This window comes from Micromonospora phaseoli (assembly GCF_900109115.1).
In the GTDB taxonomy this organism is placed as follows: Bacteria; Actinomycetota; Actinomycetes; order Mycobacteriales; family Micromonosporaceae; genus Micromonospora; species Micromonospora phaseoli.
The window spans coordinates 1-56,022 of the sequence record NZ_FNYV01000017.1; the positions used below are offsets into that span (position 1 = coordinate 1).

A 56,022-nucleotide genomic window follows, 5' to 3' on the forward strand; every position below is an offset into this window, starting at 1 on the left:
CAGGGCGATGTAGGTGCCCAGGGTGCGCAGGGCGATGTCGGTCCCCAGGGTGTTCAGGGCGACGCAGGTGCGCAGGGTGATATCGGTCCGCAGGGTGTTCAGGGTGCGCAGGGCGATGTGGGTGCCCAGGGCGTTCAGGGCGCTCAAGGTGACGTGGGTGCGCAGGGTCCGCAGGGCGATGTCGGTCCGCAGGGTGCGCAGGGTGATATCGGTCCCCAGGGCGTTCAGGGCGACATAGGTGCGCAGGGCGTTCAGGGTGCGCAGGGCGATGTGGGGGCGCAGGGTCCGCAGGGCGATATTGGTCCGCAGGGCGTTCAGGGCCCGCAGGGCGACGTGGGTGCTCAAGGTGCGCAGGGCTTTCAGGGCGTACAAGGACCGCAGGGCGACACGGGCGCACAGGGCGCACAGGGCGCACAGGGCGCACAGGGCGCGCAGGGAATTGCGGGCAACGGTATCCAGTCCGCCTACATTCAGGGCCCGCTGACCGTGATTGCGGATACCCCCGTCGATTTCGGGTGTCAGGCCGGAGACATTGCTGTCGGAACCGGATATCAGCTCTCGGGTGCGGGAGTCAACCCGGTGCTGATCCAGCCGCTTTCGACGAGTGGCTATCAGTTCACGTTTACCGGCGGAGGTGCCGACATCTGGGTGTCCTGCATCTCACCCACGACACCGGTGCCGTAACGGCTGCCGTAAACACGTCGGGCCGGTAAACGGCCAACCGTAGCAAAGCCGGCCGACCAGCAGTTCGGACCGCCCCGTTATCGTCAAGGAGAAGAAATGAGTACGCGTCAGATACTCGGGTCACTCGCCTGTGGTGCGGTCCTGCTGACCGGAGTCCCGGCCTGCAGCGAGAAGCCTGATGACAAGTCGCAGACGAGCAACTCAGGCAACAGCAACAGCAACAGCGACAAGGCGAGCGGCGGCACCAACACCGGAACTGCGTCGGCGGAACTGCTGAAGCTCGGTGTCGAGCAGGGCCAAGCCGGCAAATTCGACGAGGCGAAGGCTACCTTCGAGAAGGTGCTGGCCGCCGAGGCTGAAAACAAGTTCGCCTGGTTCAACTTGGGCTTCATCGCCCAGTCGCGCAACCATTCCGACGAGGCGATCAGCAACTACGACAAGGCATTGGCGACCGACGCCAACTACAAGCCGGCCCTTTACAACAAGGCGATTGCACTGGAAAGTAAGGACCCGACGACGTCGATGGACATCTACCGCAAGCTCGTGTCGATCGACAACAAGTCGTCGACCGCCTATCTGCGACTGGGCATGCTGCTGTCCGAATCCGGTGACGATGCGGGAGCGCGGGACGCGTTCAAGGCGGCGGTCCGGCTGGACAAGGGGCTCACCTCAGCCGTTCCGGCGAAGTACCGCGTGGTTCCGACCGCTCGGCCCTCGGCGTCGGCGGGTAGGTGACTGGCTAAATGCGTACACCGCGCGTAACGGTCTTCACTGGAAGTAACCGCACCCGTTTCATCGATGAATGTTTCCGATCGCTGGTCGCGCAGACCTTCACCGACTGGGAATGGGTGGTCATTCTGAACCAGGGGTCCCGTTGGCGGCCCGAGCGGCACGACGATCGGATCCGGCTTATTGTCCAGGACAACCTGAACGGCGTCGGCGCCGTGAAGGGGTACGCCTGCGCCGAGGCTGCCGGGGACATCCTGATCGAGCTTGACGACGACGATGTGCTCAGCAGCGACTGTCTGCAAGAAATCGTCGACGCCTTCGACTCCAACCCGGAGGTGGGGTTCGTCTACAGCGACACCGCGCAGATCCAGGAGGACGGCGGCCGCTGTGAAGACCGTTTCGCGAGTTCATTTGGCTGGCGGCACTACGACGAGAAGGTGGACGGCCGCGAGGTGCTTGTCTGCCGGGCTTTGCCGCCGACGCCACACAATGTGAGCTACATCTGGTACGCACCGAACCATGTGCGGGCCTTCCGTCGGGACATCTACGAGAAGGTGGGCGGATACGACGAGTCGCTCGACGTCGCGGACGATGCGGATCTCATGGCCCGGATCTACCAGGTGAGCGAGTTCCATCACATTCAGAAATGCCTGTACCTGCAGCGAATGCACGCCAAGAACACGCAGCGCATTCCGGATGTCAACGCCCGTATCCAGCAGCGTACGGTGGAAATATACGATCGAAATATTCAGCAGAATGCGCTGGCCTGGTCGCGGCGACAGGGACTGCTGGCGCTCGACCTGGGTGCGGCGCACAACAAGCCGGAAGGATATCTTGGCCTGGACCACCGCGAGGGGCCGGGCGTCGACATGGTCTGCGACATGACGAAGGGAGTCGATCTTCCGGACAGCAGCGTCGGGGTCATTCGGGCTGCGGATTTCCTGGAGCACATCCCGGATAAAATTGCACTGTTCAACGAATTGTACCGACTGCTCGCGCCGAACGGGATGCTGTTGTCGCTGACGCCGAGCACCGACGGTCGGGGTGCCTACCAGGATCCGACGCACGTGGCGTTCTACAACGAAAACTCTTTCTGGTATTTCACCGACGCCAAATATTCCCGGTTCGTGCCTGAAATCAAATGCCGATTCCAGGTGTCGCGGCTGGTCACGTATTTCCCGAGCGAATGGCACCGAACGCACAACATCCCGTACGTCTCCGCGAATCTCATCGCGATCAAGGACGACGCCCTACGTAACGGCGGCCTGCTGAACATATGACTGTCGGGCGGGCGGCGCAGTCGACCTCAGGTGGTCCACCGCACCCGATCGTAGAAGCCGAATTTGCGCACGGGTGAGCCCACGAAGACGCCCTGGCTGGTTTCGACCGCCAGGGCGTCCTCGTGCGGTATCGCCGCGCTTGATCGATTTTCGTGGTGTCGTCGACGACGACGTCTGGTGCTGATCCACGATGGCCAGCGCCCGATCCACTGCCCATCTCGGCGAGATCGCCCGGGCGGGGCGTGAGCATTCTCGGTCCCGGCAGGCCGGACGCCGACCGGTGACAACCAAGCCTGTGCGGCGATCCCGGCAGGGAGCGGAGTGGTGTCGGTGCGGGTGCGGTGGTGCGCCCGCTGGGCGCATTCCCTGGTCACCGTCGGTGACCCAGAACCATCGACAGTCATCTATAGTTACGGATGTGTTCACGCGCGCGTCCCGTCCCATCCATCCGAGTCAGGACAGACCCCATGAAACGCATCCCGCTGAGAGCCATCCTCCCCCTCGGGCTCGCGATCGCATTGATCGCCGGCCCGCTGGAGGCACCGGCCACCGCGCAGGCGACCGTCCCGATCACGCTGACCGGCAGCAGTGCCACCAGCTCTAGTGCCGACGTCACCATCGCCGGGCGGGCGGTGACGATCACCGCACCGGGCACCTACGAGATCACCGGCACCCTCAACGACGGCTACCTGAACGTCGACACCTCCGCCTCGGGCACCGTCAATCTGATCCTCAACGGCGCCACCATCACCAATTCCAGCAACGCGCCGCTGCAGGTCGCCGACGCCGACCAGGTCGTGATCACGCTCGCCGCCGGTACCACCAGCCGGCTCACCGACGCGACCAGCTACGTCTACCCGGATCCGAGCACCGACGAGCCGAACGCAGCCCTGTTCAGCAAGGCCGACCTGCGGATCACCGGCACCGGGGCACTGGCCGTACGGGGCAACGCGAACGACGGCATCACCAGCAAGGACGGCCTGGTCATCGAGTCGGGCACGATCACGGTGAACGCGGTCGACGACGGCATCCGGGGCAAGGACTTCCTCGACATCACCGGCGGAAACCTCGACGTCACCGCCGGCGGCGACGGCATCAAGTCCGACGACACCGAGGCGGACCGGGGCCGGCTCGCCATCACGAACGGCACCGTGCGGGTGAACGCGGGTGACGACGCCATCAAGGGCGAGAACACCGTTGCCATCTCCGGCGGCACCGTCACCGTCACCAACTCCTTCGAGGCGATCGAGAGCCGACAGATCACCATCAGCGGCGGCACCGTCAACGTCACCGCCCGCGACGACGCGATCAACGCCGTCGAGGACGGGTACGGCGATTTCGATGTGGCACCGAACGCGTTCGTCCGGTTCACCGGCGGGACCACTCTGGTCAACTCCAGCATCGACGGCATCGACTCCAACGGCTCGGTGACCTTCGCCGCCGGCACGGTCGTGGTCAGCGGGCCGAGTACCGGCAGCCCCGGCGAGGGCGCGATCGACTCGAACGGCCCGGTCTACTTCAACGGCGGCACGGTGCTCGGGGCGGGATCGACCTCGATGGCGGTGCTGAGCCTGCCGCCGACCGCGGGCCAGGGCTGGGTCGCCCCCCAACTGTCCAGCAGCCAGCCGGCCGGCGCGCTCCTCCATCTGGTCTCCGGCGGCCAGGTGCTCGCCTCCTACCGCGCCCCCAAGAACTTCCGGGAGGTGGTCTTCTCCTCCAACCGGATCCAGCACGGGCAGACCTACGAGGTTTACCTGGGCGGCAGCCTCACCGGCACGACGATCGGCGGCATGGCCACCACCGGCGGCAGTATCGCGGGAGCCACCCGGCTCATGACCGTGATCGCCGGGCAGTACCGCGGCGGTCTGGTCGGCTGGCCGCCCGGCGGCCCCGGCTGGCCGCCGCCGACCACTCCGCCGCCGACGACCCCACCGCCGACCACGCCGCCGCCGAACCCGACGACCCCGCCGCCGAGCGCGGGCGGCTGCACGGCGACCTACTCCATCGTTGGCCAGTGGCAGGGCGGCTTCCAGGGCGACGTACGGATCACCGCCGGCTCATCCGCGATCAACGGTTGGCGGGTGACCTGGACCTTCGCCAACGGTCAGACGATCAGCCAGTCCTGGAACGCGACCATCAGCGCCAGCGGCTCGGCGGTGACGGCGACCAACGTCTCCTTCAACGGCTCACTCGGCGCCGGGGCCAGCGCCACCTTCGGATTCATCGGCACCTGGAACGGCAGCAACACCGCCCCGACCCTGACCTGCACCGCGACCTGATCGGGCAGCGCCAGCGTCCCGATCGCGCTCGACAATGGAGCCCGGCACCACCTGGTGCCGGGCTCCGTGCCGACCTGGTGGTGGTTGCTCAAAGCGCACAGACGACGGGGGCGATTGGCTGGCCTGTGCGTCAGTTGTGCCGCGCTTGTACGGGCCGCGTCGTAACGTTCTGCCGTCCATACCCCCCAACACGATTGAAAGCTCTCGGCAGACGAGAAACCCGACGTCTCGAATCTGATCACCCCGAAGTCGCAACTACCTGGAGGATCTTTCCCTCATGCGTAAATCCATCGTGGCTGCCGCGACGGCGCTGACCGTTGCCGCGACCGGCTTCGCCGGAGTCGTCGTGCCCGCCGGGCCGGCAAACGCGGCGCTCAGCGGCGTTCCCGCCGACTGCAGTGTCTTCACCGCGGCGTACCGCTCCGATGGGCAGCGTCTCAGTTACGGCTACTCCGCCGGCGAAACCAGCACCACGGCCTACGCCGGCGACAATCTCGACTGGGTGCCGTCGGCACACCAGCAGATCGGTGCCTCAGGTGACGACACCAGCTTCCGCAGCACCGAGTACGCCGTCCACCCGACCGACGGTTGGCTCTACAAGGTGAGCCGTCAGGGCGAGATGGTCGATGGCACTATGCGAGTCACGTCGGTGAGCGCCAGCCGCCTCAAGAGCGGGTTCGCCAATACTCGTATCCTCGCGACGGCATCTCCCTACCTTTACCGCGTGGCGGGCACCTCGCTCTACCGCTACACCGAGACCTACGTGGACGACGTGTTCACGCTCTCGTCGCCGGTGCAGCTGACCACCACCGGCTGGGACACGGTCAACACGTTGACCTACGAGCGCAGCGGCGGAACGGGCAGCGGAGCCGTGGACGTGCTGATCGGCACCAAGACCAACGGTCAGCTCAAGGAGTGGCGAATCAACCAGGCCACCCCGAAGACGATCACCTCGAAGGTGCTGCGGACGAGCGGCTGGGCACCCTTCACCAGCCTGAGCACGGGCTACTGTGCCGAGCACCCCAACGGTCGGCCGCTGCTCGGGATCAGGGCCAACGGTGCGGCCTCCGTGCACTTCGACGCCAAGAAGACGGACGGAGTCGGCACCGACATCGAGGGCGGCTCCCTCGGCTTGCTCGGCTGGACCGCGAAGGCCTACGGCCAGTAGCGGACGCGACCGGCCCCCGTTCACCGGCGTGGGTGCCTTGGCACCAGGCGGGCGGGAGTGGGGGCTGCGGCGCGGGCGGTTGGATTAGCCTGCCTGGTCATGAAGGCATCCGACGACCGGCTCGAACTGGCCGTCGACCCGAGTCGGCCCACCGGGCGTACGCTCCTCGCCGGCGGCGTCGAGCAGTCGTACCTGGACGTCGCCGATCCCACGTACCTGCACTTCGAGTACGTCCGCCGGATGGCCGCCGTGGCTGATCTCGCCGCGCCGCCCGGTGTCCCGCTGGACGTGCTGCACCTCGGCGGCGGCGCGCTGACGCTGCCGCGCTACGTCGCCGCGACCCGGCCCGGCTCGGCGCAGGTGGTCGTCGAGCGGGATCCGGCTGTGGTCGAACTGGTGGCGCGTGACCTGCCGCCATCGCCGGCCGGTGTCGAGGTCCGCGTCGCCGACGCGCGGGAGGCCGTTGCCGCCGCGCCCGCCAGCGCGTACGACCTGGTGCTTGCGGACATCTACCGGGCGGCCCGGATGCCGCCGCACGTGGCCACCGTGGCGTTCGCCGCCGAGGTCGCCCGGGTGTTGCGACCGGACGGTATCTACCTGGTCAACGTGGTCGACCTGCCGCCGCTGGTCCTCACCCGGGTGCAGGCAGCCACCCTGCGAGCGGTCTTCGCCGACGTCTGCGTGGTTGCCGACCGGCGGATGCTGCGCGGCCGGAGGTACGGCAACGTGGTGCTCGCTGCGGCGCGGCGCCCGCACCGACTGCCGTTGGCGGGCCTGGTGGTGCGGGCGCGGCGCGATCCGCTGTCCGGCGGCGTACTGCACGGGCCGGCGCTCGACACGTTCATCGCCGGTGCCCGGCCGTACACCGACGACGCCGGGCGCTAAGACCAGAACCGGTCGTACCGTCGTCGCTCAGGGCGGGGCTAGGGCTTCTCGGCCACGTACGTACCGCGATGGGGAACGGTGAAGGCCAGCCCTCGTTCCCGGAGCAGGTTCACCGCAGCACGGGCCGTGCCCCGAGCGATTCCGTGCTCCTGCTGGAGCTGCTTCTCGCTGGGGAGCGGGTGATTGGCGGGTAGCTCGCCGCTCTCGATCTTCGCCGCCAGGAGATCCGCCAGCTGGACGTAGATCGGGACGGGGCTCATCGGGTTCACCACGACACGAAACCTATGGATCGGTAAGACGACCATGGCCGTCCGCTACGTTTATAGACGTACAGGGACGTACAGGAGTTCCTTCTGTGGGTGTTCGTAAACGCGTTGCTGGGGAGGTCGGATGAGGTTCTGGCCGCGTAGGCGACGTCGTCGTAGGCCGTTGCTCGATCGGACCGGGCCAGCCACCGCCTACCCCGAGCATGCCGGGGCCTATCGGGCCCCCGGCGTCCCCCGGGGAGAGGGCTGCCGGGCGGGACTGCGGTCGTGAGCGAGGGGCGGGTTCCGTTCCTGGTCGAGTTGTCCTGGTCGGTGATCGACTATCACCGTCAGAACCACTGCACGAACTGTCTCGTGGTCGGAGCGTGGTGCCCTCGGGTCGTGGCCGCCCAAGCCCGCATCCAGCAGTGGCGCGGAAAGGTCGGTCGTGCCCCCGTTCGGCAGTGGTGATCTTCTGCACCTCTCGGCCAGCCCGCAGTTCAGCCGGCCCATGGTGCTGCGACTGATCCGGATACTCCCGCGCACCACCTACGACGGGTGGCTGTGGGTGGAGGGGTATCAGCTCAACGCGGCTGGCGACGCTGTCGAGCGGCGGGAGTTGTTCGTGCGGGTGGCTGGGGTCCGGCAACTCCCGGCCATCCTGCCCGCTGCGGTCAAGCCAGCACGCCGAGCTGCGGCCCGCCGGTCGGGGCGTGCGGGTGCAGGCGATCGATCGCACCCGCACGCCCCGACCAGCCGGTGACCGGTCGAGGGCTTTCAGGAGGTCAGCACGACCGTGGAGATGCTGCGTGCGCCGACGTTGACGGTGACCTGCCCGCCATTCACGCCGACCGGCTGGCTGGCTGCATTGCTGTTCTGCGAGGTGAGGTAATGCTCGGCCCGGGTGACGTTCTGCGGCACCTGGATCACGGCATTGTTGACCGCGCTTGTCGACCGGTTGAGGATCACCAACGTGGTCTTCCCGCCACTACCCAGATAGGCGGTCACCTCCAGCGGCGAGGCCTTGGAACTCTTCGTCAGGGCCACCCGCTGGTCGCCGGGGCGGACATACTTGGAGTACTGCGAGAACGCGTACCCGCGCTTGAGCGGCGCCCCTGCGGTGGTGCCGAAGGCTGACTCGCCATCACCGATGAAGGAGTAGTAGCGCTTGCCGTACCACCAGATGTAGGCGGTCCAGTTCGATTCCATCGACCTGTGCACCGTACGCATGATGTCGTCGAGCGTCTCGTTCCAGACCGTCTGGTTACTGGGGTTGCCCCAGATGTTGGAGCCGTTGCCGTCGGCCTCGTGCAAGTTCCATTCGGTCATCCACACCGGCTTGTTGTGCTGGTCAGCCAGGGGGTACGACCGCAGTCGACCCGAGGCCTCGGTGCCGTACAGGTGGCCGCCGATGTAGCCGATGTTGTTCCGAGCGGTCGCGTCGTTCAGGGTCGGATCGGTGTACGTGTAGTTCAGGTTTACCGCCTCGGCGACCATCAGCCTGGTGTTCTGCACTCTCGCACCGTGGTCGCGTACGAAGTTCCGCAGCTCGGTGCCGCTCCAGTCCATCGAGTCGTAGTCCGGGTGCCAGTCCGGCTCGTTCTGCACCGACGTGACATCGATCGTCACGCCCTGGTCGCGCATGTACTGGACATAGCTGTTCAGATGGTTCGCGTAGTCGTCGTAGTAGTCGGTCCTCAGCTTGCCGCCGTTGATCCGGCTGTTGTTCGTCTTCCAGGCCGCCGGTGCCGTCCACGGCGAGGCGAGGATCTTCACCCCCGACCCGTACGACTTCGCCGTTCGCAGGGCGTTCACCTGGGTCGGCCACTCACCGGAGACCGGCGAGATGCCGGTACGCACGATCGACAGGCCCAGCTGGTTGGCGCCCAGCCCGACCAGCGTCTGCGTCTCGGCGGTCGACCACGCGCTGCCCCAGATCGACACCGCAGCCCCGAACCCGTCGACGGTCTGGTACCTGGTCGCGGGGTTCACCGTGATGTCCGCCGGCCCGGTCGGGGGCGGGGTGGTCGGCGGCGGTGGGGTGGTCGGCGGTGGGGTGGTGGGTGTCGTGCTCCCGGTGCAGGCCACCCCATTGAGCGTGAAACTGGTCGGAGCGGGGTTGCTGCCGGTCCACGAGCCGTTGAAGCCGAACGAGGTCGTGCCGTTGGTGGCGATGGCACCGTTGTAGCTGACGTTCCTGGCGGTGACCGCGGCACCGCTCTGGGTCAGCGTCGTGTTCCATGCCTGCGTGACGGTCTGGCCAGCGCTGTAGTTCCAGGTCAGCGTCCAATTCGTGACCGGATCACCGAGATTGGTGATGGTGACGTTGGCGCCGAAGCCGCCCTGCCACTGCGATGACACGGCGTAGTTCACCGAGCAGCCTGCGGCTGCTGCACCGGCTGGCAGTGCCATGGCGGCTGCGGTCGAGGCCAGGAGCACGGTACCCACCGACACCCGGGCGGCGTTGACCTTGAGTCTTCTCTTGACGCTTCTCATCGCTCTGTGGTCCTCCAGGGTTGCAGGTTGGCGAGCTTCCACCGACGACGACGCAGAAACGGGAGCGCTCCCACGGCGCGACGAAGGTCGCCCAACTGCGCCCGCTGCAGGGCTTGGCCACCCACACGAGGACTTCGTACCGTGCCGGAGGCAAGCGTTTTCCTGATCGGCACGAATGTATGGCGATGAACGAAGCGTGTCAATGTAACGATCCATCGCCTCCGGGGCGGTGTCCCGCAACGAGGTGGCCGGCCCGGTTGGATCACGGCGAGCCGGGCCCGGCAAGGTCGCGAGGCCGTCCGACTTGATGTGATTGCGTGGGATAAGCCCTTGCTGGGCGGCGGTGGGCCGGCCGGGACTCACCTCGATCGACCACCAAAGCCCGGCGCGCGCCGACCGAATAGTGGCTAAATGTCGATGTTAGCGCCAACATGATGTCTCCTGTAAGCGGCCAGCCCGTGCTTGTGCCGTTCGGCTGCGTGAGGCCTGCGGGATTCGGTGACGGGCGGTCGAGCTGGGCGCGGCGGTGTGCAGGCGGCTCTTGCGCCGAGAATGTTTCGACTTGACGAACGGCGTGTTATCGCTGACAGTCGATAGTCAAGGACGGCGATGTCTGTGGCTCACCGGGCAAGCCTGCTTCGCCGGATCTTCGACGTCGGGGCATGCAAGCAGGGTTGTTAACGCTAACAGCTTCGTCGCATGGGCCCGGCCCCTGCGACGCGGTGCGCCCATCTCGGGTGGACCCGTTCGGCCTTGTCATTAAAGGAGGATCATGTCTGCTCTTGGTAGTTCTCCAACGATCGCGCCGCCGTCGCGGCGGCGCGGGTTGTTGCCACGGTTCGTCGCCGCCGGCGTGACGGCGGTGGTCGTCGGTGTTGGCGTCGTCGCGGTGGCGTCGACGCCCGCCGCTGCGGCGACGGTCGACACTAGCGCCTGGTACGTGTTGTTGAACCGAAACAGCGGCAAGGCGTTGGATGTGTACAACCTGGCCACCAACGACGGGGCGCGGATCACCCAGTGGGCCCGGAACAACGGCAACCAGCAGCAGTGGCAGTTCGTCGACTCCGGCGGCGGCTACTACCGGCTGAAGTCACGGCACTCGGGCAAGGTGCTGGACGTCTACAACTTCTCGACCGCCAACGGTGCCAGCATCGTGCAGTGGGCCGACCACAACGGAACGAACCAGCAGTTCCGGCTGGCGGACTCGGCCGGCGGGTACGTGCGGTTGATCAACCGGAACAGCAACAAGGTGATGGAGGTGCAGGGCGCCTCCACCGCTGACGGCGGCAACATCGTGCAGTACGACGACTGGGGCGGCAACAACCAGCAGTGGCAACTCGTCCGCGTCGACGGTGGGACCAACCCCACCACGCCGCCGCCGACGACGCCGCCGCCGGGTGGTACGTGCAGTCTGCCGTCGTCGTACCGGTGGTCGTCGACGGGTGCGTTGGCGCAGCCGAGGTCGGGTTGGGTGTCGTTGAAGGACTTCACCCACGCGCCGTACAACGGCCAGCAGTTGGTGTACGCCACCACCCACGACACGGGTACGACGTGGGGTTCGATGAACTTCGGTCTGTTCTCCAACTGGAACCAGATGGGCTCGGCCAGTCAGAACCAGATGCCGTTCGCGGCTGTCGCGCCGTCGTTGTTCTACTTCGCGCCTCGCAATGTGTGGGTGTTGGCCTACCAGTGGGGTGGACCGGCGTTCTCGTACCGGACCTCGACGGACCCCACGAACGTCAACAGCTGGTCCGCACACCAGACGTTGTTCACCGGGAGCATCTCCAACTCCTCGACCGGCCCGATCGATCAGGCGCTCATCGGTGACGACCAGAACATGTACCTGTTCTTCGCCGGGGACAACGGTCGGATCTACCGGGCCAGCATGCCGATCGGGAACTTCCCGGGCAGCTTCGGTTCGAACTACACGACGATCATGACCGACACTACGAACAACCTGTTCGAGGGTGTTCAGGTCTACAAGCTTCAGGGCGAGAACCGGTACCTGATGCTCGTGGAGGCGATCGGTTCGCAGGGCCGCTACTTCCGGTCGTTCACCGCGACCAGCCTGGGCGGCACCTGGACCCCGCAGGCGGCCACCGAGAGCAACCCGTTCGCCGGCAAGGCCAACAGCGGCGCGACCTGGACCAACGACATCAGCCACGGCGAGTTGATCCGGACCAACGCCGACCAGACCATGACCGTCAACGCCTGCAACCTGCAACTCCTCTACCAGGGACGCTCTCCCAACTCCGGCGGCGACTACGGCCTGCTGCCCTACCGGCCGGGCGTCCTCACCCTGCAACGCTGACGATCCGACGCGAACGCTCTCACCGTTCGCGGTAAAGATCGCGTGGAGCTGAAACGGCGGGCTCGGTGCAAGCCGAGCCCGCCCAGGCTCTTTCGAAAGATCCCGTCGCTACACCAGCAGTACCTGCGACGAGCATCGACCGTTCAGCAGCCACGCGGCCTCGGGAAGCCCGCCACCACGATCCCGTACAGCAGGTGGTCGGCGGTCAGGGCCAACTGCTCGTGGACGTCGGTCAACCGCTGCTCGATGCGTAATGCCGGAGCGATGCCGATGTGATAGGAGACCAGGAGGGCGACGCCGTAGAGCGGACCCACCCACAGCCGGCGGCGCAGGTGGACCGGGAGCATCCCGAAGGCCACCCCTGCGCTGAGACCGTACCCCCAGTGTGCCGCCGCCAGGAGAGCTGGCTGGTGACTCCGGTGCATCCGGTTGAGCAGCCCGGGTGCCAGCTTCTCCAGCACGGATTTGGGTGGGGAACTCTCCACCAGGTTCAGCGAGGTGGTCGCCTGCCGCAGGCCGGACATGGCCATCGCCGCGACCACTCCGCGTATGCCGGCCCTGACCATCGTGCCCCGGTTGAACTCCAGTCTCATTACAACTCCCAGATGGCAGGCGGCAGGACCTCGCGACCTACCCCTTGGTCGGGCTGGAAAACCGGATTCGTGACGGCCGTCGCTGCATTCGCCGGTGTGTTATCTCTGCTCAGCGGGGCAGTTCGTCGCGGAGGTCTTCGATTCGGCGGTCGAGCCGGTCGACCGCGTCTTCGTTGTTGAGGAAGGTCGTGATTCCGGCAGCGAACGCGAGGGCCACCAGCACCGCCAAGACGCTGAGGACGAGGCCGCCGATGGCGACTCCGCGGCCGGTGACGCCGGGGCGTCTGGCCATTCGTAGGCCGACGATACCGAGGACGATGCCGATGATCCCCAGCAGGAGTCCCACCGTTGAGAGGAAAACGGTGAGGACGCTGATCAGGGCGGCGACTCCGAACACCAGAGCGAATGCGGAGGCGGCGCTGGTCTTGGCCGCAGTGCCGGACTCGCCCGTACGGGAACGGATGGGATGGTCGGGTTGATTGGACGCCGCCATGTTCGCCTCGCCTTCTCGCATCGCTTCCGGGTCGGCAGCGGATGCCCGCTCTGCCGGGGGCTATGCCCCCACCGGGGCTGGCAACCCACACCGGCGAGGGCGGAGTGGCAGTCGCTGTGCCTATCCTCTACCCGTGGGAGGACTGCGGTTCGAGACGCGCACGTCCGACTCGCCGTGGGTCGACACCGTGTGGACCTGCGCGAGCGAGCAGGTCGCCGAGATGACCTCCGTCGCTGCGGTGTGCTGGGGCCTGGTGTTCTGGGAGCGCGAGGGCAAGGCGTACGCGAGCATCTCCGGCCCCGAGACGAGGGCCAGCACGGCGCCGGTGCCGGCCGGCGCGACCTTCGTCGGTATCGAGTTCGCCGTGGGCACGTCGCTGCACGCGGTACCCACGCCTACCCTGGTCGACTCTGGCGTCGAACTCCCCGACACCACCCGCAGGACCTTCTGGCTGGACGGCGTCCGCTGGGAGACGCCCGTCGCCGACGACGCCGAGGCTCTGGTCGACCGTCTCGTCCGCTCCGGAGCCGTGGTCCGTGACCCGCTCGTCACCGAGGTCCGCCGGGGCTACCGTCCAGCGGCCTCGGGACGCACCGTCGAACGCCGGTTCCGAGCAGCGACCGGGCTCACCCAGGGGGCAGTACGACAGATCGAACGGGTACGCAAGGCCTCGGCGCTCCTGGCCGGTGGTGTCCCGGTCGCCGACGTCGTCTCCGACCTCGGGTACTTCGACGAGCCGCACCTGGCCCACACACTGCGCCGGTTTGTCGGGCGTACGGCGCGACAACTCCGCGAGGGCACCGGCGATGCGATCGCGCTGGATCTTGATCAGGTGACCACGTCGTAGATCAGCTTGACCACACCGTTCGGGTAGGCCGCCGACTCCCGGAGGCGCAGTGCCTGCTTGTCCTTGTCCGCATTGCTGAACAGGCTCTTTCCGGCCCCGAGCAGCACCGGGAAGACGAGCAGGTGATACCGGTCGATCAGGCCCGCGTCCGAGAGCCGTCGGGCGAGTTCCGCACTCCCGTGGATGAAGATCGCGCCACCCTCGCTCTTCTTGAGCTCGGCAACGTCTTCGGTCGAGCGCAGGATCGTCGTCGGACCCCATCCCTCGACGATCGCGTCTTCGGGCAGCGTGGTCGAGACCACGTACTTGGGCAGCTCCCGGTAGGCGGCGTGGTCCTCCGAGTCGCGCCAGGTGGGCGCGAACGCCTCGTAGCTTCGGCGGCCGAACACCAGTGCCGTGGTGTCCGCAAGCTCTTCGCCCTTGAGGGAGAATGCCTCCGGCAGGAACTCGATGTCCTTGACCACCCAGCCGCCGCTGCGATGCTCCTCGCCCGGCCCACCGCCGGGGGAGTCCACGACACCATCGAGCGAGACGAACCCGGTGTAGACCAGATCACGCATGTGCTGTTCTCCTCATTGTCGAGCGACGAGGCGCAATGCCCGCGCCCATGCTAGGGAGTGTCCCCGCCGCCGTCTTGTATGGAAACGACGGGACGGCGGACCTGTCGCGATCGGTCATCGCGGTCAGGCCAGCCAGGCGATTCCTCGATGGCGGCGGGGTTGACGGCGTCGGCGGGCGCGGGCCTGGCGCCGGCTCAGGCCTCCTCGTCGCCGCCCTCGTCGTCACCGAAGGAGTCGAAGACCTCCTCGGCGACCATGCCGCCGGCGAAGCCGAGCGCCGCGCCGCCGACGACCCCGGCGGCGACGGCGCCCATGCCCGGGCCGCTCCGCTCGTGGTGCTCCTCGTAGTGGCCGCCAGGGTGGCCGTGGGCAGCTTGCCCGTATCCGGGAGCGCCGTAGGCCGGCTGCCCGTAGCCCGCCGGCGGATAGGCCGGGGCGCCGTAGCCCTGGCCCGGCTGCAGGTAGCCGGGAGGCGGGGGCGGGGGCGGGTAGCCGGGGGTGCCGAAGCCCTGCGCGGGTGGGGCGTAGCCGTGGCCGGCGCGCAGGCTCTGGTAGCCGTCGAGGGCCTGCCGGACCCAGGTGTCGACCTGTGCTGTCCAGTCGACGCGGTCGGCGTCGGCGTGCGCGACGTGGTAACGGCCGAAGGAATCGTGGCCGCCGGTGAACAGTCCACCGCGCTTGTCGAACTCGAACACGACGTCCACGCCGTGCTCGCCGGCGACGAAGGTCAGCTCGATCTCGTTGACGCCGTGGGCGTACTGCGGGGCGGCGTAGTACTCGATCTCCTGATAGAACGGCAGGCTCTGGTGCAGCCCGGAGATGTGGCCGCGTTCGAGGTCGGCGCCCTTGAATTGGAAGCCGAGTCGGCCGATGGCCTCCAGGATCCGCTCCTGCACCGGCAGCGGATGCACGGACACCGGGTCGAGGTCGCCCTTGTCGAGAGTGCCGCGGATGGCGACCTCGGTGCGCAGTCCCATGGTCATGCCGTGCAGGTGTTGCCCGTAGAGGTCGGTCACCGGGGTCTCCCACGGCATGGCGACCTGGAACGGTAGCGACAGGTGCTGCCCCTGCCCCAGGTGCATGCCTCCGGTGACGCCGACACGGTGGAACTCGACGAGCGCGTCGTAGTCCTCCGCTGCGCCTTCCATCTCCACCCGGGCGACCAGGCTGACGGTGATGTGGTCGATCTCCACGTCGTTGCTTCCGCCGGTCAGGTTCACCTGCCCGCCCAGTGCCAGCCCCGGGCGGGTGTTCGGATTGGACAGGACCGTATCGACGCTGGGGCCGCCGACCCCGAACGCGCCCAGCATCTTCTTGAACACCACTAGCGTCTCCCTCGATGGCCACCGAACGTGCGGCACGGGATCCGGTGGAATTTCCACATGAATCCCTTGTGCTGCAACGAGATCAACGACGTCCATAATGGATGTCGCGGTGCCGGGAAGCTACCAACGGAACCTGAAAAGTAGCTGAGTGCACCCGGACGGTTACAGTCGGGTGTTCGCGTGGGAGTCGTCGCGCGGACCGGTCAGGAGTCCGTCTCGTGTTTCTCGCCGCGGATCGGCGCGGCGCGTAGGCGAACCCGGGTGATGGCCCGCCCGGTCACCTCCGCCACCTCGGCAGTGAGGCCCGGCAGCTCGACCACCTCGCCGGGCATCTTCGGGATGTGGCCGAGGTGAGCCAGGAGCAGGCCCGCCACCGTCGTGTAGTCCCCAGCCTCAACGATCTCCTCGTCGAGGTCGATGCCCACGTCCGGCAGGTCGTGCAACGGAAAGCTGCCCGGCATGAGCAGCGACCCGCCTGCTTCCCGCACCACGGCCTGCACGTCCCGGTCGGTTTCGTCGTAGATCTCCCCGACGATCTCCTCGACCAGGTCCTCCATTGTCACGATCCCGTCGATCGAGCCCCGCTCGTCCACCACCAGGGCGAACTGCTGTCGCTGCGACCGCATCTCCCGGATCGCCTCGGTCACCTTCAACGTCTCCGGTAGATACAACGCGGGGCTGGCCTGACCGGCGACCGGGCCGTCCTGGTCGAGAAGGTCCCGCAGGTGAACCACGCCGATTGTGTCGTCCAGGCCGGCGCGACCCACCACCGGCGCGCGGGTCTGCCCCGACTTGCCCAGCTCCCGCAGCGCCTGCGGCGCGGAAAGCGACTCTGACAAGGTGACCACCTCGCGGCGCGGTACGAGGATCTCGCGCAGGATCCGCTCGGCGACCTCGAACGCCCCGGAGATGATGAGCCGGTGTTCGGGGGTGAGGTTGCGCTGCGCAGCGGCCATGTCTCGCAACTCCTCGGTGGTGACCTCCTCCCGGCGGGCACCCGGGTCGCCGCCGGTCAGCCGCACCACGGCGTCGCTGGCCTTGCTCAGCAACCACACTGCCGGCCGGGAGAACGCCGACAACGCGTCCAGCGGACGGGCGACGAACAGCGCCCAGCCCTCCGCGCGCTGCATCGCGATCCGCTTCGGCGCCAGCTCGCCCAGCACCAGGGTGACGAAGGTCAGCACGATCGTGACCAGCACGATCGCCGCCGGTTCCGCCGCCGATCCCAGGAACCCCAGCGGCCCCACCAATGGGGCCGCGAGTGACACCGCGGCGGCCGCCGAGGCGAGAAACCCGGCCAGGGTGATGCCGATCTGGATGGTGGCCAGGAACCGGTTCGGATCCCGGGCCAACTTCGCCAGCACCCGTCCGGCCCGGGACGCTCGCTCCAGGCGCTGCAGTTGGCTCTCCCGCAGCGACACCAACGCCATCTCGCTGCCCGCGAACACCGCGTTCACCAACACCAACACGAACACCAGCGCAACCTGCACGCCATAGCCGCCCACGGCCTGTTCGACGCCTCCTCGGACCGGACCCTCCGGCACCCCAACCGTAGCGGCAGCCCGGCGCGCCGATTTGTGGATCCTCGGAGTGCCGGCCCATCCCCTGGGACGCCGACCGGAGGCGGCGCGACGATTGTGTCGCCCGCCACACAGCAAAGTTTCAGCCCACCTATTTATCGTGGCCGCCATGTCCAGTGACAGCGAGCCTCCCAGTCCTGACCACCGCCTCGGTGTTCGGCAGGTGGCGCACCAGTGACCGAATGGTTGCTCCTGGCGGTCGCGGTACTGCTGATCGCCGCGAACGCGTTGTTCGTGGCCGCCGAATTCGCGTTCGTCACGGCCGACCGGGCGACGGTCGAACGTCACGCCCAGGCCGGTGACCGACGCTCGGAGGGGCTGCTAAAGGGGCTGCGCACGCTCTCCACCCAGCTGTCCGGGGCGCAGCTGGGCATCACCGTCACCAGTCTGGTCGTCGGCTTTCTGGCCGAGCCGTCCCTGGCCACGCTGCTGCGCGGCCCGCTCGGGCTGACCGGCCTGTCCGACGGGGCGGTGACGGCGCTGTCCGTCACGCTGGCGCTGGCGCTGGCGACCGGATTCCAGATGGTCTTCGGTGAACTCGTACCCAAGAACTGGGCCATCGCCGAGCCGCTGCGCGTCGGCCGCGCCGTGGCCGGGGCACAACGTGGGTTCACCGCGGTCGCGGGGCCGTTGATCCGCTTCCTCAACGGCACCGCCAACCGGATCCTGCGCCTGATGGGCATCGAGCCGACAGAGGAACTCGCCTCCGCCCGATCCCCGCAGGAGCTGGCCTCGCTGGTCACCCGCTCCGGGCAGCAAGGCACCCTTGACTCCCGCACCGCGGAACTCATCGCCCGCTCGATCGACTTCGGTGGGCGCTCCGCTGCCGACGTGATGACCCCGCGTACCCGGGTGCGGTTCGTCTCCGCCGACGCGCCAGCCGGCGAAGTCCTGGCCCTCGCGGCCGGCAGCGGGCACGCCCGCTTCCCCGTCACCGGCACCGGAGTCGACGACGTGGTGGGCGCGGTGCACTTCAAGCACGCCTTGGCCGTACCCGCGACCGACCGGACCGCCCGACCAGTCCGATCGATCATGGCGAGCCTGCCCGAGGTGCCCGAGACGATGCACCTCGACCCGCTCCTGGGCGTCCTGCGCGACCAGGGTCTGCAGATGGCGGTCGTGGTGGACGAATACGGCGGTACCGCCGGCATCGTCACTCTCGAAGACCTGGTCGAGGAGATCGTCGGTGAGATCGCCGACGAGCAGGACGCCCCGGCCCGCCGCCACCACCGGGCCGCTGACGGCACCTGGACCCTGTCCGGCCTGCTCCGTCCGGACGAGGCGTCGCGCCTGATCGATCTCGATCTGCCGGAACCGCGCGACACCGACACCCTCGGCGGACTGGTCACCGAGCACCTCGGCCGCTTTCCCCAGGTCGGGGACACCATCACGGTGTCGGCCGCCGATCGGAGCCACCCCGACTCCGACGGTCTGCCGAGTCCAGCCGGTGCCGAACTCACCGTCATCCGGCTCGACGGCCGCCGGGTGGACCGGCTCACGCTCCGCCGCGTCGACGCCCCGAACCACCGGCCCGCCGAGGAAGACTTCTCATGAGCGACACCACCGCAATCCTGCTGGCCGTGGCGCTGCTGGCCGGCAACGCCTTCTTCGTCGGCGCGGAGTTCGCTCTCATCTCCGCCCGCCGAACCCAGATCGAGCCCCGCGCGGCGGCCGGCTCGGCCATCGCCCGCATCACCCTGAGGGCGATGGAGAATGTCTCCCTGATGATGGCCGGCGCGCAGCTCGGCATCACGGTCTGCTCCCTCGGCCTCGGTGCGATCGGTGAACCCGCCGTGGCGCACCTGCTCGAAAAGCCCTTCGCCGCCGTCGGGGTACCCGACGCGCTGCTGCACCCCATCGCGTTCACCATCGCCTTGGCCTTCGTGGTGTTCCTGCACATGGTCCTCGGCGAGATGGTGCCCAAGAACATCGCCCTCGCCGGTCCCGAACGCTCCGCCCTGGTTCTGGGGCCCGTGCTCTACGGCATCGTCGCGGTGCTGCGGCCGCTGATCTGGTTGCTCAACCAGATCGCCAACGCCGTTCTGCGACTCCTGCGGGTCACTCCCAAGGACGAGGTCACCTCGTCCTTCACCAACGAGGAGATCGCCGGGTTCATCGCCCAGTCCCGCAGGGAGGGGCTGCTCGACCAGGACGAGCATGATCTGCTCACCGGAGCACTGGCCTTCAACGACCAGACTGCCGCCACCGTGGCACTGCCGCTGGCGTCACTGGTGACCCTGCCGCAGGACACCACCGCCGCCGAGCTGGAACGCCAGTGCGCGTCGACCGGCTTCTCCCGGTTCCCGCTCACCGATCAGGACGGTCAGCTGGCCGGCTACGTACACGTCAAGGACATTCTCGGGCTGCCGGCGGAGCAGCACGACGAGCCGCTCGATCCGAGTCTGATCCGACCGCTCGCGACGCTCGACGCCGAGCGGTCGTTACGCGACGCCCTCACCGCCATGCAGTACCGCGGCGCCCACCTCGCCACCGTCATCGACCCCACCGGCCAGGTCCTCGGGTTGGCCGCCCTCGAAGACGTCCTGGAGAAGCTCGTCGGCGAGGTGCGCGACGCGACCCGGCGCACCACCGACCGTGCCCTGGCCCGTTCGTGACCTAACTGTCCCGGCCGGCGAGGGCTACCGCACCGCCACGTCGTCAATGGCCTGACGGCACTGTCGGGCCAACCGCCGCTGGCGGGTCAGCCGTTGCCACAGGCTCAACGGCGGTGCCAGGGCGGTACGGGCCGGTGCCTGCTCGACGGAGAGCTGGCCCTCGGTCAGCCGGCCCCGGGTGATCCAGTGGGTCCAGCGTTCGAGGTCGGGAGCGGAGAAATCATGCCCCAGCAGCACCGCCGGTCCGGTCGCCGGGGGGTGGTCGGCGAGACTCGTCAGACGGATCGTGCCGTTGCCGTCACCATCCCGGTTCACCGTGTCCACGTGCAGGCCATGGTCGCCGGCGACCGCCAGCACCTCGCCGCTCCCGCCGGCGCGGGCACCCACCGAGGTCGCGGAGACGACGTCCAGCACCACGATCAGCCGGGGTAGGTACCACCAGTGCTCGCGGCGCAGCAGTGGTGAGTCGATCAGCGCCCGTGCGGGCGGGTACTTGCGCAGTTCCTGGGTGAGCAGGCGCTCCGAGAACTCGGCGCCGTCGCGGTCCTCGATCAGCCGGGGCGGGCCGGCCAGCACGGCCGGATGCCAGCTCCGTCCGGTGAGCCGGTCGTCGGAGACCACCAGCGCGGCCACCGGGGCGGCGGCCACCCGGCGGGCCAGCGACGCCTGGGCGTACGGGAAGGCGACGGCGGGTTTGTCGGTGAGCAGCAGCGGGGTGACCGGGCGGGCGTGCGGTCGGCCGGCCGGGTCGATCCAGGCCAGTTCCCCGACGGTGGCGGCCTGGATGGCGCGGCGGGTGTCTGCGTCCACGTCCATGTGATCCAAGCTGTTCGATTGACCTTGGAATGTGATCGCCGTTACATTACCGGGAGGTTTCGGGATCTGCACAACAAGCGCCCACCCCGGGTGGGCTGCAAGGAGGCAGCCGTATGCCCGCCATCGTGGTCGTCCTCGCGGTCATGGCGATGTTCGCCCTCGGCTACCGGTACTACTCGCGCTACCTCGCCGATCGGGTGTACGGGCTTGACCCCGCCTACGTCACCCCGGCGCACCGGTTCGCCGACGGGGTGGACTTCGTCCCCACCAACAGGCACGTGCTCTTCGGGCACCACTTCACCTCGATCGCCGGGGCCGCCCCCATCGTCGGCCCGGCGATCGCCGTCTTCTGGGGGTGGGGTCCGGCGCTGGCCTGGGTGGTGCTCGGCACCATCTTTGCGGCCGGCGTGCACGACTTCGGTGCGCTGGCGGTCTCGGTGCGGCACCGGGCCCGCAACATCGGCACCCTCGCCGCGGACGTGATCAGCAAGCGGGCCCGGGCGCTCTTCCTGCTCATCATCTTCTTCCTGCTCACGCTGGTGAACGCGGTATTCGCGGTGGTGATCGGGAACCTGCTCGTCGCGTACCCCGGCGCGGTCATCCCGATCTTCGTGGAGATCCCGCTCGCCATCGCGATCGGCCAGTACATCTACCGCACCCGCAGCGCCGCCCTGGTGCCGTCGATCATCGGTGTGATCGCCCTCTACTTCCTGATCTGGGTGGGCAACATCTGGCCGATCGAGATCACCGGTCTGGCCGACACGCTGGGCTTCGACCAGCCCCGCAACCTCTGGGTGGTCATTCTCTTCGCGTACACCTTCATCGCCTCGCGCCTGCCGGTCTGGCTGCTGTTGCAGCCGCGCGACTACATCAACTCCCACCAGCTGTTCATCGCCCTGGCGGTCATCTTCACCGGCGTGCTGGTCGGGATGGACCGGATCGTGGCGCCGTTGGTCAACGACGTGCCGGCCGGCTCGCCGAGCATCTTCCCGTTCCTGTTCATCACCGTCGCCTGTGGTGCGATATCCGGGTTCCATTCCCTGGTGGCGTCCGGCACCACCGCCAAACAGTTGGACAAGGAGACCGACGCCCGGTACGTGGGGTACGGCGGGGCGATCGGCGAGGGCAGCCTGGCGCTGGGCTCGATCATCGCGGTGACGGCCGGGGTGGCCGCCACCCGGGCCGAGTGGGACGGGCTGTACGCGACCCACGCCGACGCCTCGGGCGGGGCGACCCGCAACTTCGTCAACGGCATCGCCAGTTTCGCCGAGAACCTGGGCTTCGAGTTTCAGCTCGCCACCGTCTTCGCGGCGGTAGTGGTGATCTCGTTCGCGGCCACCACGATGGACACCGGTGTCCGGTTGCAGCGCTACATCGTCCAGGAGATCGCCGAACTGGCCGGCTGGCGGCGACTGTCGCGGCACCTGACCCTGACCGGGCTGTTGGCGATCGCCGCACCACTCGCGCTCGCCCTGCTGCCCGGTGGCGGGGACGCCGGCTACACCTTCGGGGTGTTGTGGCGGCTGTTCGGGACGACCAACCAGCTCACCGCCGGCCTGGCCCTCGCCGTGATCGCGGTCTGGGTGCTGCGCCGCCGCCGTAACCCGGTCGCGATTCTCGTGCCGCTGGTCTTCCTGCTGCTGATGACCACCTGGGCGCTGATCGTTCAGTTGCGCGAGTTCATCGAGGCCGACGAGTGGGTGCTGGCGCCGCTGGACGCCCTCATCTTCGTCCTCGCGCTGTGGCTGATCGTGGAGGCGGTGCTCGCGCTGCGCCGCGCCAGTGGGCAGACCACCGGAGCCGATTCGGACTCCGGGCCTGGCCCCGACACCGGTGCCGGTACCACCGAGCCTGACGCGGCCGACGAGCCCGAGGCGGCCGACGAGCCCGAGCGCACGGTCGGAGCCGAGTCCGGGGGCCGAGCCGAGGCCACCGACGATCGTCGCTGATGAGCCGGCACCGGGTTCTGCTGATCCGACCGTGGCCGGCGGCCCGGGTCGGCTCCGGCTGCTGCGCCGGTGCGACCGACATCTGCGGCGAGGGCCGGCACGAGGATCCCGCGCTGGCTCGCCAGCGGACCGAACAGCGGCCACTCGGTGAGGTCTACCTGACGGTGCGCGCCGGCCTGCCGCCTGATGTCGCGGTGGAGATCGTCGACCCGCACAACACCCTGTTCCTGTTGCCGGCGGTCGTGTGGGACGGCCGCCGGCACCGCCGACCGTGGCGGGTCCTCCTGCGCGACCTGGTCCGCGCCCCCGGGTACGCCGCGATCATCGTGGACGGTCGAGTGGTCAGCGACGCCGGGCTGCCGGCTCCCGAACAGGCGCTGCGACTCATCCGTCAGGCGTTGGCGGCCCCTCGGTCGAGCAGGTAGGTGGCGGGGTCTGCTGTCGAGGTCCCGGCCCTCGCGCCCGGGAGGCCGCCGAGCAGCGCGGCCGTTTCGCGCAACGCCTCGTCGAGCGGCTGGGGGTGCAGGCCGAAGGTGGCGGTGGCTGCCGTGGAGTCCATGACGAACGGTCGCGCGAACTGGTACGCCGTGGTCTGGAACTCGCGCAGCATCGGGGCGAGCAGGCCTGCGGCGCGGAAGATCACGCCGGGGATCGGGGTGAGCTTCGGCGCGGGCGCACCGACCACCTCGGTGAAGCGGGTGGCGAGTTCCCGGACCGTCAGCGGCGCCGCGCTCGGCACGTGCCAGGCCCGGTTCCACGCCCGCTGGTCGGTGGCGGCGGTGACCAGCATTGCGGCCATGTCGTTGATCGAGGTCCAGGTGTGCGGCACGTCGAGCGGACCCGGAACGAAGGTGCGGCGGCCGGCGAGCAGCGGTTTTCCGATGAAGAAGCTGAAGATCGACTGCGCCTGGAGGTAGTTGCTGCCCCGCACCTCGGTCACGGCGTGGATCCGGCCGGCCCGCTGCGCGGCGAGCGCGTCGCGCCAGATGTCGGCGCGCATCTTCAGCTTGGGGTGGGTGGCGGCGAGCGGGTTCGTCTCGGTCATCGGGCCGGTGACCTCGCCGTACCCGTAGAGGCATCCGGCGATAACCAGCGGGGCGCCGGAGCGTTCGGCGGCGGTGAGCAGCGCGGCGGCCATCGGCGGCCAGTCGGTGAGCCAGCGGTGGTAGGCCGGGTTGAGGCAGTTGTAGATCGCGGTCGCGCCCTCGGCCAGTTCGCTGAGCCGGTCGGCATCGACGGCGTCGGCGGCGATCCGCTCGACCCGGGGATGGGCCGGGCCCCGGCCGGAGCGGCTGACGATCCGGACCTGCTCGCCGCGCTCGGCGAGCTGCCGCGCGGTGGTCGAGCCGACCATGCCGGCACCGACGATCAGATGTACGGCCACAGGAGTCTCCTCTCGTTGAGAGCATTGCTCTCTTGTGAGATCAATGCTCACCCATGAGGCCCTCGTCGTCAAGAGCACTGCTCTCGAATGTGTGCGACACTCGCTGACATGCCTGCCGCCACCATCCGGGCCAGGGCCCGAGCCGAGATGATCAACGAGATCAAGGCGATCGCCCGACGCCACCTCGCCGCAGAGGGTGCGAACCTGTCGCTGCGCGCCGTAGCCCGCGAGATGGGCATGGTCTCCTCGGCGATCTACCGCTACTTCCCCAGCCGCGACGAGCTGCTCACCGCGCTGATCATCGACGGCTACCATGCCCTCGGTGAGGCCGCCGAGACCGGCGACGCCGAGGTCACCGACCGCGCGGATCTGCGTGGCCGATGGCTCGCCGTCTGCCAGGCGGTACGCCGCTGGGCGGTGGCCCACCCCGCCGAGTACGCCCTGCTCTTCGGTAGCCCGGTCCCCGGCTACGCCGCCCCGCAGGAGACCACCGTGGCGGCCGTCCGGACCCCGGCCACCCTGATCGGAATCCTCCAGGACGGCTTCGCCGCCGGCACCCTGGTCGATCCCGGCCCCGAGGAACTGACCGGCCCGGTCCACGCCGACCTGGCCGCCGCCCGCGATCAACTCTTCGCCGGGCTGCCCGAGGCCCTGCTGGCCCGCGGCGCGCTCGGCTGGATCCACTGCTTCGGGGCCGTCAGCTTCGAACTCTTCGGCCAACTCGACGGCTTGATCGAGGCACGGGAGGAGTATTTCGACCACCAGATGCGTCAGATGGCCGATCTGATCGGCCTGCCCTGAGGCCGCAACGACAATCGGTGATGCCCGCCGACCGTGGGATCGGTCGACGGGCATCGGATCGGCGGGATCGTCAGTTGCCGCAGCAGCCGCCGGTCTGGCTGGTCGACGGAGTGCCGACACCGACGAGGTTCAGTGGTGCGCCGAGCAGGCCGCCGGAGATGCCGGTGGCGAGGCCCCTGGCGACCGGCTCGGGGGCGGGCCCACAGCAACCGTCGCCGGTCGCCGAGTCGTCGGGGTTGCTGTTGCAGACGCCGGTTTCGGGCAGGTCGAGTTGGACGTCGTGGGCGGCCTGCCAGTCGCCGGCGAGGGCGGCGACGACCGAACGGACCTGCTCGTAGCCGGTGGCCATGAGGAAGGTGGGCGCCCGGCCGTAGCTCTTCATGCCGACGGCGTAGTAGCCGGGCTCGGGGTGGGCGAGTTCCTTGACGCCGTGCGGTGGAACGGTGCCGCAGGAGTGTTCGTTGGGGTCGATGAGCGGGGCGAGAGCGCGGGTGGCACCCATGATCGGGTCCAGGTCCAGGCGCAGTTCGGCGGCGATGGCGTGGTCCGGCCGGTACCCGGTGGCCGCGACGATCCGGTCCACCACCACCTTCTCCTCGATGCCGTCGGTGGGGCGGACGATCACCGTTACCCGGTCGTCGGTCGGGTCGATCGCGTGGACGGAGAAGCCGGTAAGCAGGCGGATGCGGCCGGCGTCGACGTGGGCGCGCAGGCGGGAGCCGAGCGCGCCGCGCGCCGGAAGGGCATCGGCGTCCCCGCCGCCGTAGGCGCGCGCCGGCGACCCGGAACGGATCGCCCAGGTCACTTCGGTGCCGGGCTCGGTGATCGCGAGTTCGGCGAGGGAGAGCAGGGTGTTGGCGGCGGAGTGGCCAGCGCCGACGACGAGGGTGTGGCGGCCGGCGAACCGGTCCCGGTCGGCACCGAGTACGTCCGGCAGCGCGTGCTCCAGGTGGGCGGCGGCGTCGCGCTCGCCACGGGCGGGTAGGCCGGAGGCGCCCAGGACGTTGGGGGTGTGCCAGGTACCGGAGGCGTCGATGACGGCTCGGGCGAGGATCTCCTGGCCGCCGGCGAGGCGGATCAGGAAGGGCGCCTGCTCGCGGCCGGCGGTGCGGAGCCGGTCGTATCCGAGGCGGCTGAGCGCCTCGACCCGGGCGCGGTAGCGCAGGTGCGGCTTGAGTTGCGGCAGGTCCGCGAGGGGCTGAAGGTAGCCGGCGGCGAGTTCGGCGCCGGTGGGCAGGGCATCCGGGTCGGGTGCGACCCAGCCGGCGTCGTCGAGGAGGCGGCGGGCGGCGGGGTCGATGTTGTACCGCCAGGGTGAGAAGACGCGGACGTGCCCCCACTGCCGTACGGCGGCGCCGGGGGTGTCGCCGCTTTCGAGGACGGTGAAGGGCAGGCCGCGCTCGTGCAGGTGCGCGGCGGCGGCGAGGCCGACCGGCCCGGCTCCGATGACGGCGACGGGTAGCTGGTCCAGGTCGCTCATCAGGACTCCTTCTGTCGAACGAATCAGGCGGGGCGCGGTGCGCCAGCCTCCGGGGCGAGCGTCGGGGCTCTCTGTCTCGACGTTCGTCGAAACAGAGAGTTGCATGCTGATTAGACAGCTGTCAACCTAGAGGAATGTCGAAGCAGACGGGACCGCTCGTTGATCTCACGGCCGCGCCGTGCTGCCCTCCGCTGGTGCAGCAGCGGGTGCCGGGTGAGACCGCCGCGGTGCTGGCGCCCGCGTTCAAGGCCCTCGGCGACCCGGTACGGCTGCAGCTGATGTCGATGATCGCCTCCGCCGAGGGCGGAGAGGTCTGCGTCTGCGATCTGACGCCGGCGTTCGACCTGACCGGGCCGACGATCTCGCACCACCTCAGGACGCTGCGGGAGGCGGGTCTGGTCGATGCCGAGCGGCGCGGGACGTGGGTCTACTACCGGGCCCGACCACAGATCCTCCGGCAACTCGCCGCACTACTGTCGGTCTAGCACCAGGCGCCACATCAGCCCCACTGGCCCGCCGTGAGCAGACCGTCCGGCCGGCCGGGCGCCGGGAATCCCGCCGCTCCGGTCGGCGTTTTCTCCTGGGTACGGCACGAGGTATGCCCGAGCCGAGGAGACACACATGAAGGTACGCAGCTCCCTGCGATCCCTCAAGCGGAAGCCGGGTTCGACGGTGGTACGCCGCCGCGGCCGGGTGGTCGTGGTCAACCGCACCAATCCGCAGTGGAAGAGTCGCCAGGGCTGACCTGGTTTTCAGACGATCGGCGCAGTCGCCCGGCGACTGCGCCGATCGTCATCCGGTGACCCAGGGCACCCCTGAGGATGTGCAAACGGGTGAGCGCGACTGGTCTGGTGTGGCCTACGATCAGCTCCCGCCGTTGTCGTACGGCGGATCACCTTCCACTCATGGGGTTTCGTGGAATTGAACTCTCTCTTCAGCCGGGCTGTCGCCACGGCTCTCGTGCCGGCCGTCGTGGTCGGCCTCGCGGCCCCGGCGGTCGCCGCCAGTAACACGCTCACCATCACCACGCTGGACCGCGCCGGTAAGAAGGTCGCGGTCACCACGACCGTGGTGAATCTCGCCACCAACAGCAGTCGCTCGGTCAAGTCCAACAAGGCCACCAAGCTGCCGAAGGGCACCTACGCGGTGCTCGCCTCGATCAGCACCGGTAGCGTGACGACGCTCGGCGCTCGTACCGTCAAGGTCTCCGGGGCCAGCAAGACCACCGTGGACGCGCGCAAGGGCAAGAAGGTCCGCCTGGGCCTCAGCCCGGCACCTACCGGCGACGCCGTGTCGGCGCAGATCACGGCGCAGATCTGCACCAGGTCGGACTCCGCCAGCTACGAGGTCGAGGCCTCGGCCTGGGGTAGTGGCAGCCTCCATGTGATCCCGAACTCGTCGAAGAAGCTGGCCTTCGCCGCGATGGGCCAATGGAGTGACGGCTCCGGCCTGACCGACAGTTACGCGGTCATGCACACCAGCATCGGTGTGCCGAGTGGTGTGTCCCGGACCTTCAAGCGGTCGTCGCTCGCCACCGTCAACGTGGCGGGCCGGCAGGGACCGTCCGCGACCGTCGACGGCAGTCACCTCGCAGTGCAGCCGACCGGCCGCGTCTGCGGTGACCACATGTACGCCGGCCTGTTCGGCGCCGACCGCCCCTACCGGACCAAGGTGCACCTGTCACCCGGCAAGTGGGACATCCGGGCCAGCAGTTACGCGGCGGCCAAGGACGGATCCACCGTGGTCGTCGGTGGCTACATGGTGCCGCGCACGGTCGTTGCGGGTAAGTCGTACACCCTGAACTTCTTCCGGTCCGCCTGGGGCCCGTCCACCCGGTTGCCGATGGTGCTCAACGGCCGGATCTCCTACTCGCTGAACGACATGTTCGCCGATCCCGGCTTCCCCCGGGACAGCGTCGAGGGCGGCGACAAGGCGACCGCGACCCTGACCTTCGGCGGCAAGACGGTCAAGACGAAGAAGGACAAGGGCTGGGAGCCCTACTTCACGACGCTCGAATACAAGGTGAAGAAGGCCGGTTGGTACAAGCTCACCAACAACGCGAGCCGTTACTACCCGGAGATCACCTTCCCTGCCGGGATGCTGTCGCCGAAGACCAGCGTCACGTACCGGTTCAGGGCGAAGCCGAACACCTCAGTGACGGCGCCCGTCTACGCGATCACCATGCTGCCCACCGGTCTCAGCCTCTACAACCGGGCGAAGCCGGGCAGCACCACGAACGTCCAGCTGAAGCTGAGCCGCTCCAAGTTCAGCCCGGACGCCAAGCTGGGCACGAACCCTAAGGTGAAGACGGTCACCGCCAAGGCGTCCTACGACGGCGGTAAGACCTGGCGGTCGGTGAAGGTCAAGAAGATCTCCGGCAAGTGGACCGCCCAGGTGGGCAACCCGCAGTCCGGCGCGGTCTCGCTGCGGGCCCGGGTCACCGACGCCACCGGCGGCTACACCGATGTGACGATCATCCGGGCGTACGCGATCGGCTGATCTCCGGGCCCTCCGGCCGGCCAGCTCAAGAGGTCTGATCCGCTCGCCGAGCGGATCAGACCTCGCTGCTTTCTTGCGTCGCCTGACGGGCCGCTGCTACCGGGTGGCCGGCAGTGCGTCACCGGTTCGTTGCGGCAGTAGCCGGTCATCCGGCGGCTGTGCCGGGGCAGCCGGGCCGACCCTTTTCATGACCGGTTGGATTCTGCTCGCGGCGGTCGTCCATCGACGGGTCTCCTGGCACCGGGTGGTCGGGCTGCTGGCGATCGTGATCGCCGCCGTCGCTGGCCGCGGCCTGCCGCTGCTGGTGTACTCCGCGATCCTCGCCGGCCTGCTGAGCCTGATCGCCCACAGCGACGTGCTGGTCCGGCGGGCGCGCGAGGTGACCGGTCCGCCACGGTGACCGCGACAGCTCCGGCACGATCAGATCGCGCCGCCGTTGGCGTAGAGCACCTGGCCGTTGACCCAGCGCCCCGGCCCGGCGAGGAAAGCCACCAGCTCGGCGATGTCGTCAGGGGTGCCCAGGCGCTCCAGCGGCGGCTCGGCGGCGATCCGGGCGACCGTCTGCTCGTCCTTGCCGTCGAGGAAGAGCGCGGTCGCGGTCGGTCCGGGGGCAACCGCGTTGACGGTCACGTCCCGGCCGCGCAGCTCGCGGGCGAGGACCAGGGTGATCGCGGAGACCGCCCCTTTGCTCGCGGCGTACGCGCTGTAGCCCGGCCGGGCGAAACGGGTGAGCGAGCTGGAGAAGTTGATGATCGCGCCACCTCGGCGGACCCGGCGGGCGGCCTGCTGGTCGACCGCGAACGTGCCGCGCACGTTGACCCGCAGGATGCGGTCGAGCTGGTCGAGGTCGAGATCGGCGAGTGGGCTCAGGGCCATCATGCCGGCCGCGTGCACCACCACGTCGACGCCACCGAAGCGGCGTTCCGCAGCCTCGAAGAGGTCGGCCACCGCAGCCTCGTCGGCGATGTCGGCCGGGATCGCGATCGCGTCGCCGCCCGCCGCCCGGGCCGCCGCGACGGCGGTCTCCGCCTCGGCGTGGTTGTCGCGGTAGTTGACGACGATGGCGTACCCGTCCGCCGCCAACCGTTCGACAACCTGGCGACCGATGCCTCGGGAGCCGCCGGTGACGATGGCGACCCTGGGTTGGTCGGTGGAGTTGCTGTTCATGGGTGCTCCTGGGATCCAGAGTTGTGTACGCTGTGTCCATATAAACAACATGAAGACAGAGTGTCCACAAAAATGGGAGGGTCAGTGACTCAGCTCACCCCCGACGCGGAGCCGCCGCTGCGACGCGGGCGGGGCCGCCGTCCCGCCGGCCAGGTCCGCGCCGAGATCCTCAACGCCGCCGGGAACCTCCTACTGGCCGAGGGGATGACCGGCTTCACCATCGAAAAAGTCGCCGCCCATGCGGGCGCCAGCCGCATGACGATCTACAAGTGGTGGCCGTCCAAGGGCGCGCTCGCACTCGACGGCTACTTCACCGTCGTCGCCCCCGCGCTGGCCTTCCCCGACACCGGCGACATAGTCGCCGACCTGACCAGCCAGTTGGTGTCCTTCGTCCACCTGCTGACCGACACCTCCGCCGGGCGGGTCGTCAGCCAGCTCATCGCGCAGTCCCAGACCGATCCGGACCTGGCCACCGCCTTTCGCGAGCGCTACTCCGGGCCACGCCGCGCCATCAGCGTCGAAGCGCTCAACAAGGCCGTGGCCCGTGGGCAGTTACGGGCGGACATCGATCCGGAATCCGTCATCGACCAGCTCTGGGGCGCCTGCTATCACCGGCTGCTCATTCCCGACCAGCCCCTGACCGAGGAGTTCGTCGTGACGCTGGTCGACAACCTCATCCGCGGGCTGCGCTGACGCCGGGACCGACAGGAGGCAAGGGCTCGGACCGATCGGATCGGAGATGGCACCCCGCGGTTGTCCGGATGGCTGGTCCGCCGTTCGTCATGCCGGTGGGAACACTGGTCCTGACGATGTGACAGAGAGGCCCTGACGTGAAGTACATGATGCTGGTCTGCACCGACCCGGAGCCGGATTCGGAGCCCCAGAACCACCCCGACGTGGAGGTGTGGGTGGCGGAGAACGATGCCGCCGGCCGACGGCTGCAGGGTGCTCAGCTGGCGCCGGCGTCGGCCGCGACCACGGTACGCGTCCGCGGAGGTCAGCTCCTCGTCTCCGACGGTCCGTTCGCGGAGGTCAAGGAGATGATCGTCGGCTTCGACCTGCTGGAGTGCGCCGATTTGGACGAGGCGATCGAGGTCGCCCGGGCCCACCCGATGGCCTGGGCCGGACGCATCGAGCTGCGTCCGTTCGCCGACCTCGACCAGTGACGGACCGGGCCGCGGCGGCGGCGGCCGTCGCGGCCACGGCCGTCGACGCGTACCCGCGAATCGTCGCGGCACTGATCCGGATCACCGGTGACTGGGGCCTGGCCGAGGACTGCGCCCAGGAGGCGTTGGCCCGGGCGCTGGACCGCTGGCCGGTGGAGGGTGTGCCGGCGAACCCGGGCGGCTGGTTGATGACGGTGGCCCGCAACCGGGTCCTCGATGTGCTGCGGCGGGCCTCGGTCGAGCGGCGCAAGCTGCGCGAACTGGCGGTGCTGGCGCTCACCGCCGCAACCGCCGAGCCGGCCGGGGAGGAGGTGGTGGACGACCGGCTGCGGCTGATCTTCACGTGCTGCCATCCGGCGCTCGCGATCCAGGACCGGGTGGCGCTGACCCTGCGCACGATCTGCGCGGTGCCGACCGTCGAGATCGCCCGGGCCTTCCTGGTCAGCGAGTCGGCGATGACCCGCCGGCTCACCCGCGCCAAGACGAGGATCGCCGACGCGGGCATCCCGTACCGGGTGCCGAGCGGCCCGGCGCTGAGAGAACGGCTGCCCGGCGTGCTGGCCGTGCTCTACCTGCTCTTCACCCGGGGGTACGACGCGGACGGCGAACCGGCCTTCGCCGATGAGGCGATCCGGTTGGCCCGACTGCTGGTCCGGCTCATGCCGGAGCAGCCGGAGGCGTCCGCGCTGCTGGCGCTCTTCCTGTTGCAGCACTCCCGCCGCGCCGCCCGGCGGGACGCCGACGGCAACCTGGTGCCGCTGGACCGCCAGAACCGGTCCGACTGGGACCACGCGGCGATCGCGGAGGGGGTACGCCTGGTCGCCGGGCTGCCGGAGCAGGGCCCGTACGCGTGGCAGGCGCGGATCGCGGCCTGCCACGCCACCGCGGCCAGCGCCGAGCAGACCGACTGGCGGCGGATCGCGGACTGCTACGACCAGATGTTCCGGCTCCAGCCGACCCCGGTGGTCGCGCTGAACCGTGCCGTGGCGCACGGGTACGCGTACGGGCCGGCGGCCGGATTGTCGCTGCTCGCCGAGGCGCGCGAGGGCGGCGGGCTCGACGGCTATCCGCTGGCTCTCGCCGTGGAGGCGGATCTCGTCGCTCGGCAGGGTGACCGTGATCGGGCGGCGGCATTGTTCCGCGCGGCGGCGGAGCGGGTGCACGGCGACGCCGAGCGTCGGGCGCTGCTCGACCGGGCCCGATCCGGGTAGCCGGTGCGACGAACCCGCACTGACGATCCAGACAGAGGTGGATTCGGATATCCCGGTTGGGCGGGGCGGCGGTGATGAGGGGATCGGTCGATACTGCGAAGGTGACGAGGATGCCCAGAGTGGTGGCGGCCGTGGTGCTCGGGTGCGCAGCGACCGCCTGTGACGCAGCACCGCCGGAGGCCACCCCGACGGTGTCCCCACCCGCGTCCACCGTGCCGCCCGGGGAGTTCTCGGCGCCACCGCTCGCGCTGCCCGGGGTGCAGCCCGGCGACGCCTGCCCGGTCACCGAGCCGCGGCCCTGGCCCGACACCGACCAGGCATCTCGGGTGCTCGGCTCCGGCCCGCTCTACCCGGTCGCCGACTACTTCACCGACGGCGTCCTGCAACTGCGTGACGAGGACCGGGAGCCGGACGGGACGTACACGAAGAAGGTGCGGTGGATCGGCTCCGGCTACACCGGCCCGGTGCTGGTCCGGGCGGCCCGGATCGACGGGCCGGGCAGCGCGGCGGGGAGGTTCTCCTACACCGGCGAGCCCCGCGACGGCGGCCACTACGCCGTGTTGAGCCGCCCGGACAGCGACCTGCCGGGCACCACGACGGTCAGCGGCCCGGGCTGCTACGCGTACCAGGTCGACGGGGTGAGCTTCAGCGTGACGATCGTCTTCCGTGCCGTCCCGGCGGCCACTGCCAGTCCGTCCTGATCGCCCGGCGTGCCGCGCCCGGTCAAGGGCGCGACGCCGGGTCCGCCGTCCGGCTCAGGTAGCGGACGCCGGTCGCCGCCGACCGGGGGTTCGGGACAGCTGCCGCTCGGTGGCGTCGAGGTAGTCGTGCAGGGCCTGGCGGGAGCGGGCGAGGGCGTCGATGCGCTCGTCCAGCCCGTGCAGCCGGGTACGCAGGGCATCGAGTAGCTCGGCGCAGGGTTCCAGGTCGGGGCTCTCTCCGGTGGCGCAGGGCAGCAGGTAGGCGATGTCCTCGGTGGACAGCCCGGCCGCGAGCAGCCGCCGGATCTGGGTCACGGTGGTCACCGCGTCTTCACCGTAGGCCCGGTAACCGTTGGCGCCGCGAACCGGCTCCAGTAGGCCCTGGCTCTCGTAGTAGCGCAGCTGGTGCGGGTTGACACCGGTCCGTCGGCTCAGCTCCCCGATCAGCACAGACGTTCCCCTTGACCTTCATATCGATGTGAAGGTTGACGATACCTGCCAGGACCTGATCCCTGCGCGAAGGAGCAGTTGATGCACGACAACGACGGCACCCGTACCCCCGTGACGGTCATCGGCCTGGGCCTGATGGGCCGCGCGATCGCCGCCACGGCCCTCCGCGACGGCCATCCCACCACCGTCTGGAACCGTACGGCGGAGAAGGCCACGGAACTCGTCGCCCGAGGCGCGCGGCTCGCCGAGACGGCCGGCGACGCCGTCGCGGCCAGCCCACTGGTGATCGTCTGTGTCACCGACTACGACGCGGTGCGCGAGATCCTCGAACCACTCGGTGGGTCGATGGACGGCCGGGTCCTGGTGAACCTGACCTCGGGCACCTCGGAGGTGGCGCGGGAGACCGCCGGGTGGGTGGCCCGGCAGGGCGGTGTCTGTCTCGATGGCGCGATCATGGCCAGCCCGCCGGCAATCGGCACCGCCGACGCCGCCATCCTCTACAGCGGGCCCCGTCCGATCTTTGACCAGTACGAGGCGACACTGGGCAGCGTGGGTGCGGCGATCCACCTCGGCGAGGACCATGGACTGTCGTCGCTGCACGAGGTGGCCGTGCTGGGCCTGATGTGGGGCATCCTGAACGGCTTCGTGCAGGGTGCCGCCGTGCTCGGTGCGGCAGGGGTGAAAGCGGCCGCCTTCGCCCCACTCGCCATCCGGGGCATCGAGACGGTCACCGGTTGGCTGCCCGGCTACGCCCGACAGATCGACGACGGCGCGTACCCGGGCGACGACTCCACCATCGACATCCACCTGGCCGCGATGGCGCACGTCGTTCACGAGAGCGAGGCGCTCGGCGTCAACGTCGAGCTGTCCCGGCTCACGAAGACGTTGGCCGACCGGGCGGTGGCCGACGGGCACGGTGGCAGCAGCTACGCGGCCATGATCGAACAGTTCCGTAAGGTGACTGCTCGAACCTGACCCGATCAGGCGGGCGAGTCGGTGAGGAAGGACTCGACGGCGGTGACGAAGGCGGCGGACGCGTTCGGATGGATGTGGTGGCCGGTCGGGATGGTCACCAGCCGACCGGCGGGGATGCGGTCGGCCATCCGAGCCATCGCCTCCTGCGGCAGGTGGCTGGTCGGCCCGCCGGCCAGGACCAGGGTCGGCACCGGGATCGTCGCCAGCGTCTCCCACCGGGCCGGGTCTGGCGCGTTGAGCTCGGCCAGCACGGACGGGCGGATCTCCCGGTCGTAGTAGGGCGCCGAGTCCGGCAGACCGGTGGGGATGGTGAAGCCGAGCGGCACCGGCGGCGGGCACTCCTCAAGGACCAGGGCGGCCACCCGCTGCGGTGCCGCCTGGGTGGCGAGCAACGCGGCGACCCCGCCCAACGAGTGCCCGACCAGGACCACCCGGTCCAGCTCCCACCGGTCCAGCAGCGCCAGCAGGTCGTCGCGCAGGACGGCCAGCGAGTACGGCCCGACCCGGTCGCTGCGGCCCATGCCGCGCAGATCCGGCAGGTGGACGGTGCGGCGCTGGGCGAGCGTCGGGGCCAGGGCGTCCCAGGTGGTGCCGTCGCCCCCACCGCCGTGCAGCAGCACCATCGGCGGCTCACCCGCCGTGTCCGGCCCACCCTCCACCGTGCGGTACGCGAGCCGCCCCCAACCCATCTCCACCGACCGGTACGCCCACATGGCCGAAGCGTACGGCGGCACGCCCCGCCACGACGTCCCGCCGGCCGGGGTGGCAACCCGACGCCGGCCGGCGGGTCTCCTCGCGGAGAACCACCGGCCGGCGCTGGCCGAGAGGGGCTCAGCCGGCCCGGTTCACCTTGTCCACCACCTGCAACTCGGTGACCAGTGCCTCCACCTCCGGCGACCCCTCGACGTAGACCTTGTCGTGGATCTCCCGGAAGTGCCGGACGTACTGCGCGGCGAGCTGGTCCGCGCGCGGCCCGGCGAGGGCGTTGAGGCAGTTGCTCACCACGGCGACATCCGGGTGACGAGCTGGCCCGGCAGCACCGTGTTCCGGGTGCTGCTGCCGGTCAGTCCCCCGGAGCCGCCGGCCGGCTGACCGGGTGCGCCCGGCCGTCACGGGCGATCGCGACGATCACCGGGGCCGGTGGTCAGGGGGCCAGCCGCACGCCGGCCTGCTCGGCATGGTCGAACAGGTCGTTGACGAGGACCACGTCGCGGCCGGTGTTGGCCAGCAGGGACGCGGCGACGGCGGCCCGGTAGCCGGAACCGCAGTGCACCCAGATCGTGCCCGCCGGGATTTCGGTCAGCCGGCGACGCAGGTCGGGCAGCGGAACGTGCACCGCATCCGCCACATGACCGTCCCGCCACTCGTTGGTCAACCGCACGTCGAGCACGACCTGCGGGGCGGGCAGCCCGGTCGGGGTGTGCCCGGCCTGCGCGGCGGCCAGCGCCGGGAAGTCGGCGACCATCAGCTCCCGCAGCGCGGTGGGGTCGGTGGCCCACTGCTGCGGGGTACCGGTCGCCTGGGCGGCGGGTCGGTCGATGCCGATGCGGACCAGTTCGCGCTGGGCGTCGGCGACCTGTTCGGGCGTCTCGGCCAGCAGCGTGACCGGCGTACCCCAGTCGACCAGCCAGCCGAGCCAGGTGGACATCGGTCCGTCGAGACCGAGGCTGATGGTGCCGGCCAGGTGCGAGACGGCGTACGCCTTGCGGTGTCGCAGGTCGACCACCCACTCCCCGGCGGCGATCCGGTTTCGTAGTTGCTCGGCGTCGGCCCGGGCCACCGGCGTGAGGTCCACCGGTGCTGGGCCGGCGGTGTTGGCCACCCCCATGTGCGCGTAGTACGCCGGGTAGGCGTCCAGGCCGGCCAGGGTCTCGGTGACGAAGTCCGCAGCGGCGAGCCGGAACACCGGGTTGGCCTGCTTCTCCCGGCCGATCGTCGACTCCGGGGCGTCGGCCTGGCTGGCCGAACAGAAGCTGCCGAACCCGTGGGTGGGCCACACCTGTGCCCCGTCGGGCAGCAGGTCGGCCAGCCGCTTCGCCGAGGCGTGCTGCTGGTGGGCCAGCTCGTGCGCGTGCTGCTCGCCGAGCAGGTCGGTGCGGCCAGTGGTGCCGAACAGCAGCGATCCGCCGGTGAACACCCCGAGCGGGTGCCAGCCGCCGTCGGCGGCCTCGTCCAGGACGTACGACAGGTGGTGGAAGGTGTGGCCCGGCGTGGCCACCGCCCGGATCTGCACCGCTTCCGACACCTCGATGACGTCGCCGTCGGCGACCGGCAGCCGGTCGAAACCGACCTCGTCGGCTGCGGCTACCAGGTAGCGCGCGCCGGTCAGCCGTGCCAGCTCCAGCCCGCCGGAGACGTAGTCGTTGTGGATGTGTGTCTCGATCACGTGGGTGATCCGGGCGCCGACCGCTCCGGCGAGCTGCATGACCCGGTCGACGTCCCGTTGGGGGTCCACCACGACCGCTGTCCGGCCGTCGGTGGCCAGGTAGCTGCGGTCACCCAGGGACGAGGTCGCGATGACCGACACCTGCACCGTCATGCCAACTCCTCTCACTCCCACATATACCCATAGGGGTATATGTGGGTCAGTTGTCCGCCGTGCCCGAACACCTACCCGATCGGATCGCGAGAATGCGATCCGGCTGGGGTGCGGTGGCGTGCGCTTACCTCCAAGATACCCCGGGGGGTATGCGGTGCCCAGTCGGGTGGGACGACCGGAACGACTGGTGGGGCCCGTGAGACGTAACGGACCAGTGGGGCCGGTCCGCGGCCGGAGGTTCTCCGACCGCGGACCGGCGCTTTCACCTACCGGTCACAGCCGCGCGCACTGGCCCGACGCCGGGCCCCGCACCGTGTTCGACCGGCCCTCGTTGACCGGGGCCGGGGTGTTGCCCGAACAGGCCAGCGGCCCGCTGACTGTGTTCGCGGCGACGACCACCGGCTGGCTGCCGGAGTTGCCGGTCACGCTGACCGGGCCGCTGACCGTCACCGTGTCCACCCGCACTCCGCCGAGGTTGGCCACGAGCGACAGCGGGCCGTTGATCCGCCCCTTGCTGATCTTCAGGTCGCCGGTGGTACCGGCGACCGTGACCGGGCCGGACACCGTGGCGCTGGACAACTCGAACAGCACCGGCCGGGTGGCGGAGACCGGGCCGTTGATGGTGCTGCCGGTCACCCGCAACGAGGCCCCGGCGCCGATCGACACCGGTCCGGCGATGGTGGCGTTCTCCACGCAGGTCAGGCCGGTGGTGACGATCAACGGCCGGTTGTGCCTGCCGGTGATCGTCGTGGTGCAGACCGGCCCGCCCTGGCCGACGGCCGACCGCGGCTCGGTGTCCGCGGTGATGGGCGAGTTCGCCGCGAAGTAGCTGACCAGCATGGTGAGGTCGTTGTCGCCGGTGGTCACCGGGTTGGTGCCCCCACCGAGGGTGGTGAAGTTGTCCCCGCCGGCGGCGAGGAACGAGTTCACCGTCACCCGGTAGGTGCCCGCCGGGTCGATCGGCGCGCCGTTCAGCTTCATCGAGGTGATCCGCGAACCCTGGGCGGCCTGCGGGTCGTAGGTGTAGTAGAAGCCCTTCGACACGCCGAGCCAGAGCACCGGACGGGACGCGCCCGCCGGCTGCCACTGCTGCTCCAGCACCTGCTTGATCTCCGCGCCGGTGTAGGTCTTGGTGACCACGTCGTTGGCGAACGGCTGGACGGCGAAGGCGTCGGCGTACGTCACCGTGCCGTCGGTCCGGTACAGCAGGTCGGCCCGCAGACCACCCGGGTTCATGAACGCGATCTGCGCTCCGCCCCGGCCGGCGTCACTGGTGCCGGCGAGCTGCACGTCGGCGATCAGGTTGCCCAGCGCCGACTCCTTGCCCCGGTCCTCGTTGCCGTCGGTGTAGGCCCGCCGGATGTCGGCGGTGATCTCACCCAACTTCTGCTGGCCCAGCTCCTGTGCCCGGACCTTGGCGGCGGCCACGATCTCGGCCACCGCCGGATCCTGCGGCGCACCGACCACGTCCACCAGGGACGCGTCGGCGGCGGTGACCGAACCCGACTCCGGGTCGAAGGTCAGCGTCACCTTGCCCAGTCGCTTGCCGTAGTCCTCGGCCTGGACGATCGGACGCAGCTTGTCCGTGCCCGGAACCGGAACCTCGAAGGCGTACGGCTGGTGGGTGTGCCCGCTGAAGATCACGTCGACGGTCGCGTCGGCTCGGGTGAACTCGCCGAAGACCGGGTCGTTCGCCAGCGCCGCCGGGGAGTCGATGTTCTCCGTCGCGGCACCCTCGTGGGCGAGCAGCACCACCACGTCGGCCTCGCCGTTGTCCGGGTTGCCGTCCTTGAGCTGACCGGCCACGAGGTTGGCCTCGGCCACCGGGTCGCGGAAGGTCAGACCGGCGATGCCGTCGGGACTGACCAGTGAGGCGGTCTGCTCGGTGACCACGCCGATGAAGCCGACGCGGACCCCGCCGATGGTGTCCACCGAGTACGCCGGCAGCGCGCGGGTGTCACCCCGGTACACGTTGGCGCCCAGGTGCGGGAAGTCGGCCCGGTCGGTCACCCGCCCGGTCAGATCCGCCATTCCCTTGTCGAACTCGTGGTTGCCCACGGCCGAGACGAGCAGGCCGGCCTGGTTCAACGCGTCGATCGTCGGGTTGTCATCGTCGATCGCCGAGATGAAGGTGGACGCGCCGATGTTGTCGCCGGCGGAGACGAAAGCGGTGTTCGGGTTCTCCGCCCGCAGCTCGTTCACCAGACCGGCGATCTGCGCGGCACCGCCGACCGGCTGACCGTCCACGGTGGCCGGGGACTCCAGCCGGCCGTGGAAGTCGTTGATGCTCAGCAGTTGGAGGTCCACCGAGCCGGTGTCCGAGCCGGTGTCGATCCCCACCACCAGCGGGTTGTGGTCGCTGGCCCGGTACGCGTCCGGCGCGAAGAACTCGGCCAGGCCGTCGTACTGGAAGGCGTACGACTCGACGGCGTTGATCTGCCACACGTCGACCCCGGTCACCCGGGCCGCCAGCGACGGCGAAGCGACGGCGTGGTCGAGCGAGCCGGACTCGCCGTTGAAGACGTAGCTCGTCTTGCCGGTGTCGTTGAGGTTGCGGTACTGCTCGTCGTAGAGGACCTGCATCGGGTCCTCGTGGGTGTACGCGTTGAAGTCACCTAGCAGCAGCACGTCCGAGGTGCCGCTGTCGGCCGCGACCTGGTCGACGAACGTTGCCAACGCCTGGGCCTGCCGGACCCGGTCGCCGTTCCAACCACCCTGACCGTCACCGGCGTCGGCGTTGTCGCCGGTGCCGGCACCGCTCTTGGACTTGAAGTGGTTGGCGACCACGATGAAGTCGACCGTGCCGGCGGTGAACGTCTGCGCGATGGGTTCTCGGGCGTTGAACCAGACCGTCTCGTCGTTGACCGAACGCGACGGGCCCTTCGGCTGCGCCTTCGCCGGCTTGAAGATGATCGCCGTGGTGATGAAGTCCTGCTGGGCCGCGCCGGGCAGCTCCGCCGGGGTACGGACGTAGTCCCAGGTACCCGCGCCGTCGGCGGTGTTCAGGGCGGCGACCAGGCGCTTGAGCGCCTGCTGCGGGTCGGCGGCGTTGAACCGGACCGAATTCTCGATCTCCTCCAGCGCGACCACGTCGGCGTCCAGCGCGCTGATCGCCGAGACGATCTTCGCTTCCTGCTTCGCCAGCGCGGCCTCGTCGGCGGCGCCGCGCGCGTCGCCACCGAAGTGCACGAAGTAGTTCAGCACGTTGAAGCTGGCCACCCGCAGGTCGCCACCGACGTCGACGGGCGCGGCGGTACGCGGGTTGGTGGCCTTGAAGGTGGTCCGGGCGGCCGGCGTGGTGTCCGCGTCGACCGGGACGGTCGGCTGCAGACGCCACTCGTTGAAGCCGTACGAGAGCACCGACGAGCCGAACGCCTCCACCGAGTCGCCGACCCGCAGCGGGCTGGCCGGCGAGACGTATGGCGGCAACAGCCCGGCGGTGGCCAGGTTGGTCGTCTTTGCGTCGTCGACCAGGATCCGGCGCAGCTTGTTCTCCGCCGCCAACTGCTGAGCCTCGGCGGAGCCGGGACGGAACCGGTCGGTCGGGGTCAGCGCCGGCTGGTCGCCGGCCGCGAGCACGACCTCGCCGTAACGGTTGGTGTTGTAGACCTCGGAGACGGCGTACTGGCCGACCGGCGCCACCAGCATCGACTCGACCGACTCGCGGGCGGCGTCGTCCAACGGCAGGCCGACCGGAACCGGGGCCGGCAGCGGTGAGCCCTGCTCGCAGACCTGCACGTCGGCCCGGGCGGCGATGCTGAGCTGGGTGAGCCCGTTGAACTCGCTCGCGGTGCCGCTGACCCGGACCCGGTCACCGATCGTGACCGACGGGTGGTTGGCGGTGTTGGTGGTCAGGTAGACGAAGATGCCGTCCGAGGCGGTACCGCCCGCGACCGGACGGTCCCCACCACTGCCGGCCGTCTGGACGTACACGCCGTTGTAGCCACCGACGCGGTGGTCGGCGGTGACGATCCCCTCGACGGTCACCCGGGTTCCGGCCAGCGGCGTGGCGCTGCCGGTTCCCTGCACCTGGGCGATGGTGTGGTCGACCGCGACGGTGCAACCGGTCGGGTCGGGGTCCGGGTCCGGGTCGGGGTCCGGCGCGCTGTTGCGTACGCCGAAGGTGTTCGCCGCCGGCGCCTGCCAGCTGTCGTCGAGCTTCTGCAGCGAGTGACCGACCGGAGTGGAGGCGGCTTCCGCGACACCGAGGTCGACCCCGGTCAGGCCGTTCGCCGGCCCGCCGACCGCGGTGAAGGTCCCCTCGTAGCTGAGGAACTCCGCCACCGAACCGTCCGGTGCGACCAGCGCGACGCCGTCCGGCGACCCGTTCTGGATGCCGTCGGTCGGGTACGACGCGACGACCACGCCCGCGTCCGGCACCGCACCGCTCAGCGTCCTGGTGTTGTACGCCGCGCCGTTGGCACCGTTGTAGAGGACGATCTGCCAGCCGGTCAGGTCGTAGCCGGACGGCGCCTCGATCTCGATCGCCTCGCCGGTGTCCGCGCCGACGTTGTCATAGTGGATCTCACTGATGAAAGGGGTCGCCGGCACCGGCTCGGCGACTGCGGCGGTGCCACTGGACAGGACGAGCGCGGTGGCGGTGACCAGTACGCCCGGGATTGTGAGTAGTCGTGTACTTCTTGTTCGCTGCATGTGCGCGGCCTCCGAGGGAGTAGACCGCTGGAGGATAAGCGGCACCGGTGTCCAGGTGGGAGCCACCGGGTGTACCAATGCGGCAAAGACCGTGACGCGGGGCTGCCGCGACGGCCGTGCCGATGCCCGCCGTGGTGCCCGGGCCCGGCGCAGTCCGGCTCGCGGGGTGATGATGAGGTCATGGTCTTGACTTGGGACGTCATCGGGGCCCCGTCGAGCGCGGGCGCACACACCCCCGGGGTGGAGCGGGCTCCGGCCGCGCTCCGCGAAGCCGGCCTGGTGGAGTTGCTGCGGCGGGCGGCCGAGGCCGCCGATGTCGGTGATGTGCGGCCGTTCCGGTGGCGGCCGGACCCGGCGCGGCCCAACGGCCAGAATGCCGGGGAGGTGCTTCGAGTCGCGACCGACGTCGCGCAGCGGGTCGAGGCGTCGGTACGCCGAGGCCGGAAACCGCTGCTCCTGGGTGGCGACTGCACTGTGACGATGGGTCTGGTGGCCGGCCACGAGCGGGCGGGCCTGCCGGTGGCCCTGGTCTACGTCGACGGCGGGCCGGATCTGTACACCCCGTTGACCAGGGCGAACGGGAACCTGGACGCGATGGGCCTGGCGCACCTGCTCGGGCTGCCCGGGACACTGCCCGACCTCGCTGCCGTCGGCGGGGTGGTGCCGCTGTTGACTCCCGAGCGAGTGGTGGTCTACGGCGACTCACTGCCCCCCGGCGACCACGAGTACGACCTGGTGGCCGAGCTCGGCATCGACTACGTGCCGGCGAGCGAGGTGCACGCCGATCCGACCGCAGCCGCGTCGCGGGCGCGGGCTGCCGCCGAGGCCGCGGCCTCGGCGTTCGTGGTGCACTTCGACGTCGACGTGCTCAACTTCGTCGACGCCCCGCTGGCCGACGTGCCCGAGCCGGCCGGGCTCACCCTGGACGAGGCGTCGACCACGCTCGCCACCCTCGTGGCCAGCCCACGCTTCGCCGGGCTCTCGGTCACCGAGATCAACCCGGATCACCTGCCGGACACCGAACTCCTGCCGCGGTTCGCCCGGATCCTGGCCGGGGCGCTGTCCGGCGGTGACCGTCGGGCGGTGCGCTCACGCGAGCAGTGAGCGGAGTGGTCACGTGACCTGAGCGGAGTGGTCACCCGACGGGCGAGAGCTGCCCGTGCGCGGCTACGCACTCCCGAGCGAAGATCCGGAGCAACCCCGGCAGGTGGAAGCGCTGCCCCGGCCCCTCGGACTCGACCGGCGTCAGCAGGTTGTGCTCGACGAGATGCTCGACCATCCGATTGGCCTGCTGGCTGGGCAGACGCAGGATCTCACCCGCATTCGACTGGGTGATGATCAAGTTGGTGCTGGCCAGTAGGCAGAGCGCGTCCCGGGCAGCCGGATCGAGTGCCCGGTAGCTGCCGGAGAGGCTGTGCCGCACCGAGATGTCGCCGACCGCGAGTTCTTCCAACCGGTTCTCCTCGCTCTCCAGATGGTCGGCGAAGCTGGGCAGAGCGATGCCCGGCTGGGCGGCGAGCCTGCTGCCCACGATCCGCAACGCCAGCGGCAGCTGGTCGCATGCCACCGCGATCCGGCCGAACACCTCCGGCTGCTCGCGTGCCCGGTGCTCGCCGGCGATCGTCGCCAGCAACTCCACCGCGTCGCTGCGGGTCAACGCCCCCAGCGTCAGTCGCCAGCCGACGTCGAGGTCCAGCAGACGCTGCCGGCTCGTGATCATGACCAGGCTGCGGCCGGCGCCGGGAAGCAGGGGGCGCACCTGCTGGGCGCAGTCGACGTCGTCGATGATCAGGAGCAACCGCCGTCCGGCGAGCGTGCAGCGCAGCACGGCGGCGCGCTCGCGTACGTCGTCGGGCACGTCGGAGCGGGCGACGCCGAGCTCGACCAGCAGCTCCCGCATCAGGTCGCCGGTGCTGCGGGGTGCTCCGTCGGCGGTGTCGAAGCTGACGAAGAGCTGACCATCCGGAAAGATGTCCGCCAGCTCGTAACCGCTGGCCACGGCGAAGCAGGACTTGCCGACCCCGGGGGCGCCGGAGACCAGCACGACCGAGGCGTGCTCGTCGGCGCCGGTGGTGTCCGCGATCCCCTGGGCGATGGTGCGCAACTGGCGGGTCGTGGTGGTGCGGCCGATCAGTTGGGGAGGCTTCATCGGCAGCGCGCGAGGCCCGGCTGTCGGCTCGGAGGCCGGGGCGCCGCCACCGACCGCCGGCGGTCGACCGGCCGGCGGTCGGAGGTCGGCCGGGTCGGCGTCGAGGGCGGCCTGCAACGCGCCCTGCAACGCCGGACCCGGATCGACCCCCAGCTCGTCGACGAGCGTGCGGCGAGCCTCCTGGTACGCGGCGAGCGCCTCGGCGGTGCGACCAGCCAGGGTGAGCGAGGTGACCAGCTGCGCCTGCCGGCGCTCGTCGAGTGGTTCCTCGGCAACCATGCGCCGCAGCGCGGGAATCACCCCGGCGGACTGTCCCAGCCGGAGCCGCAGGTCGACGAGCTCGGTCACCGCCTCCCGGCGTTGCTCCTGCAGGGCGGTGGTCAGTGCGGCGATGTCGGTGCCGAGGTCCGGCAGGTCCTCAAGGGCGCGCCCGCGCCACAGGCCCAGGGCCCGGCTGAACAGCTCGGCGGCGGTGTCCAGGCGGTCCTCGCGGGCCGCCCGGTGTCCGTCGCCGGCGAACCGCTGGAACCGCAACAGGTCCAGTTCGTCCTCGTCGACCCGCAACTGGTAGCCGGCGCCGTCGCGGACCAACCGGTCGGCCGAGTCGCCGCTGTGGTCGAGGGTCTGTCGTAGCCGGTGGATGTACGTCCGCAGGTTGTGCAGCGCCGACGCGGGCGGCGACTCAGGCCAGATGCCGTCGATGAGCCGCCCGGTGCCGACCGTCCGTCCCGGATTCAGCAGGAGGATGGAGAGCAGGGCACGCGGCTTGGTCCCGTTGATCGCAACCGGGCCCGCCTCCGTGGTCAGCGCCAATGGCCCCAGTACACTGAAATCCATAGCACTCTTCTCTCGGCCGAGAACATTGCCGTTCAGCGATTTCTGATTTCGCAATCCCCGCCGGAGAGTGGGAAAAACGCGTCCGCCAGATGATGCAAAGACTCATCGAACGGGCTTCACGCCCTTACTGAGCGTGACACCGGCCGTGGCCTGGTACGCGGCGTCGAGGACCGCGACCGCGTCCGCCACCCCGGCACCGGTGGACCGTCCGGACCGCACCAGTTCGACGAAGTCCTCCGCCTGGCGGGCCAGCGCCGCGTGCATCGTGGCGTCGCCGTCGGCCGGGTCGAGGAAGGTCAGGCGTTCGTGGTCGCGGGTGCCGAAGACCTCCACGGCGGCCATGTCGCCCCCACGGTGGTGTCGGCCCAGGGCGACGAGCGCGGTGCCGCCACCGGACAGGCCGAGCAGTGCCTGGGCGCTGTCCACGTCGTGACCGCTCACCGCGGGGTCGGTGACGTGCCGCGCGTGCTGCGTGGCGACCCGGTCCACCCGCTCGCCGGTCAACCACTGGATCTGGTCGAACTCGTGCACCCCCATGTCGACGAAGATGCCACCGCTGCCGGTGCGGAACCCTGCGGCAGGGGGTTCGCCGTCCCACTGCAGCGCCGCCACGAACAGCACGTCACCCATTGCTCCCGCCGCGATCCGGTCCCGCAGCCGCTGCAGGCTGGGGACGAACCGGCGCCAGTAGGCCACCTGGAACGCGATCCCGGCCTCCGCCGCCACCCGGCCCGCCTCTTGTGCCTCGGCGGCGGTCAGCCCGGCGGGCTTCTCGCACAGCACCGGCAACCCGGCCTTCGCTGCGATGGCCACCAGCGCGCCATGCTGGCTGGTAGGGGTGGTCACCAGCAGACCGTCGGGCGTGGTCTCGGCGAGCAGGTCCGGCACCGAGGGGTACACCGGCAGGCCGGTGGTGGCGACCGCGGCCCGCGCCGCCGGGACCGGGTCGACCACATGGGTGATGGCGGCAGCCGGGTTGTCCGCGAGGGCCCGCAGGTGGTGGCGACCCATCCGGCCGGCACCGACCAGCGCGAGTCGGAAGTCAGGGCTCCTCGCCATCTCACATCCCCTCCTCGTCGGCCGCGCCCAGCCAGTCGGCGAGCGCCGCCACCACGGCCGGCGCGCCGGTGGCGAAGACGACCCGCTCGCCCCGGCGCCACCGCCGGCTCACCCCGCCCGCCGCCTCCACCAGCGCGGCGCCGGCGGCGATGTCCCACGGCGCGGGGTCGAAGCTGACGAACGCGTCCAACTCGCCGGTGGCCACCGTGGCCAGGTCGCAGACGGTCGAACCCGTGTTGCGCAGGTCGGCGACGCGCGGTGCGACCAGGGTCAGCAACTGGTACGCCTGCCGCCGTGGACCGGGTGCGTTGGGCACCGCGAAGGCGACGAGCGCGTGCTCCGGCACGGCCTGCGGCTTGACGGTCAACGGTGACTCGCTCCCGTTGTGGGCGCCGTCGTCGCCGAGCACGAGACAGGTACCGGTCGCCGGCTGCAGGATCGTCGCGGCGACCACCCGGTCGGCGGCGCCCGGGGCGGATCCGTCAGGTGAGTCGGTGTCGCGGCGGTCCGCCGCGACCGCGATGCTGACCGCGTACCGGCTCAGCCCGTGGCTGAAGTTGAGCGTGCCGTCGAGCGGGTCGACGATCCACCGCAGACCCGAGCACCCCGTCATGAACCCGGACTCCTCGGCCAGCACGGCGTCCTGCGGCCGGTCGCGGGCGATCAGGTCGAGGATGGCCCGTTCGCTGGCCTGGTCGGCGGTGGTGACTGGATCCTGGGCCGCACCGTCCTTGTACGTCAGCTCCACGCCCTGGCCGCAGACATCGCGGATCGCCTCGGCACCGGCCCGCGCCGCCCGCAGACTGAGACGTTGCAGGTCGGACGGTGCGGCTCCGGTGCTCATCGGGTCACCTGCGCTTCCCGCAGACCGGCCACCTGCGCATAGTGGCCGTCCACGAAGAGCAGCGGCGGCTTCGGCCGCAGCAGGCCGGACGAGCGGACGGCACCCATCAGCACCGTGTGGTCACCCGCCGGTTCGGCGCGGACCGCCTCGCACCCGAAGTAGGCCACCCCCTCGGTGAGCAGGGGGCACCCGGTGTCGTGCTCCGCGTCGTGCGGGATGTCCGCGAAACCGGCCACCCCGGCCGGTCGTCCCCGACTGGCGAACCACGCCGCCTCGTCGCACTGATCGTCCGCGAGCACGGTGATCGCGAACCGGCTGGTCTGCTGCACCGCGCCGAGCAGCCGGCAGTCCCGCTTGAGGCAGACCAGCAGCATCCGGGGTGCCAGCGACACGGTGGTGAACGAGTTGACGGTCATCCCGACCGGCCCGTCGTGTCCCCGGGCCGTGGCCACCGCAACCCCGGTGGCGAAGCGGCCGGCCACTGATCGGAACCTCCGGTCCTGATCGGGTGGACCCTGGACGTCAGTCATCGCAGCGCTCCTCTCGTCTCGGCGCCCTCCCCGCCCACCAGGGCGGCTATTCGGCGTCGGTCGGTCTTGCCGTTGGCGTTGGTCGGCAGCGCGGTCACGTGATGGATACGAGCCGGCACCATGTAGCCGGGTAGGCGGTCGGCGCACAGCCGGGTCAGCTCGGTGGCCACGCCCCCGGTCCCGGTGTAGACGGCTTCGAGGCAGGTGGCGTCGCCCGCGCCGAGCGCCAGCACCACCGCGTCCTGTACGCCCGGGTGCCCGCGCAGGACCATCTCGACCTCGCCCAGCTCGATCCGGTAGCCACGTAGCTTCACCTGGTCGTCCAGCCGTCCGTGGTGGACCAGTGCGCCGTGCTCGCGGCGAACCCGGTCGCCAGTGCGGTAGTACCGACGCCCGGCGTACCGCACGAAGCGGTCGGTGTCGTCGGCCGGGTCGAGATAGCCGGCGAAGCACTGCGCCCCCTGTACGCAGAGCTCACCGTCGTCGCCGTCGGTGCCGTCCTCGGCGAGCAGGACGGCGTCGAGGTCCGGGTGTACCGCCCCGATGGGCACCGTCCCGTTGGAGGTGACCGGCCAGTCGTCCGGCTCGGCCGGCAGCCGGTACGCGGTGCAGGTCACGGTCAGCTCGGTAGGACCGTAGAGGTTGTCCAGCACGCTGCCCGGCGCCGCCGTCGCCCAGGCGTGCGCCTGCTCCAGGGTCAGCTGCTCGCCGGCGAAGAGGCTGTACCGCAGGCCCGGCATGGCACCCGGCGTCAGCATTCGCATCCGTCGGGCCAATGACACGACCGAAGGCACCGAGAACCAGTGAGTGATCCGCCGGTCGTTGACGAAGCGCACCGGGGTCAGCACCTCGTCCGGCGCCGGCACGACCAGCGTGGCCCCGCCACCCCAGGCGACGAACATGTCGAACACCGAGGGGTCGAAGGTCAGGTCGAAGGTCTGCGACAGCCGGTCACCCGGCCCGACCGGGTAGCGGTCGAGGCAGTACGCCAGGTAGGCGTCGACGTTGCGGTGCCGGATCGGTACACCCTTGGGGCGTCCGGTCGAGCCCGAGGTGAACAGCGCGTACGCCACGTCGTCCGCTCCGATGACCGGCATCGGGGCCGGTGCCGTGGGCGCGAGCATGGCGGCCCGATCGCCACCGAGCCGTACCAGCGAGGTGCCGGCCGCAGCCGACACCTCCGCGGCCAGCGCGTCACCGGCGTCGTCGGCCACCATCACCTCCACCCCCGCGCCCCGGCACAGTTGGGCGTTGCGGGCCGGCGGGAAGGCGGGATTGAGGGGGGTCACGACCGCCCCGGCGCGCAGCGCGGCCAGATATCCGGCGTACGCGGGCAGGCTGCGCGCGGCCAGTAGGCCGACGGCGGCCGGCGGGTGCCCGACCACCTGGCACAGCTGCCCGGCCAGGCGTTCGACGAGCTCGTGCAGCCGCCGGTACGTCACCACCTCCCCGTCGACCTCCAGAGCGGTCGCCTCCGGCACCCGCTCGACGCTCCGTTGAAACCATCGGTACAGACTCACGGCGTTGCTCCCTTCCCTGCGTTGTCGTCGACCGGCTCCCAGGCGCAGCTCCATGGCGTCCCGTCGAACTCCGGTAGTGCCTGCCAGCGCAGCTGTCGCCACCGCCCGTGCTCCTGGTCGGGGTCGACCGGGATCAGCCAGGGCCGGATGCCCAGCCCTTGGCCGGTGGCTTTGGCGCAGGACTCCTGGGCGGTCCAGATCCGGGCCACCGCCTGGTCACGCGCCGGGCGGCCCTGCCGCAACAGGACATCGGCGCCGCGCGGGCAACAACGCCGGACCAGCGTCTCGCCCACCGGGTACGGCACCTGTACGTCCACCCCGACCGCACCACCCCGGGTGTGCACGGCCGCCGCGACCAGCGCCCCGGAGTGGGCGAGACTCACCTCGAATGTGGGGTGACCGGGCAGGTAGGGCTGCCCGCCCGCGCGGTGACCCACGGTCAACGGCCTCGTCGTCCCGCCGACGGCGTTGACCAGGGCGCGGAGCAGCCGGCGCGCGGCAAGCCGTTCGGTGACCCGCCACTCGGGCAGACCCCGACCGCCGGCCAGGTCGAGCGAGTCGGCGGGGTCGACGGGTGACCGGCGCAGGTCGCGCAGGCGCGCGCAGGCGACGAAGACCCCGTCGGGCAGCGCGGTGCGTCGGACACCGGGCGTGGTCCTCATGATCGGCTCCCGACCAGCTCGTCGGCGTGGTCGGCGATGCCGGCCAGCATGGCGCCGGTGGCGCCACCGGCGATGCCGAACATGGCCGCCTCGGTGCGCAACGCCGCCTCTCCGCCGTCGCGGAAGGCGTCGGCACCGCGCAGCTGCACGGCCTCGGCGGTGATCCGGTCGACCGCCTCGGCCGCGGTCACCTTCAACAGCATGCCGGCGGCGGCCGCGGGCGCATCCGTCGAGTCCAGTAGGGGCGTGCACAGCGCGTCGAGTTGATGCAGGGCGACCAGGCAGCGCGCGTACCGCTCCCGGATCGCCGGACGGTCCCACAGCGTGCCGCCCGCGGCCGGCCGTTGCCGTAGCCAGTCCCGCAGGTCGGCGAGCAGCCGCCGGCACATCGCCCGGGCCCAGAGCGCTCCGGCCAGTCGCTCGACGCCGACCTGCCGGGCGAAGCCGGCCAGCGCCCGGCCGGGACGGCCGACGAGGGCGTCGTTGTCGAGCACCACGCCGTCGAATTTCAGGTGGCCGACGCCGGAGCCGGCGAAGGCCCGGCCGGCGGGTTCGACTGTCACACCGGGCGCGGACATCGGCACCAGCAGCCAGCAGAAGCTGGTGAAGTGCCGGGGTTCGCGGTGCCGGACGAGCACCAGCGCGGCGTCGCAGGTCGTCGCGTTGGTGATCCACTGCTTGTGGCCGTCGACGGTGAAGGAACCCTCGCCCAACTTCGCCCAGGTCGTCGCGTCGAGCAGGTCCGAACCGGACCCGGCGGCGTCGGTGACGGCCAGCGCGACCACGGTCTCGCCGTGCAGCAGGCCGGTCCGGGCCCGGTCCGCCGGTCCGGACGGCTCTGCCAGCAGGGGCAGCACGGTGGCCACCTGTACGCAGACCGACAGCGTCACGCCGAGCGGGCAGCGGGCGTCCAGCTCGGCCAGCAGCACCGCCAACGAACGCGGATCGGGCTGTGGCGGGCCGGTGCCGGCGCGGGGATAGAGGGCTGCGGTGATGCCCTTGGTGCCCAGCGCGCGCCATACGGCGCGGGCGTCGGCGAGGTCCACGCCGGCCAGCGCCCCGCCCACGGCGGCGGCAAGGTCGTCGGACGGGGCCGGCGTCGGCTCAGGCAAGACGCACCCCCGGATCGCGTAGCGTCAACGCACCGTTCGCCAGCCGCAGCCGGTCGTTGCCGTAGTTCAGCGACGCCGATCGCAGGTCACGGAAGGTCCGCTCGACCAGCAGCGGAGAGTCAGTGAGATAGCCGTGGCGCAGGCCGACCAGCTCAACCAGTTCGTGTACGGCCGCGAACGACTCCTCGGCGGCCCGGATCTTCAGCGTGTTGAGCAGCAGCTGAACCGGCGAGGCCGACATGTCGGACGCGGATTCGACGACCGACACGGTGTGCCGCAGCAGCGCGTGCGCGGCGTCGAGCCGGATACGGATCTCGGCCAGGCGCAGCAGCACCAGCTCCGACGACGGGGCGAACTGCCGCCGCCCGGCCTCGCTGCGGGCGTGCCGCAGCACCCGTGAGTACGCACCTGCCGCCGCGCCGAGCCAGGCGGCGGCCCAGCCGATGTGGGCCAACGGCGCGAACACCGCCGTGGCGATGTCGCGGAACCCGCCGTGCTCGCCGATCACCTGCCACTGCGGCACCGCCCCGCGCAGCCGCATCGGCACGCTGTGGGTGGCGCGCATGCCCAGTGGCTGCCAACCGCCGGTGACCTCGATCTCCAGCTGGTCCCGCGCGGCGTAGACCAGGTCCACCTGCGTCGCCGACCCGGCCTCCGGGGCTCGGGTGGTGATCAGAAAGGCGTCGGCGTGCGGGCCGCCGGTCACGATGGGTGCCTGGCGGTCGACGCGCAGCATCTCCCCGGCCCGCTCCAGGCCCGACTCGGACGTGAGCAGGTGGCCGCCCTTGCCGGGTTCGGTGGTGACCGAGCCGAGGTACAGCTCACCGCGGGCCACCGCCGGCAGTACCTCGGCGCGTAGCTTCTCCGCACCGTACGCGGCGATCGCCGCGACCTGCTGGCAGTGCATCGCGAAGATCATTGCCACCGACATGTCCACCCGGCCCAGCGCCTCGGTGACGTCGACCAGATCGGTGAGGGTACCGCCAGGACCACCGTCGGTGGCGGGCACGAGCAGGCCCAGCAGCTGGGTGGACCGCATCGCGGCCAGCGCGTCGGTGGGAAACGCGGCGGCGGAGTCGGTGGCCTGGGCGTGCGCCGCAGCGACGCCCACCACCGTCTCGACGGCTGCGTCGTACCGGCTGGCGGCGGTCATCGCGTACCACCGCCGACCGGTGCGCGCAGCTCCTCGACCACGTCCCACAGCCCACCGGCGGTGGCGAAAGTGGAGTCGACCAGCTTGTCGTCCGGCACAGCCACGCCGAAGGTGTCCTCGATGGCGAAGAGCAGTTCGATTTCGCGCATCGAGTCCAGACCGAGGTCACGCAGGCGCGACTCCTCGCTGATCTCGCCGTTCCCGGCGAACTTGAGGAACGGCCGGAGCATCTCGGTGAATTCGTTGTTCATGACGGTCACCTTTCGTCTCTCGGTTCGGTCGAGTTCTCCCGTGCTTCGGCCGGGGCCCGGGTCAAGGTCAGCCGGGACGTCTCGACGACGCGGTCGCCGTCGCAGACGACCTCGACGGGTGCCGGGTGGCCGAGGAAGGCCAGCAGGCTGGCGGAGAGGCCGTAGGCCCCGACGTTCGGCACGCTGAGCACGTCGCCGGGCCGGACGTCGGGCAGGTTCGCGGCACGTGCCCAGGTGTCCAGCGGCGTGCAGAGCGGGCCGGCCACGATCGCCCCGGTCAGCGCCCGGCCGTCGGCCGCGTCGTCGGCCGCGTCGTCGGCCCCCTCCGCGGTCGCGTGCAGGGCCGGGACCAGGGGCGGCAATCGGCGCAGGCCGGACATCCCGCCGAGGTGGTTGATGCCGGACTCCAGGACGACCACCGGTGTGCCGTGCGAGTACTTCACGTCCAGCACCCGGGTCAGCAGGGTGCCGGCGGTGGCGGTTAGGAAACGACCGGATTCGAAGGCGACCAGCGGATCGCGGTCCCGCCAGCCGGGAAAGAGCCGGTCCAGCGGTTCGCGGACCCGGTCGGCGAGCCCGGTCAGGTCCGCGTTCCCACCGGTACGCGCGAACGGCGCGCCGAACCCGCCGCCCAGGTTGAGCATCGTCAACTCGATACCGAGCAGATCGCGTAGCCGGCGTGCGGTGGCCGCGGCGGCGGCGAACTGGGTCACCAGCGCGTCCACCGACTCGACGTTGCTGCCGGTGTAGAGATGGAACCCGGCGACGGTGGCCGACGGGCGGGGGCGGAATGCCTCCGGCTCCTGCTCGATCCAGGCCACGTCGGCCCCGAACTGCGAGGCGACCCCGGTCATGGTCAGGCCCTGGCCGGGATTCGGTACCCGGTCGTTGACCCGCAACAGACAGCGCACCTGGGCGCCGAGCCCGCGGGCGGCGCGTTCGGCCTGGTCGAGGCCGCCTGGCGAGTCGACCGAGAACCACCGGACGCCGGCCGCGACGGCCTCGGTCACCTCGGCGTCGCGCTTGCCGGGGCCGGTGTAGAGGATCTGGTCGCCGCGTACCCCCGCAGCCAGCGCCGCGGCCAGCTCGCCGAGGGAGCTGATCTCGGCGCCGCAGCCGGCCGCGTGCAACGTCGCCACGATCGCTGGGTGCGGATTGGCCTTCAGGGAGTAGTACAGCCGGCTGGGTGTGGGCAGGGCCGCGCGCAGCGTGGCGTGGTTGGCGCGTACCTCGGCGAGGTCGTAACGGTAGGCCGGGGTGTCGAAGGCAGTGTCAGCCACGGCACTCACCCGCCAGCCGGGCCAGCGCCCGTCGATCCACCTTGCCGTTGCCGTTGAGCGGCAGGTTCGGCAACACGACGCAGCGCGCCGGCACCTTCATCTCCTCGAGCTGACCACGCAGCCGACGCAGGATGTCGTCCGCCGCCCACGGGGCGACCACAAAGAGGGTGGCGCCATCCTGGCCGGCGACCGGCGGCAGCACCCCGGCGACCTCCACCCCGTCGACCCGGTACGCGGCCGCTTCCACCTCCGTGGCGCTGACCCGGGTGCCCTTCTCCTTGTAGACGTCGTCCCGGCGGCCGATGTAGTAGACGTAGCCCTCGGCGTCGACGCGGCCGTAGTCACCGGTGTGCAGCTGCGGAAAGAGGCCGTCGCGGCGGCGAAAGCGCTCGGCGGTCAGCTCCGGTCGCCGCCAGTAGCCGGCCATCACGTGGGGGCCGCGCACGACCAGCTCGCCGGTGGTGTCCGGTGGTTGCCGGCGGCCGGCGACGTCCACGGTGAAGATCTCGGTCCCGGGCAGCGCCCGGCCGCAGGATCCCGGTCGCCGCAGGTCCTCGTCGGGGGGCAGGATCGCGGCGCGCTTGCATTCGGTTAGGCCGAACATGAGTTGCACCTTCAGGTCGGGCAGCTGGTCGCGCAGGCCGGCGAGCACCTCCGGGGGCATGGTGGCCCCGGTGTTGGTGATCAGGCGCAGCGCTGGGCGCGCGGCGCCGGGTCGGCGTAACAGCCGCAGCAGATTGATGGCGAGCGACGGGACGCAGGGCAGCACGGTCGCACCGGACTGGCGGAGGCTGACCAGTAACCGGCCGCCAGTCTGTCCGGGATCGCCCAGATGCAGCCGGCATCCCGCCGCAGTACTGAGGAAGATCTGGTACAGGCCGTAGTCGAAGGAGGTGGGCAGCACGTCGTGCACCACGTCGTCGGCCCGGTACGACAGCTGTGCTCCGATGGCCCGGACCGCGAACGTGACCTGCGCGTGCGTACTGACCACGGCCTTGGGCAGGCCGGTGCTGCCGGAGGTGTAGATCAGGCAGATCGGGTCCACCGCCAGCGGTTCCTCTGCCGCCGGAGAATCCGGCCGGACCTCGCTGTCGGCCGCGGTGGCGAGCGCGGCCCGGCCCCGGACGGCGACGTCCCGGGCGAGTGACAGCTCGCGCAGCAGGGGTTCGTCCGTGAGGGTGAGCACCGGTTCGGCGTCGTCGAGGACGTGGGCCAGGGCGACCTCGGGTGCGGGAACCCGGATCACGGCGAAGACCGCGCCGATCCGTGAGATGCCGTACAACAGTGCGGGCAGCAGCGCGTCGGTGGAGAGCGCGACCAGCACCCGGTCGCCGCGTCGGACGCCCTGCCGGCGTAGCCAGCCGGCCAGGCGGAGGCTGCGGACGCGCAGCTGCCGGTAGCTGAGGCGGTCGGTGCTGTCGGTGACCGAGTCCGCGTCGGGGTGTTCGGTGGCGGTCCGGTCGAGCAGGCCGTGGAGCAGGTCGGTGCTCATCGGCCACCCCCGGTGCCGGTCGCGTCGGTGAACATCGCGCACAGGGAGCCCACGTCACGCAGGTCGGCTGCGGAGAGCGCGGTAGCCGGAACCTCGACGCCCAGTCGCCGCTCCACCTGGTCGATGACGTCGACCAGCCGGAAGGAGTCGAAGCCGGGCAGGTCCCGTAGAACGTCCGTGCTGCGCAGGCCGGCGTCGTCGAGGTGCAACGTCTCGCGCAGCGCGCCGAGCACCGCCGCCCGGACCGGCCCGTCGGCACCCTGCGGGGTATCCCCGGTGGTGGTCGGTGTCGAGCCCGCGATCGCCTCCAGCGTGGCGAGGTGCTCGTCGAGAAGTGTGGTGAGCGCGTCCGCCAGTTCCGGTACGGCGGGTCGTCCCGCCTGGGCCCGACGCAGTGCCACGTAGCTGCGGGCGGAGAGCTGCTGCCAGCGTTGTGCCTGGCCGGCCAGCGCGGTGGCCGCTTCCGGCCGGGTGCTCTCCAGCCAGTGCTCGTGCAGTTGGCGGGCCCGGCCCAGCAGCCAGACGTCGAGGACGAAGCGGTGCAGCCCGTCCACGGTGGCCAGGTTCGATTCGAGCGAAGCGAGGTAGCGGACGATGTCCGGGCGGGCCTGGCGGGCCCGCTCGGCGTTGGCGGCCAGCATTCCGGGCACGTGGATAGCCGGGGCCGGGTCGGCCGCGACGGCCAGCGTGTGCGCGCCACCGGCGAGCGCCGCGTCGAACTCGGTCACCGGCAGCCGCCACACGCCCGGGCGCGCCAGCCCCCAGGCGGTGTCGTTGTGGTACGCGTCCACGACCGTGACCTCTCCGGAGTCGGCGGCCGTCGCGAGAAAGCTGTGTCGCATGTGCTCGTGCCCGTAGTACGGGCACCACGGCAGATCATGCGCGTCGGCGGTGACGTAGAGCGGCTGGCCGGTCTCGAACAGCCGACGGACCTGTTGGCCGTCGAGCTGCATCCATCGGCCCTCGGCCCGTAGGCCGAGCAGGGCCACCGCCTCGGCGGCCCGATCGTCCGCGGTGGCCTCGACGCTGACCAGGCCGTCCCGTTCCCGGGTGCGGAACTCGAAGCGGGCACCGAGGGCGAGATGGCTACCGGTGCCATGGGCGTGGTCGGCCAGCAACGCGAAACTCGTCTGCAGGCAGTCCAGCGCGGTGGCGCGCAGGCCCGTCAGGATCGGCGTCCACACCGGATCCTCGGTCTGCCGGTCCGACCGGCTCTGGGTGTGCGGGGGCATGGCAGGCTCCTCGTGGGCTG

General features: G+C 70.3%; 53 protein-coding genes. 24 read left to right on the plus strand and 29 right to left on the minus strand.

Features of this window, described 5'->3' with window-relative positions:
• The coding region (locus BMY89_RS31180; protein ID WP_232521588.1) for a hypothetical protein at nt 1-345 on the minus strand (345 nt) is incomplete at its 3' end.
• Here BMY89_RS31180 and BMY89_RS31185 point away from each other — a divergent pair.
• From BMY89_RS31185 to BMY89_RS27880, 6 genes are all read left to right on the plus strand, one after another.
• Nucleotides 334-684 carry a hypothetical protein gene (locus tag BMY89_RS31185; RefSeq protein WP_232521589.1) on the plus strand — a complete coding sequence of 117 codons (351 nt, stop codon included), beginning with the start codon at nt 334-336 and terminating at the stop codon, nt 682-684. The two genes, BMY89_RS31180 and BMY89_RS31185, sit on opposite strands and share 12 nt — an antisense overlap.
• 96 nt (nt 685-780) lie before the next feature.
• Entirely contained in the window at nt 781-1,419 is a 639-nt protein-coding gene (locus BMY89_RS27860) for a tetratricopeptide repeat protein (RefSeq protein ID WP_092383181.1), read from the plus strand.
• A gap of 8 nt (nt 1,420-1,427) precedes the next feature.
• Nucleotides 1,428-2,693, plus strand: coding sequence for a glycosyltransferase (locus BMY89_RS27865; protein WP_092383183.1), 1,266 nt, complete (start codon nt 1,428-1,430; stop codon nt 2,691-2,693).
• Nucleotides 2,694-3,160: 467 nt separating this feature from the next.
• The gene (locus BMY89_RS31505) at nt 3,161-4,972 is read left to right on the plus strand and encodes a carbohydrate-binding domain-containing protein (RefSeq protein WP_170147731.1); all 1,812 of its coding nucleotides are present in this window, start codon (nt 3,161-3,163) and stop codon (nt 4,970-4,972) included.
• Nucleotides 4,973-5,249: 277 nt separating this feature from the next.
• Nucleotides 5,250-6,140 (plus strand): hypothetical protein, encoded by an 891-nt coding sequence (locus BMY89_RS27875; RefSeq protein WP_092383187.1) that lies wholly within the window; start codon nt 5,250-5,252, stop codon nt 6,138-6,140.
• A gap of 99 nt (nt 6,141-6,239) precedes the next feature.
• Nucleotides 6,240-7,025: a spermidine synthase gene (locus BMY89_RS27880; protein WP_092383189.1), complete on the plus strand. Its 786-nt coding sequence runs from the start codon at nt 6,240-6,242 to the stop codon at nt 7,023-7,025.
• A 38-nt stretch (nt 7,026-7,063) separates the two neighbouring features.
• Here the strand turns inward: BMY89_RS27880 and BMY89_RS27885 are convergent, their stop codons facing one another.
• Nucleotides 7,064-7,285 (minus strand): GntR family transcriptional regulator, encoded by a 222-nt coding sequence (locus BMY89_RS27885; protein ID WP_092383316.1) that lies wholly within the window; start codon nt 7,283-7,285, stop codon nt 7,064-7,066.
• Between the two features lie 433 nt (nt 7,286-7,718).
• On the opposite strand from BMY89_RS27885, the gene BMY89_RS30610 reads away from it, so the two are divergent.
• Entirely contained in the window at nt 7,719-8,033 is a 315-nt protein-coding gene (locus tag BMY89_RS30610) for a hypothetical protein (protein ID WP_175510445.1), read from the plus strand.
• A 14-nt stretch (nt 8,034-8,047) separates the two neighbouring features.
• Here the strand turns inward: BMY89_RS30610 and BMY89_RS27895 are convergent, their stop codons facing one another.
• On the minus strand, nt 8,048-9,766 hold the full coding sequence (locus BMY89_RS27895) for a cellulose binding domain-containing protein (RefSeq protein WP_092383192.1): 1,719 nt from the start codon (nt 9,764-9,766) through the stop codon (nt 8,048-8,050).
• A 772-nt stretch (nt 9,767-10,538) separates the two neighbouring features.
• Between BMY89_RS27895 and BMY89_RS27900 the strand changes: the two genes are divergently transcribed.
• Nucleotides 10,539-12,077, plus strand: coding sequence for a non-reducing end alpha-L-arabinofuranosidase family hydrolase (locus tag BMY89_RS27900; protein WP_198414150.1), 1,539 nt, complete (start codon nt 10,539-10,541; stop codon nt 12,075-12,077).
• Nucleotides 12,078-12,220: 143 nt separating this feature from the next.
• Here the strand turns inward: BMY89_RS27900 and BMY89_RS27905 are convergent, their stop codons facing one another.
• Nucleotides 12,221-12,670, minus strand: coding sequence for a hypothetical protein (locus tag BMY89_RS27905; RefSeq protein ID WP_092383194.1), 450 nt, complete (start codon nt 12,668-12,670; stop codon nt 12,221-12,223).
• 109 nt (nt 12,671-12,779) lie between these two features.
• Complete coding sequence (locus BMY89_RS27910; protein ID WP_232521590.1) at nt 12,780-13,184, minus strand: DUF4190 domain-containing protein; 405 nt, start codon at nt 13,182-13,184, stop codon at nt 12,780-12,782.
• A 199-nt stretch (nt 13,185-13,383) separates the two neighbouring features.
• On the opposite strand from BMY89_RS27910, the gene BMY89_RS27915 reads away from it, so the two are divergent.
• Nucleotides 13,384-14,010 carry a helix-turn-helix domain-containing protein gene (locus BMY89_RS27915; RefSeq protein WP_198414153.1) on the plus strand — a complete coding sequence of 209 codons (627 nt, stop codon included), beginning with the start codon at nt 13,384-13,386 and terminating at the stop codon, nt 14,008-14,010.
• Here BMY89_RS27915 and BMY89_RS27920 read toward each other — a convergent pair.
• The 3 genes from BMY89_RS27920 to BMY89_RS27930 all read right to left on the minus strand — a co-directional run bounded on the left by BMY89_RS27920 (nt 13,992) and on the right by BMY89_RS27930 (nt 17,400).
• On the minus strand, nt 13,992-14,570 hold the full coding sequence (locus tag BMY89_RS27920; RefSeq protein WP_092383200.1) for a dihydrofolate reductase family protein: 579 nt from the start codon (nt 14,568-14,570) through the stop codon (nt 13,992-13,994). The two genes, BMY89_RS27915 and BMY89_RS27920, sit on opposite strands and share 19 nt — an antisense overlap.
• Before the next feature lie 194 nt (nt 14,571-14,764).
• Nucleotides 14,765-15,895, minus strand: coding sequence for a sporulation protein (locus BMY89_RS27925; RefSeq protein ID WP_092383202.1), 1,131 nt, complete (start codon nt 15,893-15,895; stop codon nt 14,765-14,767).
• Between the two features lie 203 nt (nt 15,896-16,098).
• On the minus strand, nt 16,099-17,400 hold the full coding sequence (locus tag BMY89_RS27930; protein ID WP_092383320.1) for a hemolysin family protein: 1,302 nt from the start codon (nt 17,398-17,400) through the stop codon (nt 16,099-16,101).
• A gap of 249 nt (nt 17,401-17,649) precedes the next feature.
• Between BMY89_RS27930 and BMY89_RS27935 the strand changes: the two genes are divergently transcribed.
• Together BMY89_RS27935 and BMY89_RS27940 are read left to right on the plus strand one after the other, a co-directional pair.
• Entirely contained in the window at nt 17,650-19,029 is a 1,380-nt protein-coding gene (locus BMY89_RS27935) for a hemolysin family protein (RefSeq protein ID WP_092383204.1), read from the plus strand.
• On the plus strand, nt 19,026-20,090 hold the full coding sequence (locus BMY89_RS27940) for a hemolysin family protein (protein ID WP_092383206.1): 1,065 nt from the start codon (nt 19,026-19,028) through the stop codon (nt 20,088-20,090). The genes BMY89_RS27935 and BMY89_RS27940 overlap by 4 nt, the downstream gene beginning before the upstream one ends.
• A gap of 24 nt (nt 20,091-20,114) precedes the next feature.
• Here BMY89_RS27940 and BMY89_RS27945 read toward each other — a convergent pair whose 3' ends face one another.
• Nucleotides 20,115-20,906, minus strand: a complete 792-nt coding sequence (locus BMY89_RS27945) for a hypothetical protein (protein ID WP_092383208.1) — start codon at nt 20,904-20,906, stop codon at nt 20,115-20,117.
• A 113-nt stretch (nt 20,907-21,019) separates the two neighbouring features.
• Here BMY89_RS27945 and BMY89_RS27950 point away from each other — a divergent pair, with 113 nt between their 5' ends.
• Both BMY89_RS27950 and BMY89_RS27955 read left to right on the plus strand, forming a co-directional pair.
• The gene (locus BMY89_RS27950) at nt 21,020-22,855 is read left to right on the plus strand and encodes a carbon starvation CstA family protein (RefSeq protein WP_092383210.1); all 1,836 of its coding nucleotides are present in this window, start codon (nt 21,020-21,022) and stop codon (nt 22,853-22,855) included.
• Nucleotides 22,855-23,280 (plus strand): hypothetical protein, encoded by a 426-nt coding sequence (locus tag BMY89_RS27955; protein ID WP_092383212.1) that lies wholly within the window; start codon nt 22,855-22,857, stop codon nt 23,278-23,280. The genes BMY89_RS27950 and BMY89_RS27955 overlap by 1 nt, the downstream gene beginning before the upstream one ends.
• Here the strand turns inward: BMY89_RS27955 and BMY89_RS27960 are convergent.
• A complete protein-coding gene (locus BMY89_RS27960; protein WP_170147670.1) occupies nt 23,247-24,239 on the minus strand; it encodes an NAD-dependent epimerase/dehydratase family protein in 993 nt (330 codons plus the stop codon). The two genes, BMY89_RS27955 and BMY89_RS27960, sit on opposite strands and share 34 nt — an antisense overlap.
• A 108-nt stretch (nt 24,240-24,347) precedes the next feature.
• Between BMY89_RS27960 and BMY89_RS27965 the strand changes: the two genes are divergently transcribed.
• Entirely contained in the window at nt 24,348-25,040 is a 693-nt protein-coding gene (locus BMY89_RS27965; RefSeq protein WP_092383214.1) for a TetR/AcrR family transcriptional regulator, read from the plus strand.
• 70 nt (nt 25,041-25,110) lie between these two features.
• On the opposite strand, the gene BMY89_RS27970 is transcribed toward BMY89_RS27965, so the two are convergent.
• A complete protein-coding gene (locus tag BMY89_RS27970) occupies nt 25,111-26,520 on the minus strand; it encodes an FAD-dependent oxidoreductase (RefSeq protein ID WP_092383216.1) in 1,410 nt (469 codons plus the stop codon).
• Between the two features lie 134 nt (nt 26,521-26,654).
• Here BMY89_RS27970 and BMY89_RS27975 point away from each other — a divergent pair, with 134 nt between their 5' ends.
• The 4 genes from BMY89_RS27975 (at nt 26,655) to BMY89_RS27990 (ending at nt 29,419) form a co-directional block, all read left to right on the plus strand.
• Entirely contained in the window at nt 26,655-27,005 is a 351-nt protein-coding gene (locus BMY89_RS27975) for an ArsR/SmtB family transcription factor (protein WP_092383218.1), read from the plus strand.
• 136 nt (nt 27,006-27,141) lie between these two features.
• Entirely contained in the window at nt 27,142-27,264 is a 123-nt protein-coding gene (locus BMY89_RS27980; RefSeq protein WP_092383220.1) for a 50S ribosomal protein L36, read from the plus strand.
• 171 nt (nt 27,265-27,435) lie between these two features.
• On the plus strand, nt 27,436-29,019 hold the full coding sequence (locus tag BMY89_RS27985) for a hypothetical protein (protein ID WP_139218032.1): 1,584 nt from the start codon (nt 27,436-27,438) through the stop codon (nt 29,017-29,019).
• Between the two features lie 187 nt (nt 29,020-29,206).
• A complete protein-coding gene (locus tag BMY89_RS27990) occupies nt 29,207-29,419 on the plus strand; it encodes a hypothetical protein (protein WP_092383224.1) in 213 nt (70 codons plus the stop codon).
• Nucleotides 29,420-29,439: 20 nt separating this feature from the next.
• Here the strand turns inward: BMY89_RS27990 and BMY89_RS27995 are convergent, their stop codons facing one another.
• Nucleotides 29,440-30,186 (minus strand): SDR family oxidoreductase, encoded by a 747-nt coding sequence (locus tag BMY89_RS27995; RefSeq protein WP_092383226.1) that lies wholly within the window; start codon nt 30,184-30,186, stop codon nt 29,440-29,442.
• A gap of 84 nt (nt 30,187-30,270) precedes the next feature.
• Between BMY89_RS27995 and BMY89_RS28000 the strand changes: the two genes are divergently transcribed.
• The 4 genes from BMY89_RS28000 to BMY89_RS28015 all read left to right on the plus strand — a co-directional run bounded on the left by BMY89_RS28000 (nt 30,271) and on the right by BMY89_RS28015 (nt 33,264).
• Entirely contained in the window at nt 30,271-30,879 is a 609-nt protein-coding gene (locus tag BMY89_RS28000) for a TetR/AcrR family transcriptional regulator (RefSeq protein WP_232521591.1), read from the plus strand.
• 137 nt (nt 30,880-31,016) lie between these two features.
• Nucleotides 31,017-31,352: a YciI family protein gene (locus tag BMY89_RS28005; protein ID WP_092383230.1), complete on the plus strand. Its 336-nt coding sequence runs from the start codon at nt 31,017-31,019 to the stop codon at nt 31,350-31,352.
• The gene (locus BMY89_RS28010) at nt 31,349-32,563 is read left to right on the plus strand and encodes an RNA polymerase sigma factor (RefSeq protein ID WP_092383232.1); all 1,215 of its coding nucleotides are present in this window, start codon (nt 31,349-31,351) and stop codon (nt 32,561-32,563) included. Before BMY89_RS28005 ends, BMY89_RS28010 begins: the two co-directional genes overlap by 4 nt.
• A 110-nt stretch (nt 32,564-32,673) precedes the next feature.
• Complete coding sequence (locus BMY89_RS28015) at nt 32,674-33,264, plus strand: hypothetical protein (RefSeq protein WP_139218033.1); 591 nt, start codon at nt 32,674-32,676, stop codon at nt 33,262-33,264.
• 54 nt (nt 33,265-33,318) lie between these two features.
• Here BMY89_RS28015 and BMY89_RS28020 read toward each other — a convergent pair whose 3' ends face one another.
• The gene (locus BMY89_RS28020; RefSeq protein ID WP_092383236.1) at nt 33,319-33,714 is read right to left on the minus strand and encodes a MerR family transcriptional regulator; all 396 of its coding nucleotides are present in this window, start codon (nt 33,712-33,714) and stop codon (nt 33,319-33,321) included.
• Between the two features lie 81 nt (nt 33,715-33,795).
• Between BMY89_RS28020 and BMY89_RS28025 the strand changes: the two genes are divergently transcribed.
• On the plus strand, nt 33,796-34,689 hold the full coding sequence (locus BMY89_RS28025; RefSeq protein ID WP_092383238.1) for an NAD(P)-dependent oxidoreductase: 894 nt from the start codon (nt 33,796-33,798) through the stop codon (nt 34,687-34,689).
• Between the two features lie 5 nt (nt 34,690-34,694).
• Here BMY89_RS28025 and BMY89_RS28030 read toward each other — a convergent pair whose 3' ends face one another.
• The 4 genes from BMY89_RS28030 to BMY89_RS28040 form a co-directional block, all read right to left on the minus strand.
• On the minus strand, nt 34,695-35,402 hold the full coding sequence (locus BMY89_RS28030; RefSeq protein ID WP_198414151.1) for an alpha/beta fold hydrolase: 708 nt from the start codon (nt 35,400-35,402) through the stop codon (nt 34,695-34,697).
• 118 nt (nt 35,403-35,520) lie between these two features.
• Nucleotides 35,521-35,694: a hypothetical protein gene (locus BMY89_RS30615; protein ID WP_170147671.1), complete on the minus strand. Its 174-nt coding sequence runs from the start codon at nt 35,692-35,694 to the stop codon at nt 35,521-35,523.
• Between the two features lie 139 nt (nt 35,695-35,833).
• Entirely contained in the window at nt 35,834-37,228 is a 1,395-nt protein-coding gene (locus tag BMY89_RS28035) for an MBL fold metallo-hydrolase (RefSeq protein ID WP_092383240.1), read from the minus strand.
• Nucleotides 37,229-37,501: 273 nt separating this feature from the next.
• The gene (locus BMY89_RS28040) at nt 37,502-41,881 is read right to left on the minus strand and encodes an ExeM/NucH family extracellular endonuclease (protein ID WP_232521592.1); all 4,380 of its coding nucleotides are present in this window, start codon (nt 41,879-41,881) and stop codon (nt 37,502-37,504) included.
• Between the two features lie 180 nt (nt 41,882-42,061).
• Between BMY89_RS28040 and BMY89_RS28045 the strand changes: the two genes are divergently transcribed.
• Nucleotides 42,062-42,985 (plus strand): arginase family protein, encoded by a 924-nt coding sequence (locus BMY89_RS28045; RefSeq protein WP_092383242.1) that lies wholly within the window; start codon nt 42,062-42,064, stop codon nt 42,983-42,985.
• Between the two features lie 31 nt (nt 42,986-43,016).
• On the opposite strand, the gene BMY89_RS28050 is transcribed toward BMY89_RS28045, so the two are convergent.
• The 12 genes from BMY89_RS28050 to BMY89_RS28105 form a co-directional block, all read right to left on the minus strand.
• Nucleotides 43,017-44,867 carry an AfsR/SARP family transcriptional regulator gene (locus tag BMY89_RS28050; RefSeq protein WP_092383244.1) on the minus strand — a complete coding sequence of 617 codons (1,851 nt, stop codon included), beginning with the start codon at nt 44,865-44,867 and terminating at the stop codon, nt 43,017-43,019.
• 102 nt (nt 44,868-44,969) lie between these two features.
• Nucleotides 44,970-45,926, minus strand: coding sequence for a Gfo/Idh/MocA family protein (locus BMY89_RS28055; RefSeq protein WP_092383246.1), 957 nt, complete (start codon nt 45,924-45,926; stop codon nt 44,970-44,972).
• Between the two features lies 1 nt (nt 45,927).
• Nucleotides 45,928-46,770, minus strand: coding sequence for an inositol monophosphatase family protein (locus BMY89_RS28060; RefSeq protein WP_092383248.1), 843 nt, complete (start codon nt 46,768-46,770; stop codon nt 45,928-45,930).
• Nucleotides 46,767-47,300: a flavin reductase family protein gene (locus BMY89_RS28065; protein ID WP_092383250.1), complete on the minus strand. Its 534-nt coding sequence runs from the start codon at nt 47,298-47,300 to the stop codon at nt 46,767-46,769. The genes BMY89_RS28060 and BMY89_RS28065 overlap by 4 nt, the downstream gene beginning before the upstream one ends.
• Complete coding sequence (locus BMY89_RS28070) at nt 47,297-48,820, minus strand: amino acid adenylation domain-containing protein (RefSeq protein ID WP_092383252.1); 1,524 nt, start codon at nt 48,818-48,820, stop codon at nt 47,297-47,299. The genes BMY89_RS28065 and BMY89_RS28070 overlap by 4 nt, the downstream gene beginning before the upstream one ends.
• Entirely contained in the window at nt 48,817-49,482 is a 666-nt protein-coding gene (locus tag BMY89_RS28075) for a 4'-phosphopantetheinyl transferase family protein (RefSeq protein ID WP_092383254.1), read from the minus strand. The genes BMY89_RS28070 and BMY89_RS28075 overlap by 4 nt, the downstream gene beginning before the upstream one ends.
• Entirely contained in the window at nt 49,479-50,594 is a 1,116-nt protein-coding gene (locus BMY89_RS28080; RefSeq protein ID WP_092383256.1) for an acyl-CoA dehydrogenase family protein, read from the minus strand. Before BMY89_RS28080 ends, BMY89_RS28075 begins: the two co-directional genes overlap by 4 nt.
• Entirely contained in the window at nt 50,587-51,747 is a 1,161-nt protein-coding gene (locus tag BMY89_RS28085) for an acyl-CoA dehydrogenase family protein (protein WP_092383258.1), read from the minus strand. Before BMY89_RS28085 ends, BMY89_RS28080 begins: the two co-directional genes overlap by 8 nt.
• The gene (locus BMY89_RS28090; RefSeq protein WP_092383323.1) at nt 51,744-51,998 is read right to left on the minus strand and encodes an acyl carrier protein; all 255 of its coding nucleotides are present in this window, start codon (nt 51,996-51,998) and stop codon (nt 51,744-51,746) included. The genes BMY89_RS28085 and BMY89_RS28090 overlap by 4 nt, the downstream gene beginning before the upstream one ends.
• Before the next feature lie 5 nt (nt 51,999-52,003).
• On the minus strand, nt 52,004-53,278 hold the full coding sequence (locus tag BMY89_RS28095) for an alanine racemase (protein ID WP_092383260.1): 1,275 nt from the start codon (nt 53,276-53,278) through the stop codon (nt 52,004-52,006).
• Entirely contained in the window at nt 53,271-54,770 is a 1,500-nt protein-coding gene (locus BMY89_RS28100) for a class I adenylate-forming enzyme family protein (RefSeq protein WP_092383262.1), read from the minus strand. Before BMY89_RS28100 ends, BMY89_RS28095 begins: the two co-directional genes overlap by 8 nt.
• Nucleotides 54,767-56,002, minus strand: a complete 1,236-nt coding sequence (locus BMY89_RS28105; RefSeq protein WP_092383264.1) for an acyl carrier protein — start codon at nt 56,000-56,002, stop codon at nt 54,767-54,769. The genes BMY89_RS28100 and BMY89_RS28105 overlap by 4 nt, the downstream gene beginning before the upstream one ends.
• Between the last annotated feature and the right edge of the window lie 20 nt (nt 56,003-56,022).

What these genes read in the sequence shown, in the direction of transcription:
- BMY89_RS27860 (WP_092383181.1), top strand. Translation starts at nt 781, where the DNA reads ATGAGTACGCGTCAGATACTCGGGTCACTCGCCTGTGGTGCGGTCCTG.
- BMY89_RS27865 (WP_092383183.1), top strand. Translation starts at nt 1,428, where the DNA reads ATGCGTACACCGCGCGTAACGGTCTTCACTGGAAGTAACCGCACCCGT.
- BMY89_RS31505 (WP_170147731.1), top strand. Translation starts at nt 3,161, where the DNA reads ATGAAACGCATCCCGCTGAGAGCCATCCTCCCCCTCGGGCTCGCGATC.
- BMY89_RS27875 (WP_092383187.1), top strand. Translation starts at nt 5,250, where the DNA reads ATGCGTAAATCCATCGTGGCTGCCGCGACGGCGCTGACCGTTGCCGCG.
- BMY89_RS27880 (WP_092383189.1), top strand. Translation starts at nt 6,240, where the DNA reads ATGAAGGCATCCGACGACCGGCTCGAACTGGCCGTCGACCCGAGTCGG.
- BMY89_RS27885 (WP_092383316.1), bottom strand. Translation starts at nt 7,285, where the DNA reads ATGAGCCCCGTCCCGATCTACGTCCAGCTGGCGGATCTCCTGGCGGCG.
- BMY89_RS27895 (WP_092383192.1), bottom strand. Translation starts at nt 9,766, where the DNA reads ATGAGAAGCGTCAAGAGAAGACTCAAGGTCAACGCCGCCCGGGTGTCG.
- BMY89_RS27900 (WP_198414150.1), top strand. Translation starts at nt 10,539, where the DNA reads ATGTCTGCTCTTGGTAGTTCTCCAACGATCGCGCCGCCGTCGCGGCGG.
- BMY89_RS27905 (WP_092383194.1), bottom strand. Translation starts at nt 12,670, where the DNA reads ATGAGACTGGAGTTCAACCGGGGCACGATGGTCAGGGCCGGCATACGC.
- BMY89_RS27910 (WP_232521590.1), bottom strand. Translation starts at nt 13,184, where the DNA reads ATGCGAGAAGGCGAGGCGAACATGGCGGCGTCCAATCAACCCGACCAT.
- BMY89_RS27915 (WP_198414153.1), top strand. Translation starts at nt 13,384, where the DNA reads ATGACCTCCGTCGCTGCGGTGTGCTGGGGCCTGGTGTTCTGGGAGCGC.
- BMY89_RS27920 (WP_092383200.1), bottom strand. Translation starts at nt 14,570, where the DNA reads ATGCGTGATCTGGTCTACACCGGGTTCGTCTCGCTCGATGGTGTCGTG.
- BMY89_RS27940 (WP_092383206.1), top strand. Translation starts at nt 19,026, where the DNA reads ATGAGCGACACCACCGCAATCCTGCTGGCCGTGGCGCTGCTGGCCGGC.
- BMY89_RS27945 (WP_092383208.1), bottom strand. Translation starts at nt 20,906, where the DNA reads ATGGACGTGGACGCAGACACCCGCCGCGCCATCCAGGCCGCCACCGTC.
- BMY89_RS27950 (WP_092383210.1), top strand. Translation starts at nt 21,020, where the DNA reads ATGCCCGCCATCGTGGTCGTCCTCGCGGTCATGGCGATGTTCGCCCTC.
- BMY89_RS27955 (WP_092383212.1), top strand. Translation starts at nt 22,855, where the DNA reads ATGAGCCGGCACCGGGTTCTGCTGATCCGACCGTGGCCGGCGGCCCGG.
- BMY89_RS27965 (WP_092383214.1), top strand. Translation starts at nt 24,348, where the DNA reads ATGCCTGCCGCCACCATCCGGGCCAGGGCCCGAGCCGAGATGATCAAC.
- BMY89_RS27970 (WP_092383216.1), bottom strand. Translation starts at nt 26,520, where the DNA reads ATGAGCGACCTGGACCAGCTACCCGTCGCCGTCATCGGAGCCGGGCCG.
- BMY89_RS27975 (WP_092383218.1), top strand. Translation starts at nt 26,655, where the DNA reads ATGTCGAAGCAGACGGGACCGCTCGTTGATCTCACGGCCGCGCCGTGC.
- BMY89_RS27980 (WP_092383220.1), top strand. Translation starts at nt 27,142, where the DNA reads ATGAAGGTACGCAGCTCCCTGCGATCCCTCAAGCGGAAGCCGGGTTCG.
- BMY89_RS27990 (WP_092383224.1), top strand. Translation starts at nt 29,207, where the DNA reads ATGACCGGTTGGATTCTGCTCGCGGCGGTCGTCCATCGACGGGTCTCC.
- BMY89_RS27995 (WP_092383226.1), bottom strand. Translation starts at nt 30,186, where the DNA reads ATGAACAGCAACTCCACCGACCAACCCAGGGTCGCCATCGTCACCGGC.
- BMY89_RS28015 (WP_139218033.1), top strand. Translation starts at nt 32,674, where the DNA reads ATGCCCAGAGTGGTGGCGGCCGTGGTGCTCGGGTGCGCAGCGACCGCC.
- BMY89_RS28025 (WP_092383238.1), top strand. Translation starts at nt 33,796, where the DNA reads ATGCACGACAACGACGGCACCCGTACCCCCGTGACGGTCATCGGCCTG.
- BMY89_RS28030 (WP_198414151.1), bottom strand. Translation starts at nt 35,402, where the DNA reads ATGTGGGCGTACCGGTCGGTGGAGATGGGTTGGGGGCGGCTCGCGTAC.
- BMY89_RS28035 (WP_092383240.1), bottom strand. Translation starts at nt 37,228, where the DNA reads ATGACGGTGCAGGTGTCGGTCATCGCGACCTCGTCCCTGGGTGACCGC.
- BMY89_RS28040 (WP_232521592.1), bottom strand. Translation starts at nt 41,881, where the DNA reads ATGCAGCGAACAAGAAGTACACGACTACTCACAATCCCGGGCGTACTG.
- BMY89_RS28045 (WP_092383242.1), top strand. Translation starts at nt 42,062, where the DNA reads ATGGTCTTGACTTGGGACGTCATCGGGGCCCCGTCGAGCGCGGGCGCA.
- BMY89_RS28050 (WP_092383244.1), bottom strand. Translation starts at nt 44,867, where the DNA reads ATGGATTTCAGTGTACTGGGGCCATTGGCGCTGACCACGGAGGCGGGC.
- BMY89_RS28055 (WP_092383246.1), bottom strand. Translation starts at nt 45,926, where the DNA reads ATGGCGAGGAGCCCTGACTTCCGACTCGCGCTGGTCGGTGCCGGCCGG.
- BMY89_RS28060 (WP_092383248.1), bottom strand. Translation starts at nt 46,770, where the DNA reads ATGAGCACCGGAGCCGCACCGTCCGACCTGCAACGTCTCAGTCTGCGG.
- BMY89_RS28065 (WP_092383250.1), bottom strand. Translation starts at nt 47,300, where the DNA reads ATGACTGACGTCCAGGGTCCACCCGATCAGGACCGGAGGTTCCGATCA.
- BMY89_RS28075 (WP_092383254.1), bottom strand. Translation starts at nt 49,482, where the DNA reads ATGAGGACCACGCCCGGTGTCCGACGCACCGCGCTGCCCGACGGGGTC.
- BMY89_RS28085 (WP_092383258.1), bottom strand. Translation starts at nt 51,747, where the DNA reads ATGACCGCCGCCAGCCGGTACGACGCAGCCGTCGAGACGGTGGTGGGC.
- BMY89_RS28090 (WP_092383323.1), bottom strand. Translation starts at nt 51,998, where the DNA reads ATGAACAACGAATTCACCGAGATGCTCCGGCCGTTCCTCAAGTTCGCC.
- BMY89_RS28100 (WP_092383262.1), bottom strand. Translation starts at nt 54,770, where the DNA reads ATGAGCACCGACCTGCTCCACGGCCTGCTCGACCGGACCGCCACCGAA.
- BMY89_RS28105 (WP_092383264.1), bottom strand. Translation starts at nt 56,002, where the DNA reads ATGCCCCCGCACACCCAGAGCCGGTCGGACCGGCAGACCGAGGATCCG.